Source organism: Xanthomonas sp., assembly GCF_017163755.1.
Taxonomy (GTDB): domain Bacteria; phylum Pseudomonadota; class Gammaproteobacteria; order Xanthomonadales; family Xanthomonadaceae; genus Xanthomonas_A.
Genome location: NZ_JAFIWC010000004.1, coordinates 1 through 56671, shown reverse-complemented (window position 1 = coordinate 56671; position 56671 = coordinate 1). Strand labels below are relative to the sequence as shown.

Annotated in this window: 53 protein-coding genes (1 of these 53 cut by a window edge); 31 read left to right on the top strand and 22 right to left on the bottom strand. The window is 70.0% G+C overall.

What is annotated here, in order from left to right:
• Together sufB and JR065_RS03940 are read right to left on the bottom strand one after the other, a co-directional pair.
• Positions 1 to 246, bottom strand: partial view of a Fe-S cluster assembly protein SufB gene (sufB, locus tag JR065_RS03945; RefSeq protein ID WP_206232299.1) — the start only. Its footprint begins 1197 nt before the window's first position; only the first 246 of its 1443 coding nucleotides appear in the window; the start codon lies at positions 244 to 246; its stop codon lies off the left edge, out of view.
• Positions 247 to 261: 15 nt separating this feature from the next.
• Positions 262 to 720 carry an SUF system Fe-S cluster assembly regulator gene (locus tag JR065_RS03940; protein ID WP_206232298.1) on the bottom strand — a complete coding sequence of 153 codons (459 nt, stop codon included), beginning with the start codon at positions 718 to 720 and terminating at the stop codon, positions 262 to 264.
• 184 nt (positions 721 to 904) lie between these two features.
• On the opposite strand from JR065_RS03940, the gene JR065_RS03935 reads away from it, so the two are divergent.
• A complete protein-coding gene (locus JR065_RS03935) occupies positions 905 to 1372 on the top strand; it encodes an SET domain-containing protein (RefSeq protein ID WP_206232296.1) in 468 nt (155 codons plus the stop codon).
• 94 nt (positions 1373 to 1466) lie between these two features.
• A complete protein-coding gene (locus tag JR065_RS03930; protein WP_206232294.1) occupies positions 1467 to 2012 on the top strand; it encodes a type 1 glutamine amidotransferase domain-containing protein in 546 nt (181 codons plus the stop codon).
• A 372-nt stretch (positions 2013 to 2384) separates the two neighbouring features.
• Here the strand turns inward: JR065_RS03930 and JR065_RS03925 are convergent, their stop codons facing one another.
• From JR065_RS03925 to fusA, 7 genes are all read right to left on the bottom strand, one after another.
• Complete coding sequence (locus JR065_RS03925; RefSeq protein ID WP_206232293.1) at positions 2385 to 2978, bottom strand: DUF1439 domain-containing protein; 594 nt, start codon at positions 2976 to 2978, stop codon at positions 2385 to 2387.
• 73 nt (positions 2979 to 3051) lie between these two features.
• Positions 3052 to 3597: a hypothetical protein gene (locus JR065_RS21415; protein WP_241093364.1), complete on the bottom strand. Its 546-nt coding sequence runs from the start codon at positions 3595 to 3597 to the stop codon at positions 3052 to 3054.
• A 70-nt stretch (positions 3598 to 3667) separates the two neighbouring features.
• Positions 3668 to 3967: a DUF3861 family protein gene (locus JR065_RS03915; RefSeq protein ID WP_206232291.1), complete on the bottom strand. Its 300-nt coding sequence runs from the start codon at positions 3965 to 3967 to the stop codon at positions 3668 to 3670.
• Between the two features lie 304 nt (positions 3968 to 4271).
• Positions 4272 to 4877 carry a M23 family metallopeptidase gene (locus tag JR065_RS03910; protein ID WP_429001837.1) on the bottom strand — a complete coding sequence of 202 codons (606 nt, stop codon included), beginning with the start codon at positions 4875 to 4877 and terminating at the stop codon, positions 4272 to 4274.
• Entirely contained in the window at positions 4840 to 5529 is a 690-nt protein-coding gene (locus JR065_RS03905; RefSeq protein WP_206232289.1) for a tellurite resistance TerB family protein, read from the bottom strand. Before JR065_RS03905 ends, JR065_RS03910 begins: the two co-directional genes overlap by 38 nt.
• A gap of 167 nt (positions 5530 to 5696) precedes the next feature.
• Positions 5697 to 6095, bottom strand: a complete 399-nt coding sequence (locus JR065_RS03900) for an HU family DNA-binding protein (protein ID WP_206232527.1) — start codon at positions 6093 to 6095, stop codon at positions 5697 to 5699.
• 186 nt (positions 6096 to 6281) lie between these two features.
• The gene (fusA, locus tag JR065_RS03895; protein ID WP_206232288.1) at positions 6282 to 8327 is read right to left on the bottom strand and encodes an elongation factor G; all 2046 of its coding nucleotides are present in this window, start codon (positions 8325 to 8327) and stop codon (positions 6282 to 6284) included.
• Between the two features lie 206 nt (positions 8328 to 8533).
• Here fusA and JR065_RS03890 point away from each other — a divergent pair, with 206 nt between their 5' ends.
• From JR065_RS03890 to JR065_RS03880, 3 genes are all read left to right on the top strand, one after another.
• A complete protein-coding gene (locus tag JR065_RS03890; RefSeq protein WP_206232286.1) occupies positions 8534 to 8965 on the top strand; it encodes an OsmC family protein in 432 nt (143 codons plus the stop codon).
• 193 nt (positions 8966 to 9158) lie between these two features.
• Positions 9159 to 9806: a glycine zipper 2TM domain-containing protein gene (locus JR065_RS03885; RefSeq protein ID WP_206232284.1), complete on the top strand. Its 648-nt coding sequence runs from the start codon at positions 9159 to 9161 to the stop codon at positions 9804 to 9806.
• A 418-nt stretch (positions 9807 to 10224) separates the two neighbouring features.
• On the top strand, positions 10225 to 11016 hold the full coding sequence (locus JR065_RS03880; protein ID WP_206232283.1) for a phytanoyl-CoA dioxygenase family protein: 792 nt from the start codon (positions 10225 to 10227) through the stop codon (positions 11014 to 11016).
• A gap of 266 nt (positions 11017 to 11282) precedes the next feature.
• On the opposite strand, the gene JR065_RS03875 is transcribed toward JR065_RS03880, so the two are convergent.
• On the bottom strand, positions 11283 to 12161 hold the full coding sequence (locus tag JR065_RS03875) for a PhzF family phenazine biosynthesis protein (protein WP_206232282.1): 879 nt from the start codon (positions 12159 to 12161) through the stop codon (positions 11283 to 11285).
• A gap of 397 nt (positions 12162 to 12558) precedes the next feature.
• Between JR065_RS03875 and JR065_RS03870 the strand changes: the two genes are divergently transcribed.
• From JR065_RS03870 to JR065_RS03855, 4 genes are all read left to right on the top strand, one after another.
• Positions 12559 to 15168, top strand: a complete 2610-nt coding sequence (locus tag JR065_RS03870; protein WP_206232279.1) for a bifunctional aspartate kinase/diaminopimelate decarboxylase — start codon at positions 12559 to 12561, stop codon at positions 15166 to 15168.
• 87 nt (positions 15169 to 15255) lie between these two features.
• Entirely contained in the window at positions 15256 to 16641 is a 1386-nt protein-coding gene (murL, locus tag JR065_RS03865; RefSeq protein WP_206232278.1) for a UDP-N-acetyl-alpha-D-muramoyl-L-alanyl-L-glutamate epimerase, read from the top strand.
• Positions 16622 to 18052: a UDP-N-acetylmuramoyl-L-alanine--D-glutamate ligase gene (gene murD, locus JR065_RS03860; protein ID WP_206232276.1), complete on the top strand. Its 1431-nt coding sequence runs from the start codon at positions 16622 to 16624 to the stop codon at positions 18050 to 18052. The genes murL and murD overlap by 20 nt, the downstream gene beginning before the upstream one ends.
• A 150-nt stretch (positions 18053 to 18202) precedes the next feature.
• Positions 18203 to 18994 (top strand): dienelactone hydrolase family protein, encoded by a 792-nt coding sequence (locus tag JR065_RS03855; RefSeq protein ID WP_206232274.1) that lies wholly within the window; start codon positions 18203 to 18205, stop codon positions 18992 to 18994.
• A 98-nt stretch (positions 18995 to 19092) separates the two neighbouring features.
• Here the strand turns inward: JR065_RS03855 and JR065_RS03850 are convergent, their stop codons facing one another.
• On the bottom strand, positions 19093 to 20091 hold the full coding sequence (locus tag JR065_RS03850) for a polyprenyl synthetase family protein (RefSeq protein ID WP_206232272.1): 999 nt from the start codon (positions 20089 to 20091) through the stop codon (positions 19093 to 19095).
• A 192-nt stretch (positions 20092 to 20283) separates the two neighbouring features.
• Here JR065_RS03850 and JR065_RS03845 point away from each other — a divergent pair, with 192 nt between their 5' ends.
• Positions 20284 to 20799, top strand: a complete 516-nt coding sequence (locus tag JR065_RS03845; RefSeq protein WP_206232271.1) for a single-stranded DNA-binding protein — start codon at positions 20284 to 20286, stop codon at positions 20797 to 20799.
• Between the two features lie 39 nt (positions 20800 to 20838).
• Here the strand turns inward: JR065_RS03845 and JR065_RS03840 are convergent, their stop codons facing one another.
• Positions 20839 to 21105, bottom strand: a complete 267-nt coding sequence (locus JR065_RS03840; protein ID WP_206232269.1) for a hypothetical protein — start codon at positions 21103 to 21105, stop codon at positions 20839 to 20841.
• Positions 21106 to 21323: 218 nt separating this feature from the next.
• On the opposite strand from JR065_RS03840, the gene JR065_RS03835 reads away from it, so the two are divergent.
• Genes JR065_RS03835 through JR065_RS03820 form a run of 4 tightly spaced genes read left to right on the top strand, consistent with a single transcriptional unit; the run spans position 21324 to position 25299 of the window.
• On the top strand, positions 21324 to 22220 hold the full coding sequence (locus JR065_RS03835) for a hydroxypyruvate isomerase family protein (protein WP_206232267.1): 897 nt from the start codon (positions 21324 to 21326) through the stop codon (positions 22218 to 22220).
• 30 nt (positions 22221 to 22250) lie between these two features.
• A complete protein-coding gene (locus JR065_RS03830) occupies positions 22251 to 23936 on the top strand; it encodes a GMC oxidoreductase (RefSeq protein WP_206232266.1) in 1686 nt (561 codons plus the stop codon).
• On the top strand, positions 23936 to 24511 hold the full coding sequence (locus JR065_RS03825; RefSeq protein ID WP_206232264.1) for a gluconate 2-dehydrogenase subunit 3 family protein: 576 nt from the start codon (positions 23936 to 23938) through the stop codon (positions 24509 to 24511). Before JR065_RS03830 ends, JR065_RS03825 begins: the two co-directional genes overlap by 1 nt.
• 44 nt (positions 24512 to 24555) lie before the next feature.
• On the top strand, positions 24556 to 25299 hold the full coding sequence (locus JR065_RS03820) for a 3-keto-disaccharide hydrolase (protein WP_206232263.1): 744 nt from the start codon (positions 24556 to 24558) through the stop codon (positions 25297 to 25299).
• Positions 25300 to 25335: 36 nt separating this feature from the next.
• Here the strand turns inward: JR065_RS03820 and JR065_RS03815 are convergent, their stop codons facing one another.
• The 5 genes from JR065_RS03815 to JR065_RS03795 are packed head-to-tail and all read right to left on the bottom strand — an operon-like array spanning position 25336 to position 29970.
• The gene (locus JR065_RS03815) at positions 25336 to 25632 is read right to left on the bottom strand and encodes a c-type cytochrome (protein ID WP_206232261.1); all 297 of its coding nucleotides are present in this window, start codon (positions 25630 to 25632) and stop codon (positions 25336 to 25338) included.
• 18 nt (positions 25633 to 25650) lie between these two features.
• Positions 25651 to 26517 (bottom strand): sugar phosphate isomerase/epimerase family protein, encoded by an 867-nt coding sequence (locus tag JR065_RS03810; RefSeq protein WP_206232260.1) that lies wholly within the window; start codon positions 26515 to 26517, stop codon positions 25651 to 25653.
• A gap of 19 nt (positions 26518 to 26536) precedes the next feature.
• Positions 26537 to 27661, bottom strand: coding sequence for a Gfo/Idh/MocA family protein (locus JR065_RS03805; RefSeq protein ID WP_206232259.1), 1125 nt, complete (start codon positions 27659 to 27661; stop codon positions 26537 to 26539).
• Positions 27658 to 28890 (bottom strand): nucleoside permease, encoded by a 1233-nt coding sequence (locus JR065_RS03800; RefSeq protein WP_206232257.1) that lies wholly within the window; start codon positions 28888 to 28890, stop codon positions 27658 to 27660. Before JR065_RS03800 ends, JR065_RS03805 begins: the two co-directional genes overlap by 4 nt.
• Positions 28891 to 28917: 27 nt before the next feature.
• Positions 28918 to 29970 (bottom strand): sugar phosphate isomerase/epimerase family protein, encoded by a 1053-nt coding sequence (locus tag JR065_RS03795; protein WP_206232255.1) that lies wholly within the window; start codon positions 29968 to 29970, stop codon positions 28918 to 28920.
• Between the two features lie 94 nt (positions 29971 to 30064).
• Here JR065_RS03795 and JR065_RS03790 point away from each other — a divergent pair, with 94 nt between their 5' ends.
• Positions 30065 to 31147 (top strand): LacI family DNA-binding transcriptional regulator, encoded by a 1083-nt coding sequence (locus JR065_RS03790; protein ID WP_241093362.1) that lies wholly within the window; start codon positions 30065 to 30067, stop codon positions 31145 to 31147.
• Between the two features lie 578 nt (positions 31148 to 31725).
• On the opposite strand, the gene JR065_RS03785 is transcribed toward JR065_RS03790, so the two are convergent.
• Complete coding sequence (locus JR065_RS03785; RefSeq protein ID WP_206232254.1) at positions 31726 to 32403, bottom strand: TetR/AcrR family transcriptional regulator; 678 nt, start codon at positions 32401 to 32403, stop codon at positions 31726 to 31728.
• A gap of 250 nt (positions 32404 to 32653) precedes the next feature.
• Here JR065_RS03785 and JR065_RS03780 point away from each other — a divergent pair, with 250 nt between their 5' ends.
• From JR065_RS03780 to JR065_RS03705, 16 genes are all read left to right on the top strand, one after another.
• Positions 32654 to 33316 (top strand): DUF3313 domain-containing protein, encoded by a 663-nt coding sequence (locus JR065_RS03780; protein WP_206232252.1) that lies wholly within the window; start codon positions 32654 to 32656, stop codon positions 33314 to 33316.
• A 182-nt stretch (positions 33317 to 33498) separates the two neighbouring features.
• A complete protein-coding gene (locus tag JR065_RS03775) occupies positions 33499 to 34326 on the top strand; it encodes a MipA/OmpV family protein (protein WP_206232250.1) in 828 nt (275 codons plus the stop codon).
• Positions 34327 to 34369: 43 nt separating this feature from the next.
• Positions 34370 to 35380, top strand: coding sequence for a lipid A deacylase LpxR family protein (locus tag JR065_RS03770; protein ID WP_241093361.1), 1011 nt, complete (start codon positions 34370 to 34372; stop codon positions 35378 to 35380).
• Between the two features lie 25 nt (positions 35381 to 35405).
• A complete protein-coding gene (locus tag JR065_RS03765; RefSeq protein WP_206232249.1) occupies positions 35406 to 36491 on the top strand; it encodes an NAD-dependent epimerase/dehydratase family protein in 1086 nt (361 codons plus the stop codon).
• A gap of 68 nt (positions 36492 to 36559) precedes the next feature.
• Entirely contained in the window at positions 36560 to 38512 is a 1953-nt protein-coding gene (locus tag JR065_RS03760; protein ID WP_206232247.1) for an alpha/beta hydrolase family protein, read from the top strand.
• Positions 38513 to 39223: 711 nt separating this feature from the next.
• Positions 39224 to 40234 carry a UDP-glucuronic acid decarboxylase family protein gene (locus JR065_RS03755; protein WP_206232523.1) on the top strand — a complete coding sequence of 337 codons (1011 nt, stop codon included), beginning with the start codon at positions 39224 to 39226 and terminating at the stop codon, positions 40232 to 40234.
• Positions 40221 to 41378 carry an NAD-dependent epimerase/dehydratase family protein gene (locus tag JR065_RS03750; protein WP_343237242.1) on the top strand — a complete coding sequence of 386 codons (1158 nt, stop codon included), beginning with the start codon at positions 40221 to 40223 and terminating at the stop codon, positions 41376 to 41378. The genes JR065_RS03755 and JR065_RS03750 overlap by 14 nt, the downstream gene beginning before the upstream one ends.
• A 20-nt stretch (positions 41379 to 41398) precedes the next feature.
• On the top strand, positions 41399 to 43501 hold the full coding sequence (locus tag JR065_RS03745) for an NAD-dependent epimerase/dehydratase family protein (protein WP_241093360.1): 2103 nt from the start codon (positions 41399 to 41401) through the stop codon (positions 43499 to 43501).
• A complete protein-coding gene (locus JR065_RS03740; RefSeq protein WP_206232244.1) occupies positions 43498 to 44460 on the top strand; it encodes an MDR/zinc-dependent alcohol dehydrogenase-like family protein in 963 nt (320 codons plus the stop codon). Before JR065_RS03745 ends, JR065_RS03740 begins: the two co-directional genes overlap by 4 nt.
• Positions 44457 to 45470, top strand: coding sequence for a Gfo/Idh/MocA family protein (locus JR065_RS03735; RefSeq protein ID WP_206232242.1), 1014 nt, complete (start codon positions 44457 to 44459; stop codon positions 45468 to 45470). The genes JR065_RS03740 and JR065_RS03735 overlap by 4 nt, the downstream gene beginning before the upstream one ends.
• The gene (locus JR065_RS03730; RefSeq protein WP_206232241.1) at positions 45460 to 46596 is read left to right on the top strand and encodes a glycosyltransferase family 4 protein; all 1137 of its coding nucleotides are present in this window, start codon (positions 45460 to 45462) and stop codon (positions 46594 to 46596) included. Before JR065_RS03735 ends, JR065_RS03730 begins: the two co-directional genes overlap by 11 nt.
• Positions 46593 to 47723, top strand: a complete 1131-nt coding sequence (locus JR065_RS03725) for a CgeB family protein (RefSeq protein WP_206232239.1) — start codon at positions 46593 to 46595, stop codon at positions 47721 to 47723. Before JR065_RS03730 ends, JR065_RS03725 begins: the two co-directional genes overlap by 4 nt.
• A complete protein-coding gene (locus JR065_RS03720; protein ID WP_241093359.1) occupies positions 47716 to 48807 on the top strand; it encodes a CgeB family protein in 1092 nt (363 codons plus the stop codon). Before JR065_RS03725 ends, JR065_RS03720 begins: the two co-directional genes overlap by 8 nt.
• Complete coding sequence (locus JR065_RS03715; protein ID WP_206232238.1) at positions 48807 to 49913, top strand: CgeB family protein; 1107 nt, start codon at positions 48807 to 48809, stop codon at positions 49911 to 49913. The genes JR065_RS03720 and JR065_RS03715 overlap by 1 nt, the downstream gene beginning before the upstream one ends.
• Entirely contained in the window at positions 49910 to 50185 is a 276-nt protein-coding gene (locus JR065_RS03710; RefSeq protein WP_206232236.1) for a hypothetical protein, read from the top strand. The genes JR065_RS03715 and JR065_RS03710 overlap by 4 nt, the downstream gene beginning before the upstream one ends.
• Positions 50186 to 50226: 41 nt before the next feature.
• Positions 50227 to 51003 carry a TIGR04290 family methyltransferase gene (locus tag JR065_RS03705; RefSeq protein WP_206232234.1) on the top strand — a complete coding sequence of 259 codons (777 nt, stop codon included), beginning with the start codon at positions 50227 to 50229 and terminating at the stop codon, positions 51001 to 51003.
• 45 nt (positions 51004 to 51048) lie between these two features.
• On the opposite strand, the gene JR065_RS03700 is transcribed toward JR065_RS03705, so the two are convergent.
• The 4 genes from JR065_RS03700 to JR065_RS03685 all read right to left on the bottom strand — a co-directional run bounded on the left by JR065_RS03700 (position 51049) and on the right by JR065_RS03685 (position 56475).
• Positions 51049 to 52377: a sigma-54-dependent transcriptional regulator gene (locus JR065_RS03700; protein WP_206232233.1), complete on the bottom strand. Its 1329-nt coding sequence runs from the start codon at positions 52375 to 52377 to the stop codon at positions 51049 to 51051.
• Positions 52378 to 52522: 145 nt separating this feature from the next.
• A complete protein-coding gene (locus JR065_RS03695; RefSeq protein ID WP_206232231.1) occupies positions 52523 to 53119 on the bottom strand; it encodes a hypothetical protein in 597 nt (198 codons plus the stop codon).
• A 152-nt stretch (positions 53120 to 53271) separates the two neighbouring features.
• A complete protein-coding gene (locus JR065_RS03690) occupies positions 53272 to 54597 on the bottom strand; it encodes an Nramp family divalent metal transporter (protein ID WP_206232230.1) in 1326 nt (441 codons plus the stop codon).
• A 111-nt stretch (positions 54598 to 54708) separates the two neighbouring features.
• Positions 54709 to 56475 carry an oligopeptide:H+ symporter gene (locus JR065_RS03685; protein WP_206232226.1) on the bottom strand — a complete coding sequence of 589 codons (1767 nt, stop codon included), beginning with the start codon at positions 56473 to 56475 and terminating at the stop codon, positions 54709 to 54711.
• Positions 56476 to 56671 lie beyond the last annotated feature (196 nt).

Sequence of the window (56671 nt, the reverse complement as noted above, 5' to 3'; positions counted from 1 at the left end):
CGCCTGGAAATCGATCGGCGCGATCTTCAGCTTGGCCCAGTGCGGCATCGGCATCTTCAGCCAGTGCCGGTACGCGGCCAGGCGCCACTGCGTCATCCATTCCGGCTCGTCCTTCTTCAGCGACAGGGCGCGCACGACGTCCTCGTTCAAACCGGGCAGGAACGAATCGGACTCGATGTTGGTGATGAAGCCGGCGTCGTAGCGACGTCCCAGCCGTTCGAGGATTTCAGCGTTTTCGGTGGCCATGGGGGCTGCCTACAGTCAGGTGGTCGCGAAACGGACGGCGATCGGGCGCCGCCGGGTTTCGCCGGAGGGAGAGAGGGGGTGGAGCATCTGCGCCAGGGTCACGCCGCGCAGCGCGTCGGCGACCACGTCGTTGATCAGCCGCCAGTTGGAGCGCACGCCGCATTTCTGCGCGATGCTGCACTGGCTTTCCTGGTGGCTGCATTCGGTGATCGCCAGCGGGCCTTCCATCGCCTCGACGATCTGGATCAGGGTGATCTCGCTGGCCGGCCGCGCCAGCCGGTATCCGCCGTGCACGCCGCGCAGGCCTTCGACCAGCCCGGCCTGGGCCAGCGGCTTGAGCAGCTTGCTGACGGTGGGCGGTTCCAGGCCGGACTGTTCGGCCAGTTCGGTCGCGCTCAGCACTTGGCTCGCGCGCGAGGCGAGCACGGTCAGCACGACGGTGGCGTAATCGGTCAGCTTGGTGACGCGGAGCATGGCGTGGGACCGGATTTCAATGCGGACCGAAATTGTACTCTTTTGCTCCGGCTGCGTCCAAGCCGTCCGTTCATGCACATTAGCGTTGCGCCGGGAGCCGCTCCCGGACCGGCGCTGCGCCACGGGGCTTGGGATCGCCGCCGATGTGCGCCAGAATCGTCGCTTTCCCGTCACGGACCGCCGCATGCCCCGCAAGATCGCCGCCCGCAAGTCCCGCATCCACGGCAATGGCGTATTCGCCGTGCTGCCGCTCAAGAAAGGCGAGCGGGTCATCGAATACAAGGGTCGCCGCCGCAGCCACGCCGAAGTGGACCGCGACGATGCCGGCGACGTCGAGACCGGCCACACCTTCCTGTTCACCCTGAGCGACGACTACGTCATCGACGCCAACTACGAAGGCAACGACGCGCGCTGGATCAACCACAGCTGCTCGCCGAACTGCGAGGCGCTGATCGTGGAGGCCGAAGGCGACGACCGGCGCAAGGACAAGGTGGTGATCGAGGCGCTGCGCAACATCAAGCCGGGCGAGGAGCTGACCTACAACTACGGCATCACCCTGGCCGAGCGCCATACCCCGCGGTTGAAGAAGATCTGGGCCTGCCGCTGCGGCGCGAAGAACTGCACCGGCACCATGCTGCAGCCCAAGCGCTGACGCAGGGCCTGACGCGGCGCATACATCCGGTTCACGGGGTTCGAACCGCGCCATGCCTAGGGTGGCGCTTTGCCAAGTCAGCAGGAGCCCCCCAATGAGCCAAGCCCATTCCCTTGCCGGCAAGCACGTCGCGGTACTGGCCACCGACGGTTTCGAACAGTCCGAGTTGCAGGAACCCAAGCGCCTGCTCGAGTCGTGGGGCGCGCAGGTCGACGTGATCGCGCCCGGCGACGCGTCCAGCATCCGCGGCTGGAACAAGAAGGACTGGGGCGACAGCGTGCCGGTCGACAAGCGCCTGGACGGCGCCGACGTCGGCGACTACGACGCGCTGGTGCTGCCCGGCGGCGTGATCAATCCGGACAACCTGCGCACCGAGGCGTCGGCGATCCGCTTCATCCAGTCCTTCGCCAGCGCCGGCAAGCCGGTGGCGGCGATCTGCCACGGCCCGTGGCTGCTCGCCGAAAGCGGCCTGGTGCGCGACAGGCAGGTGACCTCGTGGCCGTCGGTGAAGACCGACCTGAGCAACGCCGGCGGACGCTGGCAGGACGCCGAAGTGGTGGTGGACGGCAACCTGATCACCAGCCGCAAGCCGGACGACATTCCCGCTTTCGCCGATGCGGTGGCCAAGGCGCTGGCCTGAGCTTCGCTGCGTTCCAGCGAAGACCCGCGGCGGCCTCAGGGCCGCCGTTCTTTCTGGAAGAAGCCGCAGCGGGCTTTGCCTGGCGTTGCCGGCTTTGGGGCACACGCGCCTGCCCATGGCGCACAGCCGGCGTCTTGTAGGAGCGGCTTCAGCCGCGACCGAAATCCGCACAAGCGGCGACCCCCGGTCCAGGCGAGGTCTCTCGCCGGTCTAGCCGAGGCCTTGCGAACCGTTTGCGCGTGACGCCGCCACCATCAACGATGGGACCGGTCGCTGCGCAGCCGCCTGGACCGGACCGCCGCCGCGACTTCTTCGGCCACGGTCCGACCTGCAGGTCCGTTTCGATCCCAAGCCTGCGCAGCCCAGCGAGGCTTACTGGCCCTGCAGCGCGTCCGCCGGCACCAGCTGGCTGATGTCCTGGTTGAAGTGCACCACCAGCTTGCCGTTCTCCACCGCCGCCGATTCGATCTGCACGTTGCCCATGACCGCGGCCAGCGCCGGGTCGAGCTTGTAGATCGGCTCCTTGCGCGCGTAGTCGCCGAGCCAGGCGTTGAGCAGTTCGCGGGTGTTGGCGTCGAGCTTGCCGCCGCTGGCGGCAGGGTGGAACTCGTCGATGGTCGGCGCCTGCAGGTGGAAGCCGCGGGTCTGCTGCTCGTAGCGCAGGCCACTGGTCAGCAGCACCGTACCCACCGGGGTGGGCGCGCCGCCAGCGGTGGCCATGCTCAGGTCGAACTGCATCTTCAGGCGGTCGCCCGGCGGCAGCGACAGCTTGGGATCGCGCACGGTCATCAGCAGCAGCCCGCCAAGGGCCTTGTGCGTCTGCGGGAAGCTGCCGTCCAGGTACTGCTGCACGTCGGCGGCGCCGACGCTGACCTGCTTACCCTGGATCGTCGGTGCGGCCTGTGCGGCGGCCGCGGCGAGCAGCAGGACGGCGGTGGCGCGCAACGTCAGCGAGCGGAGCTTCATCGTGGGGATCGCTTCAGGCGGAATCGGGCTTCCAACATAACCGCGGCCGGTGAATGCGCGGTTAGCGGCTATTTCAATCCAACTGCGGCTGCAGGCTGGCGGAGGTGATCTCCCAGCCGTCGCCGCCGATCTTCGCGCGCACCCGGTACCAGCCCTGCAGGCGGCGGCTGCCGCCGTCGCCGTGCAGGCGCAGGCGCACCGGAACCTCCAGCGCGCGCGGCGGGTCTTCGCGGTCCAACGGCTGCGGCCGGTCGGTCTCGATGCGCAGGCTGCGGATGTCGGTCATCTCGCGCAGCACCGCGTCGTCCGCGCGCGGCGGTGGACGCCCGCCGACCCACAGCGCATCGGCGCCGCTGCGGTCCGCCGCGGGCAGCAGGCCCAGGTAACGCTGCACGGTGCTGGCGGCCTGCTGCCGGGCCTGCGCGGCGCGGGAATCGGTGTCCGACGAGGCGGCGGCCGTGTCCGGCGCGGCGGCGCTGGCCGGTTCCGCGGCCGCCGTGGGTGCGGAACCGGCCGCGGTCGTGGCCGTCGCGACGCGGTCGTCGTCGGCGCGGCGTTCGCAGGAGCAGCTGATCGTCAGGCAGGGCAACAGCAGCAGCATCGGCCAGCAGGCGCGCATCGGCAGGCTCCATCGGAATGCGCGCAGTGTAGCGGCGGTCCGCCGTCCGCGCAGCGGCTTGCGATCGGGCTCAGGCGGCGGACTGCAACCGCGCCAGGATCGCATCCAGCGTCGGCCGCAGCGGCGCGAGCAAGGCCTGCGCGTCGCCTTCGCTGCGCTGCGCCAGGCCCTGCAGCAGTTGCGTGCCGACGGTCAACGCGGCGCGCTCGTCGCCGCTGAGCCCGGGCTGGCGCTGTGCGGCTTCCAGCAGGCGCATCCAGTCGCTCTGGCAGCGCGCTTCGAACTCGATGGTGCAGCGGCCGCGGCATTGCAGCCCGTCGGCTTCGATCGGGGTGACGGTGATGCGGTAGCGTTGGCGGGACGAGGACATGGCGATAGGGCTGCGTGCTGGACGATGCGTCCAAGATAGGGCGCGCCCGGCGCCGCCACGAGGGGGCCGCCCGCGACGGACTGTTCCAGCGCGTGCCGGCGCTGGCGGAAACGGCGGCGCAATGCTCCGATGCAGGCGGGGAACGGCGACCGAGCCAGGCGCAGCCACAGTGCGCCAGCGCCGCCTTCTTGGCGATCCCCGGCGGCGGCCGGCGCCGGGGATCGGTGGCGTGCCGCGGCACGTGCGCGATCGCCTGGGCGCCGGTACGGCAATGGTGTATTCCAACAACGTCGGCAGGCCGGCCTCAGCGCGGCGCGCGCAACAGCGGCAACGGATCGTATGCGCCGGAGGAGGCGTACACGCCGTAGTGCAGATGCGGCGGCGTACCGCGCGCGTTGCCGCTGTCGCCGACGCTGCCGAGCCGGTCGCCGGCCTGGACCACGTCGCCCACCTGCAGGCCGGGCGCCCAGTCCTGCAGGTGGGCATAGTAGTGGCGCTGCAGCGCCGGCCCCAGCACCCAGACCTGGCGTCCGCCCAGGCCATGGTCGCCGATCGAGGTGACGATGCCGCGCGTGGCGCTGAGCACCGGGGTGCCGCGCGCGGCGAAGATGTCGACCCCGGCATGCTGGCGGTCGCGCCCGCGCGGGGCGCCGAAGGTGGCGGCGACGCGGCGCGCATCCACGCCCTGCACCGGCATGCGCAGGCTGCTTGGCGGCGGCTGCCGCGACAGCTCCCACGCCACCCGCGCGCGCAACGCCCACGGTTGCTTCCAGGCCCACGCCGCGGCGAGGGCGATGCAGGCCAGCCAGGTCAGCCGCAGCAGCCAGCGCCGCAGCCGGCGCGCGGGCGAAGCGGGCGCGGCCGCCAAGGCCTCACTCCTGGCGTGCGGCTGCGGCCTGCTGCTGCAGATGGCCCTTCAGCGCATCGTCGATCTGCAGTTGCCGCGCCAGTTCGTCCAGGTAGCTGCGCTCCATGAAGCTCTGCTCGTCGGCGGCCAACAGGCTGGCCAGGTACATTTCCGACGCCATTTCCGGCGTGGTCGCGGCCTGCGCCACCTCGGCCGGGTCCAGCGGCTTTTCCAGTTCCGCGTGCAGCCAGTGCTGCACGTCGCTGTCGCCGTTGAGGCGGGTGAACTCGCCTTCGATCAGTTCGCGTTCGCGCGCGTCGATATGGCCGTCGGCCTTGGCCGCGGCGACCAGGGCGCGCAGGATCGCCTGGCTGTGCTGCTCCACTTCCAGCGGCGGCAGCCGGTCCACGGTCTGCGGCTCCGGCGCGGCCGCGCCGAGCTGCTGGCGCTTGTAGTCGCCATAGGCGCGGTACGCCATCACCCCGAGCGCGGCCAGCCCGCCGTAGGTCGCCAGCTTGCGCGTGGTGCGGTTCTTGCCGAGCAGCAGGCCGAGCGCGCCGCCGGTCAGCGCGCCCTTGCCGAAGTCGGCATTGAGCAGACCGCCCAGTCCGCCGCCCGCGCCCTTGGTGGTGGAAGTGCCGGTCTTGGCCATGGCCTGGCCGGCCGCGCCCTGGGCCGATTGCAGCAGCTGGTCGAGAAAGCCCTGTAGCTTCATGCACGCGATTCCTGATGGTTGGAGTCGGACGTTATAGCCGGCTTTGCCTTAGCAGGCCGTCAACCCGGCCGGAGCAGCCGCAGCAACGCGCGCGTCGCAGGCCCGAAACGAGACGAGACGGCCTTGGCCGTCTCGTCGGGATGCTTGCCTGGATCAGGCGTCGCGGCTCAGAGCGCGGCGTCCTTGAGCTTCTTCAGCGGGCGCACCTTCAGCTTGATGCTGGCGGGCTTGGCGGCGAACCACTGCTCTTCCTTGGTGAACGGGTTGATGCCCTTGCGCTTCGGCTTGGCCGGCACGTTGACGGCGGTGATCTTCAGCAGGCCCGGCAGGGTGAACGAACCGGCACCCTTCTTGCTGACCGAACCGGCCACGGCCTGTTCCAGCGAGGCCATCACCGCGCGGACGTCCTTGGCGACGACGCCGCTGGTTTCTGCGATGTGCGCGACGAGCGCCGACTTGCTCAGTGCGTCCTTGATCGGCTTGGGGGCGGCCGGCTTGGCGGCGGCCTTGGTGGCTACTTTCTTCGCTGCCTTCTTGGGAGCAGCCTTTTTAGCGGTCTTTGCCATGATGTCCTGATTCCGTAAACGGTTGGTGGTTGGGTCGCGCCGACCCCGTCGGCATGGCGAAATGTAGGGCATGTGCTACGCCGCGCCAATAGGCAATCGGCAAAAAAGCGCGGAAAAATTGCTTCGGCGGCGTTTTTTTCGCTTTCGGCGCCGCTTTCGGCTGCCGCGCCGCGCCCGCGCATGGCGTCATTCCTCTTCGGCATGACGCTGCCAGGCGGCGACCAGGCGCTGCTGCAGCGCCGGCGGCACCGCTTCGTAGTGGCTGAAATCCAGCGCGTAGCGGCCCTGGCCGGCGGTCAGCGATTTGAGCTCGGCGGCATAGCCGTCCAGCTCCGACAGCGGCACCTGCGCGCGGATCACGATCTGTCCGTCGCCGCTGTCGGTGCCGTGGATGCGCGCGCGCTTGGCCGCCAGGGTGCCGGTGACGTCGCCTGCCTGCGCCTCCGGTGCGCCGATCTCCAGCGCCACTATCGGCTCCAGCACCTGCGGCGAGGCCTTGCCGATGGCGTCGAGGAAGGCCTTCTTGCCGGCGCTGACGAAGGCCACCTCCTTGCTGTCGACCGGATGGTGGCGGCCGTCGTAGACCACCACGCGCAGGTCCTGCATCGGGAACCCGGCGATCGCGCCGGCCTCCAGCACCTGGCGCACGCCTTTTTCCACCGCCGGCAGGAACTGCCCGGGAATGCTGCCGCCCTTGACCTCGTCGACGAACTCGAAGCCGGCGCCGCGCGGCAGCGGCGCCACGCGCAGGAACACTTCGCCGAACTGGCCGGCGCCGCCGGTCTGCTTCTTGTGCCGGTGGTGGCCTTCGGCGGCGGCGGCGATGGTCTCGCGGTAGGCGATGCGCGGCGGATGCGTGGCGACCTCCACGCCGTGGCGCTCGCGCAGGCGCTCGAGCATCACCCGCAGATGCAGGTCGGACAGGCCGTGGATCACCGTCTCGTTCAGTTCGGCCGAGTGCTCGACCCGGAACGCGGGGTCTTCCTGCGCCAGCTTTTCCAGCGCCAGCGCCAGTTTCTGTTCCTGGCCGCGGCTGGCCGGCGCGATCGCCAGGCCGAACATCGGCCGCGGGAAGTCGATCGGCGCCAGGTGCAGCCCGTCCGGCGCCGGGTGGTCGTGCAGCACCGCGTCGAAATGCACCGTCTCGGCCTTGGCGATCGCGCCGATGTCGCCGGCGATCAGCTGCTCCACCGGCAGGTGCTCCCTGCCGTGCACGCGGAACAGGTGGCTGGCCTTGATCGGCTTGCGCGCGTCGTCGACCAGCAAGGGCATCTCCTTGCGCAGCGTGCCCTGGTAGACGCGCAGCACGCCGATCTTGCCGACGAAGGGATCGTTGACGATCTTGAAGACATCGGCGACCAGCGGCGCCTGCGGATCGGGCGCGACGGCCAGCGGCTGCGCGCCGTCGGCGCCGGGCGCGACGAACGCCGGCGGGTTGCCCTCGGCCGGATTGGGCAGCAGGCGCGCGGCCACGTCGAGCAGCGCGTGCAGGCCGGCGCCGCTGCGCGCGGACACGAACAGCACCGGGATCAGGTGGCCTTCGCGCAGGCACTGCTCGAACGCGGCGTGCAGCTCGTCGGCGCCGACCCCGGCCTCGCCGCGGTCCAGGTAGCGCTCCATCGTGCGCTCGTCGATCTCCACCACCTGGTCGACGATGCGCTGGTGCCATTCGGCGACCGGGCCCAGGTCGCTGGATGCGTCGCTGCCGGCGAAGCATTCGACCACCCGCCGGCCGCCGTCGGCCGGCAGGTTGACCGGCAGCACCACGTTGCCAAACTCGCTGCGCAGCTGCGCCAGCAGCGCCGCGCAGTCCAGCCCGTCCTGGTCGATCTTGTTGATCGCGATCGCCCGGCACAGGCCGCGTTCGCCGGCGCGCTGCAGCAGGCGGCGGGTGCCGTGCTCGATTCCGCGCGCGGCATCCACCACGATCAGCGCGGTCTCCACCACCGCCAGCGCCGACAGCGTCGCGCCGCGGAACTCCGGATAGCCGGGGGTGTCGATCAGGTTCAGGTGCATGCCGTCGCGGTCGATCGCGGCGATCGCGCTGTCGATCGAATGGCCGCGCTGGCGCTCCAGCGGATCGTGGTCGGACACCGTGTTGCCGCGTTCGATGCTGCCCGGCGCCTGCAACGTGCCGCCGGCGTGCAGCAGCGCCTCGAACAAGGTGGTCTTGCCGGCGCCGGGGTGGCCGGCGAGGGCCACGTTGCGGATGTCCTGGGTGCGGTACGTCATGAGGCCGTTCTCCATGCGAGCTGGATCGAAAGGCCGTCACGGAGGTCCCCTCGGCGCATCGCCGACGTGCCGGCGAGGGCGGGTGGGGGCGCATGGCGGGACGCCACTGTAGCGCGCGCATGTCGCGCCGCGCGCGCTGCGCCGCACAAGGCCGTAACGCGCGCTGCCCTAAGCTGGGCGCCTCATCCGTCAACAGGAGCAACAACATGGGCATCTCGCGTCACGCCACCGCGCACTGGGAAGGCGACCTCAAGACCGGCAAGGGACAGCTGAGCACGCCGCAGAGCGGCCTGCTGGAAAACACCCGCTATGCCTTCAGCAGCCGCTTCGGCGACGAGAAGGGCACCAATCCGGAAGAACTGATCGCCGCCGCGCATGCCGGCTGCTTCACCATGGCGCTGTCGGCCAAGCTGGGCGAAGCCGGGTTCCCGCCGACTTCGCTGGATACCCGCGCCGAGGTCGACCTGTCGATGGAAGGCGGTCCGCAGCTGTCGCAGATCCGGCTCAAGGTCAAGGCCGTGGTGCCGAACATCGAGGCCGCGCAGTTCCGCGCGATCGCCGACGACGCCAAGCAGAACTGCCCGGTGTCCAAGGCGCTGAGCGCGGTGCCGATCAGCCTGGACGCCGAACTGGGCTGAGTCTTCCGCGCTGCGCGGATCCAGAAGGCCGGCGCGATGCCGGCCTTTTTTTCGCATGCGGCGCGCGCGTCGGCCTCCACGCCCAGCTGTCGCGAGGCTAAACACCGCGCGCGCAGGCCCTGGAGTTCAGGGCGGTTTCACCGCGCCGGGCCGAGCATGCCCTGGCGCGATCCACGCGCCTGGGACCTTCGCCATGCACAAGCTCTCCTTCTGTCTGTTGGCCGCCGCGCTGGTCGGCGTGTGCGGCAATGCCGCCGCGCAGGACTACGGCCGCTACGACGACTACCACGATCGCGGCTATGCCCGCAGCGGCGCCTACGACTATGCGCGGGTGGTCCGCGCCGACCCGATCATCGTGCCGGTGCGCGGTCCGCGCCAGACCGAAGAGCGCTGCTACGAGCGCCCGGCGTCCGGCGAATACGCCGAAGACGGCTATCGCGGCGACGGCTACTACGACAACGGCTACGGCGGCGATGCCTACCGCAACGATGGCTACCGCGGCACCGAAGGCGGGCGCAGCGCCGCCACCGTGGTCGGCGGCATCGCCGGCGCGGTGCTCGGCAGCCGCGTGGGCGGCGGCAACGGCCGGTTCCTGGGCACCGCGGTGGGCACCATGGTCGGCGGCCTGGGCGGCCGCTCGATCTACGACAGCAACGTGCGCAGCGCCCCGGTCCGCGGCACGGTGAGCGTGTGCGAGCCGGTCGCCTACCGCAGCGAGAGCTACGACCGCATCGACGGCTACGACGTCACCTATGAGTACGGCGGCCGCTACTACCACACGCGCAGCGAACAGCGCCCGGGCGACCGCATCCGCGTGCGCGTGGACGTGCTGCCGGATTGACCTGGCCGCGTGCGCTACCTCAGCACCAAACGGGTGAGCCGATGAAATCGCGTATCGCAACGACAGGTGGCGACGGCAGTCCGAACAGATAAAGCGTGGAGCCTCGCTGGTGGCCGACGGGTGGCGGGCGCTCGTGTGGCCGGCGCCCGGCGCCGTTCTGGCATCGCTGCCCGGTTCGGTCCCGCCACCTGGCTTCGGTGCGACGCGGAAATTCATGTACGCTGTTCTGCGCGCGCTGCCAGGTGGCGGCCGTGTGCTCGAACCGGCCTTGCCCTCAGCCTTGATCCAATAGGTTGCATGATGTTCATGTCCACGTTCTTCCCGCTGGTCTGAAAGCGACCCAGGTCGTAGCGGCGCGATTGCGCCGAACGGATCAACAGCGTGGCCGCCGATGCGGCAGCCGCATGGAGAACGAACGATGCACAGAATCGAACATGGTGGCCTGACTGGCCAGCAGATCCAGCGCTTCATGGAAGACGGCTTCGTCAAGGTCGAACATGCCTTCAGCACCGACACCGCGGCCCGATGCAGGGACGAATTGTGGGCGGAGATCGGTCTGTCGGCGGATGCTCCGGCCAACTGGACCGCGCCGGTGGTCCGTGTGGCGTCGAAGTTTTCGCCGCCGTTCATCGAAGCTGCCAATACGCCGCGATTGCACAAGGCCTACGATCAACTCGTCGGAGAAGGGCGCTGGATCGCGCCAACCGGATTGGGAACGTTCCCGATCCGCTTCCCTTCGTCGCAGGCCCCTGGCGATGATGGCTGGCATGTGGATGTGAGCTTCGGTGCCGACCATCCGGACTTCATGGAGTGGCGGGCGAACGTGCGCAGCAGCGGCAGGGCATTGTTGATGCTCTTCCTGCTCTCCGATGTCGGTCCGGCCGATGCGCCCACCCGGATACGCAAAGGTTCGCATCGCGCCATTGCGCGGCAGTTGCTGCCCTATGGCGCCGCGGGCGCGACGCTCAGGCAGCTGTCGGCTGACGGCTACGCTTCCACGCGGGACTGCCAAATCGAGGTGGCCACCGGCGCGGCGGGCACCGTCTATCTATGCCATCCGTTCCTGGTCCATGCCGCGCAATCCCACCGGGGGAAACAGCCTCGCTTCATGGCGCAGCCGCCGTTGTTGCCCAAAGCGGACTTCGATCCGGCGCTGCCGCCATCCCCCGTGCAGATCGCGATTCGCCGGGCTTGCGGTCTGGCGCTGTGAGCCGGATGACGGTCCGGGCCGCTTGGCGGCCTGGACGTTTCCGACTCATCCGTGACCCTCACGGGGGCGCAGTGCGCGCGTACTGTCCTGGCCGGATGCCCATTGCCGGGACCTGGCGTGCGCCGTTGCCAGGGATCGCGGCCGACATGGTGCGTGCCTGAATCATCCAGCCGGTCGCCCTGGCCAGTGCGTGCCTGGCGCATCGCTCGGCGAATCTGGACCCTGCGACGGGCGTCGCGCCGGTTGCGCGGCGGCAGCGACCCGGCTCAGCGCCAGTCGATGCGTCCGTCGATCACCGTCTGCACCTGGCCGCCGGACCAGACCTCGCCGGCGCTGTCCACGCTCAGGGTCAGCAAGGCGTCGTGGCCGACTTCGCGGCCCTGGCTGACGACGTAGCGGCCGTCAGAGCCGGGCAGGGCGTCGCGATGGTCGAGCCAGGCCGCGAGCACCGCGTTGGCGGCACCGGACGCGGCGTCCTCGAAGCGGCGGCCGTTGCCGACGAAGGCGCGCACCGCAAGCGCGTAGGCCTGGCCCGATGCGCGCGCATAGGCGAACACGCCCATGCTGCCGGTGTTCTCCGCCAGCGCGGCGATCGCGTCCCAGTCCGGCGCCAGGCCGCGCAGCGCGGCCTCGTCGGCGATCTCGACCAGCCACCAGCGGCGGCCGCCGTCCATCAGCGCCGGCGGCAGCGCGCCCAGCCTCCAATCGTGCATCGCGGCGGCCAGGCGCGGATCGGCGGCGTCGGCGATTTCGGCCACCTGAGCGCGCGGGGTGCGGATCGCGATGCTGCGCGCGCCGCCGTCCCCGTCCACGCGCAACGGCAGCAGGCCGGCGATGCCTTCCTGCACCAGCAGGCCGTCACGGGGTGATGCGATGCCCGCCTCCAGCACCGCGTGCGCGGTGCCGACGCTGGGGTGGCCGGCGAAAGGCACTTCCTTCTGCGGGCTGAACATGCGGATGCCGTAATCGGCGCCCGGCTGCGTGGCCGGGAACACGAAGGTGGTCTCCGGCAGCCGCGTCCAGCGCGCGATCGCCTGCATGGCCGGATCGTCCAGGCCCTGCGCATCGAGCACCACCGCCAGCGGATTGCCGGCGCCGGGGCGCGGGGAGAACACATCCAGTTGCAGGAAACGGCGCGAAGTCATGGCGGCCACGAGGGGAGGAGGGCTGCGCAGCTTAGCAACCGAGGCCGCCGCCGATCACCGGCTGAGCCTGGCGCCGATCCAGGCCCCGGCACCGATGCGGATCTGGACGTGGCCGTCATGGCTCCATTCGTCCCGCCTGGCGACATGGCTCGGCTTCCCGGCAGCGCCTGCCCGCGATGCCGGCGCGCGGGATGTCGGCGTTGGCGCTGCTGTGGGCGGATCCCCAGTGGCGCCGCAGGCCGGGCAGAACGCATGCGCCGCCAGCGCGCGCGGCCCCTGCAGAAGCGGGACACGGCGCGGTTGGCGCGCAAGTGCGTGGCGGCGCCGAGGTTGGCATAGAATCGCAGGTTCCGCCCGGCGTTCCGGGCCTGCCTCCCACTACCAGACCCCAAACGAAATGTCCTCTTCCCCCCACGTCGATCGCTGGATCGTCCTCAAGTTCGGCGGCACCTCGGTGTCGCGTCGTCATCGCTGGGACACGATCGGGAAGCTGGCGAAAAAACGGGCCGAGGAAACTGGGGCGCGGGTGCTGGTGGTGGTATCGGCGCTGTCCGGGGTCACCAACGAGCTGACCGCGATCGCCGAAGGCGCCGCCGACAGCGCGCAGCGGGTGGCGGCGCTGGAGCAGCGCCACCGCGACTTCCTGGCCGAGCTGGAACTGGACGCCGAGGCGGTGCTGGGCGAACGCCTGGCGGCGCTGCGCGGGTTGCTGGCCGATCCGCGCGCGCAAGCGCGCACGCTGGACTGGCAGGCCGAGGTGCTGGGGCAGGGCGAACTGCTGTCGTCGACGCTGGGCGCGGCGTACCTGCGCGCCGGCGGCCTGGATTTCGGCTGGATGGACGCGCGGCAATGGCTGGATGCGCTGCCGCCGCAGCCGAATCAGAGCGAGTGGTCCAAGCGCCTGTCGGTGTCGTGCCAGTGGCAGTCCGACGCGGACTGGCGCGCGCGCTTCGTCGCCCAGCCCGCGCGCATGCTGATCACCCAGGGCTTCATCGCCCGGCACCGCGACGGCGGCACCGCGATCCTCGGCCGCGGCGGCTCGGACACCTCGGCGGCGTACTTCGGCGCGCTGCTCGGCGCGGCCCGGGTGGAGATCTGGACCGACGTGCCGGGCATGTTCAGCGCCAACCCGCGCGAGGTGCCCGACGCGCGCCTGCTGACCCGGCTGGACTACTACGAGGCGCAGGAAATCGCCACCACCGGCGCCAAGGTGCTGCACCCGCGCTCGATCAAGCCGTGCCGCGACGGCGGCGTGCCGATGGCGATCCTGGACACCGAGCGCCCCGATCTGCCCGGCACCAGCATCGACGGCGATGCGCGCACCGTGCCCGGGGTCAAGGCGATCAGCCGCCGCAACGGCATCGTGCTGGTGTCGATGGAAGGCATCGGCATGTGGCAGCAGGTCGGCTTCCTGGCCGACGTGTTCGCGCGCTTCGCCCGCCACGGGCTGTCGGTGGACCTGATCGGCACCGCCGAGACCAACGTCACCGTGTCGCTGGACCCGAGCGAGAACCTGGTCAACACCGACGTGCTGGCCGCGTTGTCGGCCGACCTGGCGGAGATCTGCCGGGTCAAGGTCATCGTGCCGTGCGCGGCGATCACCCTGGTCGGGCGCGGCATGCGTTCGCTGCTGCACAAGCTGTCGGACGTGTGGGCCACGTTCGGCCGCGAGCGCGTGCACATGATCTCGCAGTCGTCCAACGACCTGAACCTCACCTTCGTCATCGACGAGGCCGATGCCGACGGCCTGCTGCCGATCCTGCACGCCGAGCTGATCGACAGCGGCGCGATGCCGGTCGAGGAGACCGAGGTGTTCGGCCCGCGCTGGCGCGAGATCGCCGGCAGCGTGCGCCCGCGGCCCACGCCGTGGTGGCGCGAGGAGCGCGCGCACCTGCTGACCCTGGCCGAGGCCGGCACGCCGCGCTACGTCTACCACCTGCCGACGGTGCGCGCCCGCGCCCGCGCGCTGGCCGCGATCGCGCCGATCGACCAGCGCTACTACGCGATCAAGGCCAACTCGCATCCGGCGATCCTGGAGGCGCTGGTGGAGGAAGGCTTCGGCCTGGAGTGCGTATCCCACGGCGAGCTGCAGCGGGTGTTCAACACGCTGCCGGAGCTGTCGCCGCGGCGGGTGCTGTTCACCCCCAGCTTCGCGCCCAGGACCGAGTACGAGGCCGCGTTCGCGCTGGGCGTGACCGTGACCGTCGACAACGTCGAGGCGCTGCAGCGCTGGCCGGACCTGTTCCGCGGCCGCAACCTGTGGCTGCGCATCGACCTGGGCCATGGCGACGGCCACCACGAGAAGGTCAACACCGGCGGCAAGGCGTCCAAGTTCGGCCTGTCGGCCACGCGCGTGGACGAGTTCGTCGAGGCCGCGCGCGCGCTGGACATCCGCATCGTCGGCCTGCATGCGCACCTGGGCAGCGGAGTGGAGACCTCGCAGCACTGGCGGCTGATGTGCGACGAACTGGCCGGCTTCGCGCGGCGCATCGGCAGCGTGGAGGTCATCGACATCGGCGGCGGCCTGCCGATCCCGTACAGCGCCGACGACGAACCGTTCGACCTGGACAGCTGGGCCGCCGGACTGGCCGAGGTCAAGGCCGTGCACCCGGCGTTCCGCCTGGCGGTGGAGCCGGGCCGCTACCTGGTCGGCGAGGCCGGGGTGCTGCTGGCGCGCGCCACCCAGGTGATCGACAAGGACGGCGTCCGCCGCGTCGGCCTGGACGCGGGCATGAACGCGCTGGTGCGCCCGGCGCTGTACGACGCCTGGCACGACGTGGTCAACCTCAGCCGCCTGGAGCACGACGCCGACGCGCTGTTCGACGTGGTCGGGCCGATCTGCGAATCCAGCGACGTGTTCGGCAAGCGCCGCCGGCTGCCGGCCGGCACCGCGCCGGACGACGTGATGCTGATCGCCGATGCCGGCGCCTACGGCTATGCGATGGCCAGCACCTACAACCAGCGCGAGCTGCCGCGGGAGGACGCGATCGATGCGCCCGCGCCGTGAGCTTGCCGCCCTCGCGCCACCGTGCGCATTGCGACCGGTGCGCCGCGCACGCGCGCGAAAACCGGTCCGCCTGATTCCGGATATGCCATGACCGCTTTCGACAAACGCCAGATCGCCACCTTCCGCTTCGTCCGCTGCGAATTCGTCGCCGACACCGGCATCGTCCGCCTGGTCTACGCCTTCGACCAGGGCCCGGAACTGGTGGAGACCATCACCGTGCCCGGCGCGCCGTTCGCGCTGGACGGCGCGCGCGCGCAGGCGGCGCAACGCGCGCTGCGCCTGTTGCACCTGGTCGCCGGCGTCAGCTACTACAAGGCGGCGGTGCCGCCGCAGATCGCGATCGACGGCTACGCGATCGACGCCGATACCGCGGCATTGCTGGAGAGCCTGTACCTGCACGGCCTGGGCGAGTTCGCGTACCGCAACGGCCTGGACCTGCACGGCAAGATCAGGTTCCCGGTCGCTGCCACCGCGCCCGCCGAAGGTGAAGACGCCGGCGCCGCGGCGCTGGGCCTGCGCGACCATGCGCTGGTCGCGATCGGCGGCGGCAAGGACTCACTGGTCAGCATCGAAGCGCTGCGCGCGGCGGGCGTGGAGCAGACCGTGGCCTGGGTCGGCGGCTCGCAGCTGATCCGCGCCTGCGCCGAACGCACCGGCCTGCCGACCTTGAACATCGGCCGCGCGCTGGCGCCGGAACTGTTCGAACTGAACCGCCAGGGCGCGTGGAACGGGCACATCCCGGTGACCGCGGTGAACTCGGCGATCCTGGTGTTCGCCGCACTGCTGCAGGGTGCCAACCAGGTGGTGTTCTCCAACGAGCACTCGGCCAGCTACGGCAGCCAGATCATCGCCGCCGACGGCAGCGGCACCGCCGAGGTCAACCACCAGTGGTCCAAGGGCTGGGCGTTCGAGCAGGCGTTCGGCGAGTACGTGCAGCGCCACGTCGCCGCCGACCTGCACTACTACTCGCTGCTGCGCCCGCTGTCGGAGCTGGCGGTGGCGCGGCAGTTCGCCAGGAACGACCACTACGACGCGCATTTCTCCAGCTGCAACCGCAACTTCCACATCCTCGGCGAGCGCCCGGCGCACCGCTGGTGCGGGGTGTGCCCGAAATGCCATTTCGTGTTCCTGGCGCTGGCGCCGTTCATGCCCAAGCCGCGGCTGGTGCGCATCTTCGGCCGCAACCTGCTCGACGATGCCGGGCAGGCGCCGGGGTTCGACGCGCTGCTGGAGTTCCAGGACCACAAGCCGTTCGAATGCGTCGGCGAGGGCCGCGAATCGCGCGCGGCGATGGCCACGCTGGCGGCGCGCCCGGAGTGGAAGGAAGACGCGCTGGTGGCGCGCTTCGTCCGCGAGATCCAGCCGCAGCTCGATGCCGATGCGCTGCGGATCGAACCGCTGCTGACGCTGGACACGCAGCACCGCATCCCGGCCGCCCTGTGGGAACGCGTGCGTGCGAATTTCGCAGCTTGAGGGCTTGCGGGTCGCGCTGTGGGGGTGGGGCCGCGAGGGGCGGGCGGCCTATCGCGCACTGCGCGATCGGGACCGGGGACCGGGGACCGGGGACCCGGAAAAGCGGCCGCTGACAGTGTTCTGTTCGGCTGACGAAGCCATTGAGATCGTGTCGCTGCACGATCCTGAGCTGCGCGTGGAGACCGATGCCAGCGCCGAGCGGCTGGCCGCGTTCGACGTGGTGATCAAGTCGCCGGGGATCAGCCCGTACCGCCCGGAAGCGCAGGCGGCCGCGGCGCAGGGCACCCGCTTCATCGGCGGCACCTCGCTGTGGTTCGCCGAACACGCCGGCGCCGATGGCGTGGTGCCCGGCAGCGTGTGCGTCACCGGCACCAAGGGCAAGAGCACCACCACGGCGTTGCTGGCGCACCTGTTGCGCGCCGGCGGCCATCGCACCGGCCTGGTCGGCAACATCGGCCTGCCGCTGCTGGAGGTGCTGGCGCCGACGCCGCCGCCGGCGTACTGGGCGATCGAGTTGTCCAGCTACCAGACCGGCGATGTCGGCCGCAGCGGCGCGCGGCCGCAGCTGGCGCTGGTGCTGAACGTTTTTCCGGAACATCTGGACTGGCATGGCGGGCAGGCGCGCTATGTCGAGGACAAGCTGGCGCTGGTGACCGCGGCCAGGCCGCGCATCGCCTTGCTCAATGCCGCCGACCCGCGGCTGGCCGCGCTGGCGCTGCCGGACAGCCAGGTGCGCTGGTTCAACCGCGAGGACGGCTGGCACCTTCGCCACGACACCGTGTACCGCGGCGAGGTGGCCGTGTTCGATACCGCGCAGGTGCCGCTGCCGGGCCGGCACAACCGCGGCAACCTGTGCGCGGTGCTGGCGGCCATCGAGGCGCTGGGGCTGGACGCGCCTGCACTGGCGCCGGCGGCGCTGAGCTTCCGTCCGCTGCCCAACCGCTTGCAGACGCTCGGCGAGCGCGATGGCATCGCCTACGTCAACGATTCGATCAGCACCACGCCGCACGCCACGCTGGCGGCGCTGGACTGCTTTCTTGGGCGGCGCATCGCGCTGCTGGTCGGCGGCCACGACCGCGGCCTGGACTGGCAGGATTTCGCCGACGCGATGCGCCAGGACGCGCCGCTGGAGATCGTCACCATGGGCGCCAACGGGCCGCGTATCCACGCCTTGCTCGCCCCGTTGGCCGCGGCCGGCGGCTTCGGCCTGCATGCCGCGGCGGACCTGTCGTCGGCAGTGGCGCTGGCGCAGGCGGCGCTGGGCGAAGGCGGCGGCGTGGTGCTGCTGTCGCCGGGCGCGCCGAGCTTCGGCGCCTACACCGACTACGTGGCGCGCGGCCGTCACTTCGCCGAACTGGCCGGGTTCGACCCGGACACGATCAGTGCGATTCCGGGGCTGGGCATCGCCTGAGCTGTCTGCTCCGGCAGCGCACCGGCTGGCGGACGCCGTTGGCTCGCTGCCGTGCACGAAGCATCGTCGATCGGGTCGCTCCAAAGCCGGACCTAAGAGCGGAGAGAAAACGATCTAGACTGCCGGCTGGGTTCCGATGGGAGAAGGCAGATGCGCATTCGTTCGATGCGGCGCTGGATAGGCCTGCTGGTCCTGGCGCTGCCGTTGCCGGCGCTGGCCGCGATGCAGGCAACGCCGGTGGAATGGAAGGTCGGCAAGGACAGCTTCAGCGGCGTGCTGGTGTTCGACGATGGCGACCAGGACAAGCGCCCGGGCCTGGTGATGGTGCCGAACTGGCGCGGGGTCAACGCTTCGGCGATCGACAAGGCCAAGCAGCTCGCCGGCGACGACTACGTGGTGCTGGTGGCCGACGTCTACGGCAAGGGCAAGCGCCCGGCCGACGACGCCGAGGCCGGGCAGTTCGCTGGTGCGTTGAAGAAGGATCCGGCGACGCTGCGCGCGCGTGCGCTGAAGGCGGTCGAGGCGCTGAAGGCGCAGGCCGGCAAGGCGCCGCTGGATGCCACGCGGATCGGTGCGGTCGGCTTCTGCTTCGGCGGCAGCACGGTGCTGGAACTGGTCCGTGCCGGCGCGCAGCTGGATGGGGCGGTCAGCCTGCACGGCGGCCTCGCCACGCCGACGCCGGCCGCCGCGGGCAGCGCCAAGACGCCACTGCTGGTGCTCAACGGCGCCGACGACAAGAGCGTGAGCCGCGACGACATCGCCGCTTTCGAGCAGGAGATGGACGGCGCCGGCGCCGACTGGCAGTTCGTCAACTTCAGCGGCGCGGTGCATTGCTTCGCCGAGGCCGACGCGAACAGCCCGCCCGGCTGCCTGTACAACGAACGTGCGGCCAAGCGCGCCTACCGCATGCTGCACGACTTCTTTGAGGAGCGATGGGATTAGGCGGCGGGATTGGGGATTGGTAAAAGCGCATGCCCTTGCCGGAAGGCGCTTGCAAATCCCAAATCTCCAGTCCCGTTCGGCGCGAAACGCGCGCCGGATCAATGCCTGCGTTCGACCGCGTAGCGCGCCAGGCCGCGCAGCGCGGCGAGCGCATCGCTTTCCGGCAGGCCGTCCAGCGCCCGCTCGGCGGCGGCGGCGTACTCGGCGGCGCGGCGGCGGCTGTATTCCAGCCCGCCGGTGGCGCGGATGGCGCCGAGCACCTCGGGCATCGCGCCGGCGTCGCCCTGTTCGACGATCGCGCGCAAGCGCTGCCGGACGGCATCGTCCGAGTGCGCCATCGCGTGGATCAGCGGCAGCGTGGCCTTGCCCTCGGCCAGGTCGTCGCCGAGGTTCTTGCCCAGGTCGGCGGCATCGGCGGCGTAGTCGAGCACGTCGTCGGCGATCTGGAACGCGTAGCCCAGGTGCATGCCGTAGTCGTACAGGCGCTGCTGCACGTCCGCCGAGGCGCCGGAGGCCATCGCGCCGAGCCGGGTGCCGGCGGCGAACAGCACCGCGGTCTTGCGTTCGATCACCCGCAGGTAGGCGGCTTCGTCGGTATCGGGGTTGTGCACGTGCAGCAGCTGCAGCACTTCGCCCTCGGCGATGCGGTTGGTGGTGTCGGCCAGCAGCCGCATCACCGCCATGCTGTCCAGTTCGACCATCAGCTGGAAGCTGCGCGAGTACAGGAAATCGCCGACCAGCACGCTGGGCGCGTTGCCCCACAACGCGTTGGCGGTGCTGCGGCCGCGGCGCAGGTCCGATTCGTCGACCACGTCGTCGTGCAGCAGGGTCGAGGTGTGGATGAACTCGACGATCACCGCCAACTGCTGGTGCTGCGCACCGCCGCTGCCGCAGGCGCGGCCGGCCAGCATGACCAGCATCGGCCGCAGGCGCTTGCCGCCAGCGGAGATGATGTGGTCGGCGATCTGGTTGATCAGCACCACGTCCGAGGCCAGGCGGCGCCGGATCAGCGCGTCGGCGGCCTCCATGTCGGGCGCGGCGAGCGCCTGGATCTGGGACAGGCCCAGGGCGGGGCGGAGGTCTTCGGCGAGGCTCATGCGGTCGGACTAGGGGGAGTGCAGGGATTATAGGCCACCCCGGCGGGGGCAAGTCTGACGCCTGAACCGGGGGAAGGCTGATATCCGCCCCCAGCCCGGTATAATTCACTGTCTTCGCCCGTCCCCGAGCGGGCGACCCTGTCAGACATGCCCGCGCCCGAGCGGGTTCACCACCCCGAACGGAAGAATTCCATGGCCCGCGGCATCAACAAAGTCATCCTCGTCGGCAACCTCGGCAACGATCCCGACACCAAGTACACCCAGGCCGGCATGGCGATCACCCGCATCAGCCTGGCCACCACCAGCGTGCGCAAGGACAAGGACGGCAACCAGCAGGAGCGCACCGAATGGCACCGCGTGGTGTTCTTCGGCAAGCTCGGCGAGATCGCCGGCGAGTACCTGCGCAAGGGCAGCTCGGTCTACGTCGAAGGCTCGATCCGCTATGACAAGTACACCGGCCAGGACGGCGTGGAGAAGTACTCCACCGACATCGTCGCCGACGAGATGCAGATGCTCGGCGGCCGCGGCGAAGGCGGCGGTGGCGGTGCCGGCATGGGCGGCGATCGCCCGCAGCGCTCGGCGGCGCCACGGCAGGAGCGCCCGAACCAGGGCGGCGGCGGACAGGACTACGCGCCGCGCCGCCAGCAGCCGGCGCCGCAGCAGTCCGCGCCGATGGACGATTTCGCCGACGACGACATCCCGTTCTAGACAACACGTGTCGATAAAGATCTGAAGAGAGCCCCGTTTTTACGGGGCTTTTTCTTTTCTCAATGATGCTTCCATGACAAAGCGAATCAACGCGCCATCGCTTGGGTAGACGCATAGGCCGCCATCGAACGCGTCAACGGCGCCCTCATCCAGCGCGCAGCCGCAACCTGGGCGTTCGTCTACGGTGTCGGGCAAATTCTTCTCGATGGTAGTGCCCGATCCATCGGCCCAGCTCGAACGCGGCAGGAGGAACCACGGTTTCACCGGCTTCTCGCCATGCATCGCCTGCGGCAGGTCAGGGTTCATGGGATGCCAATCCACTGCACGTCCAGTAGTCCACCTCCGTGCGCCGCCCGAAATTCCAGCACCGTCATGCAGCGACCGACGCGACAGGCGTTGTGCTCTGCAGCATGGGTTTTCGTGCACTGCGTCTTGCAAAAAAACGATTGCGTACTTTATGGTGCAATCGATTGCATTGCGGCGAATCCTTAGCATTTGATACCGGTTGGGAGGCCGGAAAGTGGATGTCTATCCATTCGATCGGACCAGCGGCGGCCTCGGGGTTCACGAGGCGAGACGCGTTGCGCGTTGCCGTCGCCGGGAGCCTTGGCCTGGGCGCGGCTGGCATGCTGCCTGCGTTTGCCGCCACCACGCCGCTCAAGGGCAACCTGAAGCATTCCGTCGCCCGATGGACGTTTCCGCAGCAGTCGATCGCCCAGCTCTGCCAGACGGTGAAGGGCATCGGTTTCGCCGCCATCGATCTGGTGGGCCCGGCGGATTGGCCCACGCTGAAGGCCAATGGCGTGCACAGCTCGATGTGCAACGGCGCGGAGCTGGGCCTGGACAAGGGCTTCGCCGGCAGCCAGTTCCACGACCAGTTGGTCGAGCGCTACACGCGGCACATCGACCTGGTGGCCGACGCCGGCTATCGCAACCTCATCTGTTTTTCCGGCAATCGCAACGGCATGGACCCCCAGGAAGGCATGGCCCACGCCGAAGCGGGACTCAAGCGCATCCTCGGGCATGCCGAGAAGCGCGGCGTCGTGCTGGTGATGGAGCTGCTGAACTCCAAGGTCGATCATCACGACTACCTGTGCGACCACTCCGCATGGGGCGTCGAACTGTGCCGGCGGCTCGGCTCGGAGCATTTCGGCCTGCTGTACGACATCTACCACATGCAGATCATGGAGGGCGACATCATCGCCACCATCGGCAAGCATCACGCTTGCTTCAAGCATTACCACACCGCGGGCGTGCCTGGCCGGCACGAGATCGGAGACGCTCAGGAACTCCACTATCCCGCCATCTGTCGCGCGATCCGCGATACCGGTTTCGATGGCTATCTGGCGCAGGAATTCATTCCTACGGCGCTGGATCCCGTCGGCTCGCTGCGCGAGGCGATCCGCCTCTGCGACGTCTGAAACGATATCCACCCAGGTGAAGTAGAACCCATGGCAGACAATCACTACGACGCCATCGTCGTTGGCTCGGGAATCAGTGGCGGTTGGGCGGCGAAGGAGCTGACCGAGAAAGGCCTCAAGGTCCTGATGCTGGAACGCGGACGCAACATCGAGCATGTCAAGGACTACGTCAACGCGATGAAGGAGGCGTGGGATTTCCCGCACCGCAACCGGCCGACCCAGGCGATGAAGGCCGACTATCCGGTGCTGATGCGCGACTACGGCCTGGTCGAGAACCTGCAAGGCATGTGGGCCAACGAAAAGGAATCGCCCTATGTCGAGACCAAGCGGTTCGACTGGTTCCGCGGCTACCACGTGGGCGGTCGCTCGCTGATGTGGGGGCGGCAGAGCTATCGCCTGTCGGACCTGGATTTCCAGGCGAACCTCAAGGACGGCATCGCCACCGATTGGCCGATCCGTTACGCCGACATCGCGCCCTGGTACGACTACGTGGAGAAGTTCGCCGGCATCGCCGGCACGCGCGAAGGCCTGGACGTGCTGCCCGACGGCGAGTTCCTGCCGCCGATCCCGTTGAACATCGTCGAGAAGGACGTGGCCGCGCGGATCAAGAAGGCCTTCGGCGGGACCCGGCACCTGATCCACTCGCGCACCGCGAACATCACCGAACCCAAGGTCGAGCAGGGCCGCGTCAATTGCCAGTACCGCAACAAGTGCATCCTGGGCTGTCCCTACGGCGCCTACTTCTCGACCCAGTCGGCGACGCTGCCGGCGGCCATGAAGACGGGCAACCTGACCTTGCGGCCGTTCTCGATCGTCAAGGAAGTGCTCTACGACAAGGACCGCAAGCGTGCGCGGGGCGTGGAGATCATCGATGCCGAGAGCGGACAGACCTACCAGTACACGGCCAACGTCATCTTCCTCAACGCGTCCTCCTTCAACTCGACCTGGCTGCTGATGAACTCGGCCACCGATGTCTGGGAAGGCGGGCTGGGTTCTTCGTCCGGCGAACTTGGGCACAACGTGATGGACCATCATTTCGGCGCGGGTGCCTCCGGCCGGGTCGAGGGCTACGACGACAAGTACTACTTCGGCCGTCGTCCCTGCGGCTTCTACATTCCCCGTTTCCGCAACGTCGCCGCGGACAAGCGCGGCTACCTGCGCGGGTTCGGCTACCAGGGCGGCGCCAGCCGCACCGGGTGGTCGCGCGAGATCGCCGAGTTGAACATCGGCGCCGACCTGAAGGACGCGCTGACCCTGCCGGGCGACTGGCGCATCGGCATGACGGGATTCGGCGAAATGCTGCCTCACCACGACAATACGATTCGCCTGGACCCGCAGCGCAAGGACAAATGGGGGCTGCCGGTGCTGGCGATGGACGTGTCCCTGCGCGCGAACGAGAAGGCCATGCGCAAGGACATGGCCGCCGATGCCGCGGAGATGTTCGAGGCCGCCGGGGTCAAGGACGTGGAGATGCACGATGACGACTACGCCCCGGGCAAGGGCATCCACGAGATGGGCACCGCGCGCATGGGCCGTGACCGCAGGAACTCCGTGCTGAACCAGCACAACCAGGTCTGGGACGCGCCGAACGTCTACGTGACCGACGGCGCCTGCATGACCTCCAGCGCCTGCGTGAATCCCTCGCTGACCTACATGGCGCTGACCGCACGGGCAGCCGACCATGCCGTGCGCGAGCTGAAAGCGGGGAACCTGTGATGGAACGCCGCGAACTGCTGAAGATGATCGTCGCCGCCACGGGCGCGGCCATGGTCGGCCTGCCCGCGCTCGCCCATGCACAGGCGCCGGCCGCCGGGGCGAAGAACGCCTTCTCCGCCGCCGATGTCGGCACGCTGGACGAGATCGCCGAGACCATCCTGCCGCGAACCAAGACACCGGGGGCGAAGGACGCCGGCGTGGGCCTGTTCATGGCGCAATTCGTCACCGACTGCTACACCGCCCAGCAGCAGGCGGCGTTCCGTGCCGGCCTGGCCGATATCGACAAGCGCGCCGGCGGCCGCTTCGTGTCGCTCACCCCGCAGGCCCGCACCGAGCTGCTGCGCGCGCTGGATGCAGAAGCCAGGAAACACGCCGTCGACGTGGCCGACACCGGCACCGCCAAAGTGGCCGACGCGATGCCGCATCACTTCACGATGATCAAGCAACTGGTCATCTTCAGCTTCTTCACCTCGAAGGTCGCCGCGACCGAAGTGCTGCGGTACGTCGCCGTGCCGGGTCGCTACGACGGCGACTTGGCCTATGCCCCCGGTACGCCCGCGTGGGCGACCAGCTGATGGACCGCACCGCTTCGCCCATGCACCACTTTCCCGGGAACACCATGACCAGACCCCTGCTGATGGCGGCCTGCCTGCTGGCCGCGGCGCCTGCGTTCGCGCAGGCCAGCGGCGACCTGCCGCGCGATCCGACCAAGACCGAGGCGTGGACGCCCGTGCCCGCGGTCGTGGCCACGCCCGCGGGCCGCGCGCCCTCCGACGCGATCGTGCTGTTCGGTAGCAAGGATCTCTCCGCCTGGGAGTCGGAGCAGGGCGGACGCGTACCCTGGAGCGTGGCCGGCGGCGCGCTGACCGTGGTGCCGGGGAGCAAGGGCATCCGCACCAAGCAGCGCTTCTGCGACATCCAGCTGCATGTCGAGTGGCGCACGCCCACCGCGACCCGGGGTTTCGACGGCCAGCAGCGGGGCAACAGCGGCATCTTCCTGCAGGACCTGTATGAGCTGCAGGTGCTCGACAGCTACAACAACCCGACCTATGCCAACGGCCAGGCCGGCTCGATCTACAAGCAGGCCATTCCGCTGGTGAACGCCTCGCGTGCGCCGGGCGAATGGCAGGCCTACGACATCGTCTGGAAGGCGCCGCGCTTCTCGCCGGGGGGCGGGCTCATTTCACCCGCCCGCATCACCGTCCTGCACAACGGCGTCCTGGTGCAGGACGACACCGTCCTGTCGGGCAAGACCGAGTACATCGGCGCGCCTTCGTACTCGCCGCATGCGTGCGCGCCGATCTCCCTGCAGGAGCACGATTCCAAGGTCAGCTACCGCAACATCTGGGTGCGCGAGCTGTAGCGCCGCCGGCGCGCAGCTGGCGCCGGCGCCGGCATCCTATTGCGCCAGGAAGCTGGCGATGTTGTCGATATCCTGTTGGGACAGCTGGGAAAAGGGCGGCATCAACCCACCGCCCTTGCTGATCTTCTCCTTGATCTGCGCGGGCTCCAGCCGCTTGCCCACGTCGGTGAGCGCGGGGAACGCGCCGGGGACGCCCGCGCGATCGGCGCCGTGGCAGGCCGTGCAGTTCGTTGCGTAGAGCTGCGCGCCGGCCGCAGGGTCGTCCTTGGACCACGCCGTGGTCGCAAGCGTCGCCCCCAGTAGAACTGCGGCCACTGTCAGGATCGTTTTCAAGCGGGGCTCCTTCGCGGGCTAGCGCTGTGCGTTGGCGGGCAGGCTGGCGGGCAGGTGTTCACGCAGGTAGTCCGCGCCGGTCTGGACGACCGCGGCCGGATCGCGCGGACGGTCGTGCTCGATGATGTACCAGCGCACGCCGGCACCCGCCGCGGCAGGCAGGATCGCGTTCCAGTCCAGCACGCCCTGGCCCACGGCGGCGAAACCGCCCTCATCCTCGGCCTGGCCTTTCGGCGCATTGTCCTTGGCGTGTACCGCGAACATGCGGCCCTTGAACTTGCCCAGCATCGCCGCCGGGTCGTAGCCCGCGCGCGCGACCCAGGCCAGGTCCAGCTCGGTCTGCAGGTCGGGGCCGGCGGCTGCGAACAGCAGTTCCAGGCCCGTCTTGCCATTGAAGTCGACCAGTTCGAAGTCGTGGTTGTGGTAGGCCAGGCGCAGACCCTTGGCCCGTACCCGCTTCGCGATCTGGCCCAGTTCCTTGCCCAATGCGGTCCATCCCGCGGCATCGGTCGGCCGATCCTTCTCGTCCAGGTAGGGCACCACCAGCGTCGTGTTGCCGATCGACCGGTTGAAGGCCACAACGCCGTCCAGGTCCTTGCGCAGCTCGGCCAGTTGCACGTGGGACGAGATCGCCTTGATCGCATACCTGTCCAGCAGCCGCTTGAGTTCCGCAGCGCTGACGTTCTGCGTGCCGACCGTTTCCACCGCGCCCACGCCCGCGTCGTGGACGATCTTCAACTGTTGGTCGAGCGAGCCGGCGTTGCGCAGCGTGTACATCTGCACCGCGATGGGTTTCTGCGGGCCAGCGGCTTCGCGTGCGAAGGCGGGCAGGGCAACGAGGAACAGCAGTGCGAGGGTCGCGGTCCTGCGTGCAGGGGTGTTCATCAAGGAGTCCTCCCGGGATTCAACCGATGTCTGTCCAGGCGCGCGTCCTGGCCGATGTGATGACGCGATCGACGATCAGCGCCGAGCGCAACCCGTCTTCGAAGGTGGGCAGGCCTTGCGGCCGCTCGCCTTCGATGGCGCGATAGGTGTCGGCGACAAACGCCTCGAAGCAATCGCCGTAGCCCTGCGCGTGCCCGGCCGGCAACGTCGACAGCCGGCGTTGTTCGGCACTGCCGGCACCCGGCCCGCGCACGAAGATTTCCTCGCGCTGGTCGGGCCGGCCGATCCACAGCCGTTCGGCGTCCTCCTGGTCGAACGCCACGCTGGCCCTGGCGCCATCGATCTCGAACCAGAGGCGATTGCGGCGTCCCGCCGAGACCTGGCTGACCGTCAATGACGCCAGCGTGCCCGCGCCGGTCCTGAACATCGCCGCGGCCACGTCCTCGCTCGATACCGTCTGCATCGCGCCGCCCCCCGCCGGCGTGGTGAAGCTCTGCCCGGTGACGGCGCCGCGTTCGGCGATCACGGTGGCGAACGCCGCGCTGACCTCGACGAACCGCTCGCCGCCGACCCATTCCACCAGGTCGCACCAGTGCGAGCCGATGTCGGCGAACACGCGCGACGCGCCGCCCAGTGCCGGGTCCACGCGCCAGTTGTTGCTGGCCGGGTCCAGCAGCCAGTCCTGCAGGTAGCTGCCGTGGATCAGGCGCAGCGGCCCCAGTTCGCCCTGCGCGATGCGCGCGCGCGCTTCGCGGACCACCGGGTGGTAGCGGTAGACGAAGGGCACCGTGGCGACCAGCCCGGTCGAGGCGGCCAATGCCGCCAGGGCCTGGGCGTCCTGCAACGTCGTGGCCAGCGGCTTCTCGCAGATCACGTGCTTGCCGGCTTGCAGCGCCGCCTGCGCCATGGCGCGGTGCAGATGGTTGGGCGTGCAGACGTGCACGACCTGCACCTGCGGATCGGCGACCACGTCCTCGATGTCGCGATAGGCGCGCGGGACATCCCATGACTGGGCCACGTCGCGTGCGCGTTGCGGGGAAGAGGCGGCTACGCCGCGGACCACGGCACCGGCCAGCAGCGCCGCGCGACGATGCACGGCGCCGATCATGCCGGTGCCGACGATGGCGATTCCAAGCTTGCTCATCGGGTGGGGTTCTCAGGCGTGGAGGGCACGGCCGCGACGACCGGCCGGTCGCGGAACAGCAACAGGAAGGCGACCAGCACGACCAGCGCCACGCCTGCCGGGAACAGCCAGATCTGCTGCCAGTCCGGGCCCGCCGCCGTGGTGTAGTGCTCCACGACCGCGCCGGACAGGAACGTGCCGATCAACATGCCCACGCCGTACGTGGCCAGGGTGATGAACCCCTGCGCGCTGCTGCGCGCGGCGGGGCCGGCATGCGCATCGGTGTAGATCTGGCCGGTGACGAAGAAGAAGTCGTAGCAGATGCCGTGCAGCACGATGCCGATCACCAGCAAGGAGAAGCCGCCGCCCGCATCGCCGAAGGCGAACATGGCGTAGCGCACCACCCACGCCGCCATGCCCACCGCCAGCATCGTCTTGACCCCCAGCCGCACGAACAGGAACGGCATGGCCAGCATCAGCAGGACTTCGGAGACCTGGCCCAGCGACTGCAGGCCGGCCGCGCCGCGCACGCCCAGATCGTTGAGATACGGGTTGGTGAAGTTGTAGTAGAACGCCAGCGGGATGCAGATGGCGATGGACGCCAGGAAGAACACCAGGTAGGAGCGCGACTTCAGCAGCCGCAGCGAGTCCAGTCCCAGCATCTGCCCCAGCCCGGCGTCGCGCTGTTGCGCCAGCGGCGGCGTGTGCGGCAGGGTGAAGGCGTACAAGCCCAGGGCCAGCGACGCCAGCGCCGCCATCCGGAACGTCAGCTCGAGCCGGTGCGCCTGTTCCCAGCCCAGCCAGCCGATCAGCACGCCCGCCACGATCCAGCCGACGCTGCCGGCCACCCGCACGAGCGGAAACTGCTTTTCGGGCGATTGCATGTGCCGCATCGCCACGCTGTTGGCCAGTGCCAGCGTCGGCATGAACAGCAGCATGTACGCCATGACGCAGGCGGAGAACATGCCGAAGCTCGTCGCCGTGGACGCCAGCCACATGAGCGCCGCGCCGGCGAGGTGCAGCACCGCGAGGATGCGTTGCGCCGCGAAGTAGCGATCGGCGATCAGGCCGACCAGGAACGGCGCCACGATGGCGCCGATGGACTGGCTGAGGAAGGCCGTCGCCACCTGGCTCGCGCTGGCCTGCAGGGGTCCCTGCACCAGATAGGTCCCCAGGGTCACGAACCATGCGCCCCAGATGAAGAACTGCAGAAACATCATCGCGCCCAAGCGCGACATGGTGTGCGTCATGGCTTCCCCTCCCAGGGCGGTATTGGCTCAGGTCCCCAGCATGCGGCGCAGCGATTCCGGATCGGCGCCGCTGTCGGCAAAGTCGTCGAAGGCGCGTTCGGTCACGCGGATGATGTGGTCGCGGATGAACGCGGCACCCTCGCGTGCGCCGTCTTCCGGATGCTTCAGGCAGCACTCCCACTCCAGCACTGCCCAGCCCGGGAAATCGTATTGCGCGAACTTCGAGAAGATCGCCTTGAAGTCGATCTGGCCATCGCCGAGCGAACGGAACCGCCCCGGACGATCGATCCAGTCCTGGTAACCGCCATAGACGCCGCTGCGCGCACTGGCGCGGTACTCCGCGTCCTTGACGTGGAAGATGCCGATGCGCGCGTGATACCGGTCGATGAAGCCCAGGTAGTCCATCTGCTGCAGCAGCAGGTGGCTGGGGTCGTACAGGATCCTGGCGCGCGGGTGGTGGTCGACCACCTCGAGGAAGCGCTCGAAGGTCGCGCCGTCGTGCAGGTCCTCGCCCGGGTGGATCTCGAAGCACAGGTCCACGCCGCAGGCGTCGAAGGCATCGAGGATGGGGCGCCAGCGGCGGCCGAGTTCGGCGAAGGCTGCTTCCACCAAGCCGGGCGGGCGTTGCGGCCAGGGATAGAAGTAGGGCCAGGCCAGCGCGCCGGAGAACGTGGCATGCGCCGTCAGCCCCAGGCGCTGGCTGGCCTTGGCCGCCAACCGCAACTGTTCCACCGCCCAGGCCTGGCGGGCGGCGGGATCGCCGCGCTTGTCCGGCGGTGCGAATCCGTCGAACAGGTCGTCGTAGGCGGGGTGGACGGCGACCAGTTGCCCTTGCAGGTGGGTGGACAGCTCGGTGATCTGCAGGCCGTGCCCGGCCAGCATGCCGGCGACATCGTCGCAGTACGCCTGGCTGCGCGCGGCCTGGGCCAGATCGAACAGGTGGGGCGCGCTGGTCGGGACTTGTAGGCCAGAATAGCCCAGGCCCGCGGCCCACCCGGCCAGCGTGTCCAAGCGATCGAAGGGAGGTTTGTCGCCGATGAACTGCGCCAGGAACAGCGCCGGACCCTTGAGCGTCTTCAACGTGATTCGTCCGATGCAATCGATTGCATTTATCCTAGCATGGGCCTCCCGCAAGACCCGTTGTGCGCTGCACAGCAGAAAGAAGAACTAAGCCATGGCAACCATTTACGACATCGCAAAGCATGTCGGCGTCTCCGCCGGCACGGTGTCGCGCGCGCTTTCCCGGCCGGAAAAAGTCCTGCCGGCCACGCGCACGCGCATCGAGCAGGCCGCCGCCGCGCTGGGCTATGTCCCCAACACGGTCGCCAGGACGCTCAAGACCCAGCGCAGCGGCAAGATCCTGGTCACCGTCCCGGACATCGCCAATCCATTCTTCGCGCAGATCCTGCAGGGCGCGGAGGAAGCGGCGCAGGCTGTCGGCTACGCGGTCCTGCTCGGCGATACCCAACACCAGCCCGACCGCGAGGAGCGCTACGCGCAGATGCTCCGGCGCAACGAGGCGGACGGCCTGATCGTGCTGGGGCACCGCCTCCCGCCGACGGCGCGCGAGATCGTCAAGCAGCTGGGCGCTGCCGCGCCGGTGGTCAACGGGTGCGAGTTCGACCCGGCGCTGGGCATCCCCAGCGTCCACATCGACAACGCGGCCGCCGCGCGCGCCGTGATGGAACACCTGTATGGACTGGGGCACGAGCGGATCGCCGTGGTCGGTGGCCCGCCTGACAATCCCCTGCACCAGCAACGACTGGAAGGGGCCCGGGCCTGCGGCAAGGCGCGTGGCCGCCTGCGCAACCTGACCGTCGTGCCGGGCGACTTCTCCGTGGAATCCGGCCACGCGGCCGCGATGGCGCTGTTGGCCCGCGCGCCCGTGCCGACCGCGATCTTCTGCTTCAGCGACCAGATGGCGCTGGGCGCCCTGGCGGCCTGCCGGGACCTGGGCATCCGCGTGCCGGACGACCTGTCCATCGTCGGCTTCGACGACCTGGCATCGTCCAGTTATCTCACGCCCCCCTTGACGACCATCAGGCAACCCATGCGGGAGATCGGTGTCCGCGCGGTCAACCTGCTGCTCGCCATCATTGAAAGTGTGGACGTGCCGCTTCAGCAGACGCTGGATTTCAGCTTGATGTTGCGCGGGTCGACGGGTGCGCCAAGGAGTAGGGTGACGGCAGGGGCAGGGGGCAACGGGGCGGTTGGCGCAGTTCCCGACCAGGGGCTCGGCTCCCATCGGCCCTTTTGACCGATTTCCCGGATCCGGTTGATATCCCAACCTTCGGCGATTCCACCAATCCTTGACGTCAAGCCATTTAGGCATTCTCACGCCCAGGCGTCCGGTGTATGTGCAAACCGTTCTGATCTGACGTCTACCGGGTCATAGTTGATTGCGCCCCAGTAGACCTTGCGTCTGCCGGGCTTTGCTGTTTAGGCGGTCGGGCGCAGCCTCTCGGGTCTGGTGCGGGAGCCGCCCCGCGTGGCAACTGGCGTTGGCCACCTGCCGGCCATCGGCATGCACCGGATGGGCGGTCAGGCGCTGGACCAGCTGCATGAAAAGAGTCCTTGGGTCCGCACGAGACGCAGTTCGGCTGGCAGCGGTTCCGGCAGCGCCGACAGACGCACGAGGGAAAACGTCGCGTGTTGCACCTGGCCCTTCCGGGAGGCTTCACGCTTGCAGGTTCCGTTTGTCGTAGAAGGCAGACCCGGGGCCCATGCCACGTCGAACTACGTCGCCGTCGCAGCGGTCACGGCCACCAGGCGCAGGTCCATGCCGGCGTCGCGTGCGTCCGCGTCAGCGGCAGGTGCGCGTCGCGCCGCCGCGGCTCAGGACCGCGCGCGGGTCTTTCGCGCTTTGCCGGGGGGGCGGGGCGCCGGGTCGGTATCCGTACGCGGGGCCGCGCCGAGCAGGAACATCTCGACGCCGCGCTGCACCATCGCGCGGATCGCCGCGGGTGCGACCGGCGGCGGATCGCGCTGGAACATCCGCACCTGGATCTCCGCGGTGATCAGCCCGAGGAAGTACAGAGCGCTCACCATAGGGTCGCTCTGGCGCAACTCGCCGCGCGCCATTGCCGCCTCCAGCACCTTGGCGATAGCCAGGTTGGCTTCACTGGGGCCGGAGCGGTAGAACAGCTCGCCGACCTCGGACCGACCGGCTTCGGCGACCACCATCCGGTACACCGCCATCGCGACGGTGTCGTTGGTCACCACCTGCAGCATGCCTTCGCCGAAACGGGTCAGCACCGTGCGCAGGTCGGCGCGCGCGGCGGCGGGCGAGTGCATGGCCTGGATCGCGTCCGACAGGTGCGCGGTGGCCGCGCTGCGGACCACCGCGACGAACAGTTCCTCCTTCGAGGCGAAGTAGCCATAGAGCGTGGCCTTGGAGCCGCGCAGGCGCTTGGCCAGTTCGTTCATCGAGGCGCGCTCGTAGCCGAATTCCTGGAACAGCTTCGTCGCCTCTTCGACGATGGCCTCGCGTCTGGCCTCGGTTCGAACCTTCATTGCGTCTCCTAAAGTGAACTCAACTGTACATTTTTCTTGACAACGACGAAACGCGTCGCATAATGAAACCGTACAGTACGGTTCACTTAAGGCGCGGCGTCGCGTAGACCTCGAATGGCATGCCTCGGCGTGGCCGTTCGGCTGCGGTCGGGCGGCTCGTATCCCTACGGACCGCTGCACGCGCTGCCGTCGAAAACGCTGCCGGCGCGGTCGCGCCGCCAGATCTTCCATCCCTCACGAGGCTTGTCCAATGAAGCGTTCCTCCTTGCTGTACCGGCTGGGTCTGCTCGCCTGCGTCGGCCTGACCGGCTGCGCGAGCACGCGCCCGGTCGCCTATTCCGGCATCGCATCGTCGCCGCAGCTGCAGCCCAGTTCCGGCGACAGGTCCGGTCGGGTGCCCTACGACTATTCGGCCGGCGCCGACTGGCGCGACTACACCAGCGTGGTCGTCGGGCCGGTGGCGATCTATCGCGGGCCGGACCGACAGTTCGACGAAAAGGTCTCCGAACAGGACAAGGCGGAACTGGCGCAGTTCATGCGCGCGAAATTCAGCGAGGCGCTGCGGAGCCGCTTCATCGTGGCGAATCATCCGCAGCCGCATGGCCTGCGGGTCGCGCTGACGCTGACCGGCGCGAAGAAGACCATGCCGGTGGCCGGGACCTTCACCAAGTTCGATGCCGCCGGCGCGCCCTACAACATCGTGCAGGCCATCCGCGGCAAGGAAGGCGCGCTCATCGGTTCGGTCAGCTACGCGGTGGAGATCTACGACGCGTCGACCAACCGCCTGCTGAGCGCCTATGTGAGCAAGCAGTACCCCAATGCGATGAACGTCAAGGCCAGCGTCGGCGGCTTGAGCGCATCGAAGGCGGGGATCCAGAAGGGCGCAACGGATCTGCTCGCGCGCCTGGACTGAGCGCTGCCGGACGCGGCCGCAGGCCGCCCTGTTGCGCCGCGAGCGCTGCGCGCGCTGGCCATTTTTTGCACGCCATGGACGGGCGCTGGTTACCTCACTCATCCGCTCGGGATTCCCTCATGCAGTCGCGTCGATCCGTCCCGCCACGCCTCGCGCATGGCCTCAGTCCGGGACGCCAGGCCTTGTACGATCTGCCGGACATCGCGCCGCGGCGCCACGGGCCGGGCGCGGCGCTGCTGTGGCGGGCAGCGCTGAGCGCCATCGCGCTGTTGGCGCTGGTGGCCTGGCCGATCTTCTCGGCGCATGCGGCGCGGCCCGACCAGGACGCGCCGGCCAGGGGCGCACGCTGGGGCCTGGGCGCGGCCGTGGTGACGATGCACACGCCGTATCGCGGGGTTCGTCCGGAGCACGTCGCGCTCCCGCTGCTGGTCTACGAAAGCACGTGGTGGAGCATGTACGGCACGTCGCTGAGCCTGAACCTGCCGTCGCTGGGGCCGGCCGCGCTGTCGCTGACCACGCGGCTGGCGCACGACGGCTACGAGGCGTCCGATTCGCGCTATCTGGCCGGCATGGATCGGCGCAAGGATCGCCTGTGGCTGGGCGGTGCGGCGACCTGGCGCACGGCGTATGCCGATACCCGCATCGAATGGATGGGCGATGCGTCCGGCAACAGCCACGGGCGCCGCGCCGGCGTGTCGGTCGAGCACGTCTTCGACCTGGGGAAATTCGAATTGACGCCGCGCTTGGGCATGGCGTGGCTGGACCGCCGCTATGTGGACTACTACTACGGCGTGCGGCCGCATGAGGCGCGCGCCGGTCGCGTCGCGTATCGCCCCGGCGCCACGGTCGACATCGAGGGCGGCCTGCGCGCAGCCTACCGCGTCGCGCACCGCGACTCGCTGTTCCTGGACCTCGGCGTGGACAGGGTCGGCACGCAGGTCCGGCGCAGTCCGCTGGTCGACGCGACGGTGCAGACGCGCATCGTGCTGGGCTACGTCCATGTGTTCTGAACGGTTTCGGGCGCCGACGCGCCGTTTGTGCGTGGCCGCGGCAATGGCCCTGCTGCCGATGCCCGCGCTCGCGCAGCCATGCACGGCGGCGCACAAGCCGTCGGTGTTCGGCCTGCGCGTGGACAACGACTTTCTCGGCGCGGCGAAGCAGGACCAAGGCTACAGCAACGGGCTGGTGGCGACCTGGGTGCTGCCCGACCTGGTCGGCGCGGCGCAGGATCCGTGCCGGGGATACGTGGCGCGCTGGCTCAACGCGCACGCCGAGCGGCGCCATCCGGGCGCGTTCGCGCGGCAGCAGCTGAGCATCAGCATCGGTCAGGGCATCTTCACCCCGAGCGAGGCGGACCGTCGCGATCCGATCGCCGACGACCGTCCCTATGCGGCGGTGGCGATGCTCGCCATGGGCTACAACGCCAGCGATGCGCGGCGCCTGCGCAGCACCCAACTGCGGATCGGCATGCTCGGCCCATCCGCGCGCGGGCGTGAAGTGCAGGACGCGGTACACGATGCGTTCGGCCTGCAACGCTTCGGCGGCTGGGACCATCAACTGCGCGACAGGCCGGTGCTGCAGCTGGTGCACGAGCGCCTGCGCCGCTGGCCGGCTGCCGCGGACGGCACGGCCGCGGGCCGGAACTGGGACGGCATCGGTCACGCCGGCGGCAGTGTCGGCAACTTCGCCCGCTATGCCAATGCCGGCGTCGAATGGCGCTGGGGCCGGGGACTGCCGGACGATTTCGGCAGCGATCCGCTGCGGCCGGCCGGCGAGCACGCCGCGGTGCAGGACGCGGGCTGGGCATCGCGCCCATGGGCGTGGCACCTGTTCGTCGGCGTCGATGCACGCTGGATGGCGCGCGATCTGACCCTGGGCGGCGGCGCCGTGCGAGGCGGCACGCGCATCGATCCGCGCGCATGGGTCGGCGACCTGGGCTACGGCGCGGTGCTGCTGCGCGGGCGCTGGCGGATCAGCCTCGCCCAGTACCGGAGAACCCGCGAGTTCGACCGGCAGCGCGAACCGCCGGTGTTCGGCAGCCTCAGCGTCAGTCGCGCGTTCTGACCCGCCTTCTCCCTAAGGATCCGCCATGGCTCATGGAAAGACCGAGACCGTTGGAAAGACCGAGGCCGTCGCGTTGGTGACCGGAGGTTCCGGCTATCTGGCGCGGTGGACCATCCTGGCCCTGCTCGCGGAGGGCTACCGGGTGCGGACCACGCTGTGCGATCCGCGCAGGGAAGCGGAGTTGCGCACGGTCCTGGCGCGGCACATCCGTGCCGACCATCGGCTCTCGGTCCACGTTGCCGACATCGGCAGCGACGCTGGCTGGACGCGTGCCTGCGAGGGCTGTCGCTTCGTCGTGCATGCCGCCGCCTCGGCCGGGATGGAGCGCAGCGACCGCGTGCGCGCCGCCGGCGACGGTGCGCGGCGCGTGCTGCATGCGGCCGAGCACGCCGGCGTGCGCCGCGTGGTGATGACCTCGCCGGCGTCGGCGGCGTCGCCACCGGCGGATACCGCAGGTCCGGGCGACGAGCGTTGCTGGACCGATCTGCGCCACGCCCGCGTGGACCAGGACACCCGCGCGCAGATCCTGGCCGAACGCGAGGCATGGGCGTTCATCGAACGCACGCGCACGCCGATGGCCTTGACCACGGTGCTGCCGGGCTTCGTCCTGGGCCCGTTGATCGGCGCGGACTACCCGGCCTCCGTCGATTTCCTCGCGCGGCTGTTGCAGGGCCGGATCCGCCGCGTGCCGCGGGCCGGCTTCAACGTGGTGGACGTGCGCGATCTGGCCGCGCTGCTGGTGCGGGCGATGGTCCATCCCCAGGCCGCTGGCCAGCGCTTCCTCGGCACTGGCGAATTCGTGCAGATGGGCGACATCGTCCAACTGCTGCGCGCGCGCTTTCCGCAGTACGCCGCCAAGCTGCCGGCCCGTACGGCGCCGGACCTGGAAATCCGCGTGCGCGCCCTGTTCGACGCCGACCTGCGATCGCTGGTGCCGGAACTGGGCAAGCGCCGCCACTACACCGCGGGCAAGGCCGCGCAGGTGCTGGGCTGGCGCAGCCGCAACGCGCGCGAAAGCATCATCGACGGCGCCAGGAGCCTGATCCTGTCCGGCTGCGCCGACCCGGAGGGCGCGGCGGCGCATGCGCCGGCGCGGATGCCCGCTCGCTAGCGGCGCCGGATTGCCGCTAGAATCGCCGCGATATCCGCCAGCAAGGACGTGGTGCAATGACGCATGGGATGAAGCATGGGATATGGACGTTGCTGCTGCTGTCGGCGGCAGGCACGGCCAGCGCGCAGGTCGACGTGGCCGCCTTCATCAAGAAGGACGCCTTCGGCGAGATCAAGCTCTCGCCCACCGGGGAGTACTACGCGGCGACCGTGCCGTTGGAGGACCGCACCGCGCTCGCGGTGGTGCGGCGCGCCGACAACAAGCTGATGTCCACGTTCGCGCAGGGCAGGAACACCCACGTCGACGACTTCGTCTGGGTCAACGACCAGCGCCTGTTGATGAGCATCGCCGAGAAGTTCGGCACGCTCGATGCGCCGCAGCCGAGCGGCGAGCTCTACGCGACCAACGCCGACGGCAGCGGCGCCGAACTGCTGGTCGGCTACCGGGTCCAGGGCGCCGGACTGGGCACCAAGATCCAGCCGAAGAAGGTCGAGCCGGTGGCGGCGTTCCTGGCCGACGAGCTGCCCGGCGACGACCGTTCGGTGGTGATCACGGTGTGGCCGTTGACCGGCGAGGATCCGTACACGCGCGCCGAGAAGATGGACGTGTACTCCGGGCGGCGCACGCCGGTGGCCAAGGCGCCAGTGCGCCGCGCGCAGTTCGCCACCGACCGCAACGGCGAGGTGCGTTTCGCGCTGGGCGCCGGCAGCGACAACGTCAACAAGCTCTACCACCGCGATGCGCGCGGCAGCGAATGGAAACTGGTCAACGACGAACGGGTCAGCGGCCGCATCGAACGGCCGCTCGGGTTCTCCGCGGACAACGCGCTGGCGTACCTGCAGGTGGAGAGCGACAAAGGCCCCGACGCGATCGTGGCCTGGAACCCGGCCGGCGGCGAGCGCCGCGAGGTGCTGCGCGACACGGTGGCCGATCCGCTGAAGATCATCCACCGCGACGGCACCACGATCCCGGTCGGGGCGATGGTGATGGACGGCAAGCAGAAGTCGCTGTTCTTCGACGACGCGTCGCCGCAAGCCAGGACGTATCGCAGCCTGGAAGCGGCGTTTCCGGGCAAGTCGGTGTACATCACCTCCAGCACGCGCGACGGGCGCCTGGTGCTGGTGCAGGCCGATGCAGGCCACGATCCGGGCGATTTCTTCGTGTTCGACACCGTGGCCAAGAAGGCCGAGCACCTGACCAGCCGCCGCCAGTGGTTCGATCCGGCGAAGATGGGACAGGTGAAGCCGGTCGCGCTGCAGGCGCGCGACGGCACCACGCTGCACGGCTACCTGACCCTGCCGCCCGGCAGCGACGGCCGCGGCCTGGCTACGGTGGTGATGCCGCACGGCGGCCCGTTCGGCATCTTCGACGCCTGGCAGTTCGACACCGGCGCGCAGATGCTCGCCGCCGCCGGCTATGCGGTGCTGCAGGTCAATTACCGTGGTTCCGGCAACTATGGCCGCGCGTTTCGGGAAGCCGGTGCGCAGCAGTGGGGCGGGGCGATGCAGGACGACGTCACCGATGCCACGCGCTGGGCGATCCAGCAGGGTATCGCCGACGCCGGGCGCATCTGCATCTACGGAGCCAGTTACGGCGCGTACGCCGCGCTGATGGGGGCGGCCAAGGAGCCTTCGCTGTACCGTTGCGCCGCCGGCTACGTGGGCGTCTACGACTTGCCGGCGATGTTCGTCAGCGGCGACATCCAGCGCCGCGGCTCGGGCGAAACCTACCTGCGCGAATGGATCGGCGAGCGTGGCAAGCTGGCGGCGCTGTCGCCGGTGAACCTGGCCGACAAGATCAAGGTGCCGGTGTTCCTGGCGGCCGGCGGCGAGGACGAGCGCGCACCGATCCAGCACTCGCGGCGCATGGCCGCGGCGCTGGGCAAGGCGGGCGTGCCAGTGGAGACGTTGTACTTCGATACCGAGGGCCACGGCTTCTACACCGAAGCGCACCAGCGCGAGTACTACGCGAAGCTGCTGGCGTTCCTGAGCCGCTCCCTGGGCGGCGCGCAGGCGAAATAGCGGCCACGGATGGATGGGCTGGATGGGCGGCAGCGCACCGCCGTACACGCTGCCGCGCCGCGCCGCATCGATCGCCGCTGTACCGGCGACCGGAGCGACGGCCGCTTGCGTCGGCTTTTGGCGATGACGCGGGGTGCCGCCGCCGCGGCGTAGATGGCGGACGGCGGTGCGGGCGCGCGGAGCGGCGGGCTTCCCGGGCAATGCCTCGCTTGCAGCGATCGGCTGCGAGCCTGGGCTGAGCCGCGCAAGGGCGACGTATCGGGTTCGGTGGTTCTGCAAGGACTGCAACGGATAGAAGCATTCCGCCGGATGCCGCCGAAGGCGCAATGCCGGCGGCAGAAACGTACCGCCGGCGCTTGTCGCGCGCGTTTCGCACCCACTCCTTCGGCCAAGACGCCGTAGCCGGTGCATACCGCCGCGCCGCTGCGAAGACGCCCGGCGAAGGGGCTGCAAGAAGTTCGTCATCGGAAAAATTTTCGCTGGCCGCGGTGCGACCGCGGAACGGCTTCACGCGTCGATGACGCCGGCGCCGCGCGCGCCGCATGTGCGGGCGCATGCGGTCCGGGGTGCGCCCTGCAAGCATCTTCTACCTTGCGCAAGGCCGCCCATGGCGCGTTCGCGGTGCGCCTGCGCATAGATCGGCAGTTGGCATGCAATTTGCGCTACCGCTTCGAGGCCGGCGATGCGACTGGCACCGAAGAGGAGTCGATGATGGATGGTGCAACCCCCTCCCGTGGAACAAAGAAGGCACCCCGTGCCTTGGTCGCCGGCGGCGCCGGTTTCGTCGGCGCGCACCTGTGCCAGCGGCTGCTGGCCGAAGGCTACGATGTCACCGCGCTGGACAACCTGGTGACCGGCTCGTTGAGCAACCTGGGCGAGCTGCTCGGACAACCGCGTTTCCATTTCGTGCAGCACGATGTGTGCGAGCCGTACCACGGCCAGGCGGACCTGGTGTTCAACCTGGCCTGCTGCGCATCGCCGGTGCACTACCAGGCGCGTCCGCTGAAGACGCTGCAGACCTGCCTGGACGGGGCGGTCAACATGCTCGAGGTCGCCAGGCTCAACGACGCGACCATCTTCCAGGCCTCCACCAGCGAGATCTACGGCGAGCCGGAAGTGCATCCGCAGCGCGAGGACTACCGCGGCGCGGTGAGCACCATCGGCCCGCGCGCATGCTACGACGAAGGCAAGCGCTGCGCCGAGGCGGCGTTCTTCGACTACCACCGCCTCTACGGTACCGACATCAAGGTCGGGCGCATCTTCAACACCTACGGCCCGCGGATGCGTACCGACGACGGCCGCGTGGTGTCGAACCTGATCGTGCAGGCGCTGCGCGGCGAGCCGCTGACGCTGTACGGCGACGGCAGCCAGACCCGTTCCTTCTGCTACGTCTCCGACCTGGTCGAGGGGATCATGCGCCTGATGGCCAGCCCGCGCGGCTGGACCGGCCCGGTGAACCTGGGCAATCCGCACGAGATCACCGTGGCCGAGCTGGCCGAGCGGGTGCTGGCGCTGACCGGCTCGTCGTCGCGCATCGTGCGCCGCCCGGTGCCGAAGGACGACCCGACCCGGCGCTGCCCCGACATCGGCCTGGCACGGGGCGAGCTGGGCTGGGAGCCGCAGGTCAGCCTGGACGACGGGTTGCGCCACACCATCGCCTGGTTCCAGGCGCACCTGAGCGACATCACCGCCACGATGGAGGCGCAACGTGACTGTGCATGAATTGAGAAGCGGCAACGGCCGCGGCCGCAACGGCAAGAAGGTGCTCATCACCGGTGGCGCCGGCTTCGTCGGCTCGCATCTGGCCGACGAATTGCTGGCCAGCGGCTACCAGGTACGCGTACTGGACAACCTGTGCGCGCAGGTCCACGGCGAAGGCGCCGGGCGGCCGGGATATCTGGCCGAGGACGTGGAGCTGGTGGTCGGCGACGTATGCGACCCGGCGGCGGTGCGCGGTGCGCTGGACGGTGTGGACGGCGTGTTCCACCTGGCCGCGGCGGTCGGCGTGGGCCAGAGCATGTACCAGATCGAGCACTACACCCGCACCAACAACCTCGGCACGGCGGTGCTGCTGGAGGCGCTGGTGGAGCGTCCGGTGGAGCGGCTGCTGGTGGCCTCGAGCATGAGCATCTACGGCGAGGGTGCGTACCAGACGCCCGACGGCAGGCGCGTGTTCCCGCAGGAGCGGCCGCTGCGGCAGCTGCGACAGGCGCAGTGGGAACCCACCCACGACGGCGTGCCGCTCACGCCGCTGCCCACCGACGAGCACAAGCCGTCGGCACCCTCGTCGGTGTACGCGCTGTCCAAGCTGGACCAGGAGCGCCTGTGCCTGATCACCGGTCAGGCCTATTCGATCCCCACCACCGCACTGCGCTTCTTCAACATCTACGGCACGCGCCAGGCGCTGTCCAATCCGTACACGGGAGTGCTGGCGATCTTCGCGTCGCGGATGCTGAACCGCAAGGCGCCGGTGATCTTCGAGGACGGCGAGCAACGCCGCGATTTCGTCCACGTCTCCGATGTCGCCCACGCGTGCCGGATGGCGTACGAGACCGACGCCACTGCCGGCCGGGTGATGAACATCGGCAGCGGCCGCTCGATCAGCATCAACCAGGTGGCCGAGCGCATGGCGCACGCGATGGGCATCGACGATCTGCCGCCGCAGATCTCCGGCAAGTACCGCGTCGGCGACATCCGCCACTGCTTCGCCGACATCTCGCTGGCCGGCGAACTGATGGGCTACCGCCCGCGGGTGGAGCTGGACGACGGCCTGGAGGAACTGGTGGCCTGGCTGCTCAGCCAACAGGCGTTCGATGGCGTGGAGGCGGCGCATGCCGAACTGGCGCGCAGGGGACTGCAGATATGAGCGATCGTGCAAGAGAACGCTTGTCCGACATCGGCCTGATCGAGTGGCTGCGCATCGGCGATACCGATGCGGTGCACACGCTGCTGCGCGACATGCGCGAGCTAGGCGTGCGCCGGCTGCGCACCCAGTTTTCCTGGGCCGACTGGCACACGCCCGAAGGCGAGCGCTGGTACGACTGGCTGATGCCCACGCTCAGCGCGCAATGCGAGGTGCTGCCGTGCTTCTGCTATACGCCGCCCTCGTTGGGCCTGGAGCCGCGCACCGCCTCGCCGCCGCGCGACAGCAAGGCGTTCGCCGACTTCATCGACCAGGCGATCGGCCGCTACGGCGACGGCTTCGAGTGGGTCGAGCTGTGGAACGAGCCGAACAATCTCAACGATTGGGACTGGCACCTGGACCACGACTGGCAGCGCTTTTCCGAGATGATCGGGCAGGCCGCGCACTGGGCCCACCAACTGGGCAAGAAGACGCTGCTCGGCGGCATGTGCCCGACCGATCCCAACTGGCTGGCGCTGATGGGGCGGCGCGGCGTGCTCGACCATATCGACGCGGTGGGCCTGCACGGCTTCCCCGGCACCTGGGATTTCCGCAAGCGTCCCTGGGACGAGGTGATCGGCGAGATCCGCGGCGTGCTCGATGCGCATGGCGTCGGCCCGCAGATATGGCTGAGCGAGACCGGTTATTCGACCTGGCGCCACGACGAGATCGAGCAGGTGCGGCAGCTGCGCGACACGCTGGATGCGCCGGCCGACCGCATCTACTGGTACGCCGCGCGCGACCTGCACGGCAGCATCAGCCACCAGGACGGCTTCCACGAGGACGAGCGCCACTACCATTTCGGCCTGCGCGACGACCAGGGGCGGGCCAAGCTGCTGTACCGGATCTGGGCCGGGCAGGGCTTCGACGGCATCGATTCGCTGTCCACGCTGCACCATGCCCATGGCGCGAACCTGTCGCGGGCGCCGCGGCCGGCGCCGCCCGAGGCCGAGCGGCAGGTGCCGGCGGCCGGGCCGGATGGCGGCACGGTGCGCGTGCTCAACCGGCACCGCGGGCAGCAGGGCGAGACGGTGCTGATCACCGGCGGCGCCGGTTTCATCGGCACCAACCTGGCGTCGCGGCTGCTCGACAGCGGGCGCCGGGTCATCGTGTACGACAACCTGTCGCGGCCGGGGGTCGAGGACAACCTGGCCTGGCTGCGCGAGCGCTATCCGGAGCGGCTGCAGGTGGAGGTCGGCGACGTGCGCGACCGGCACCTGGTGCGTGACGCGGTGGCGCAGGCCTCGCAGGTGTTCCACTTGGCGGCGCAGGTGGCGGTGACGTCCAGCCTGGACGACCCGTCGCACGATTTCGAGGTGAACCTGCGCGGCACGTTCAACGTGCTCGACGCGATCCGCCAGGCACGCCGCCCGCCGCCGCTGGTGTTCACCTCCACCAACAAGGTCTACGGCGCACTCGACGACGTGGCGCTGGAAGCCACCGACGCGCGCTACCAGCCGGTCGACGCCGGGCTGCGCGCGACCGGCATCGGCGAGGCGCGCCCGCTGGACTTCCATAGCCCCTACGGCTGTTCCAAGGGCGGCGCCGACCAGTACGTGATCGATTACGCGCGCAGCTTCGGGCTGCAGGCGGTGGTGCTGCGGATGAGCTGCATCTACGGCCCGCACCAGCGCGGCAACGAGGACCAGGGCTGGGTCGCGCACTTCCTGATCCGCGCGCTGCAGGACCGCCCGATCACCCTGTACGGCGACGGCCGCCAGGTGCGCGACCTGCTGTACGTCGAGGATCTGGTCGAGGCGTTCCTGCGCTGCCAGGCGCAGATGGCCACGCTGTCCGGGCGCGCCTTCAACATGGGCGGCGGACCGGCCAACGCGGCCAGCCTGCGCGAGGTGCTGCAGCGCATCGAGTCGCTGGTCGGGCACCGCCTGGCGATCGACCACGACACCTGGCGCGTCGGCGACCAGCGCTACTACGTGTCCGACACGCGCGCGTTCTCCGCCGCCACCGGCTGGTCGGCGAAGGTCGCGGCCGACGACGGCATCGCGCGGCTGCACGCCTGGCTGCGCGACCAGCGCGAGCGCGCCGTTCCCGTTCCCCACCCGCAAAGGAGGATCCACGCCGCATGAACAGCATGCATGCCGCCGTATTCGAAGGCCAAGGCCGTATCAGCACGCAGCGCCAGCCGCGTCCGCAACCCGCCGCGCACGAGGTGCGCGTGCGCCTGGAAGGCTGCGGCGTGTGCGCGTCCAATCTGCCGGTATGGGCCGGGCGCCCGTGGTTCGAGTATCCGTTCGCGCCCGGCGCGCCCGGCCACGAGGGCTGGGGCGAGGTCGACGCGGTCGGCGACGGCGTACAGGACTGGCGGCCGGGCGACCGCGTGGCGCTGCTGTCCGGCCGCGCCTACGCCGACTACGACGTGGCCGACGCCGGCGCGCTGGTACGCCTGCCGGCGTCGTTGGCGGGCAAGCCGCTGCCGGGCGAGCCGCTGGCCTGCGCGATGAACATCCTGCGCCGCAGCGACATCCGCGCCGGACAGACCGTGGCGATCGTCGGCGTCGGTTTCATCGGCGCGCTGCTGACCCAGCTGGCGACCGGGCTGGGCGCGCAGGTGATCGCGCTGTCGCGGCGCGAGTTCTCGCTGGACGTGGCGCGCCAGTGCGGCGCCAGCGCCACGCTCGGCACCGAGGACCGCTACGCGGCGATCGGCGCGGTGCAGGAGATGACCGGCGGCACCGGCTGCCTGCGCGTCATCGAGGCCGCCGGCGAACAGGTGACGCTGGACATCGCCAGCGCGATCGCCAGCGAAGGCGGGCGCCTGATCATCGCCGGCTACCACCAGGACGGGCCGCGCCAGGTGGACATGCAGCAGTGGAACTGGCGCGGCCTGGACGTGGTGAACGCGCACGAGCGCGATCCGCGGGTCGCGCTGCAGGGCCTGCAGGAGGCGGTGGACGCGGTCGCCGACGGGCGCCTGGACCCGTTCCCGCTGCTCACCCACCGTTACGCGCTGGACCAGCTGGACCAGGCCTTCGCCGCGATGAGCGAGCGTCCGGACGGCTTCCTGAAAGGGATGGTGCTGGCATGAACGCGCAACCCAAGGCGCAATGGCGCGCACCGCGGCTGGGCTTCCTGGGCGTGGGCTGGATCGGCCGGGCGCGCATGCGCGCGCTGCTGGACAGCGGACTGGGCACGGCGGTGGCGATCGCCGACGCGAGCGACGAGGCGCTGCGGCTGGCGCTGGACGAGGCGCCGGGCGCCGAGCGCGCCAGCGGCCTGGAGGCGTTGCTGGCGCGCGAGGACCTGGACGGCATCGTCATCGCCACCCCGAGCGGCGAGCATGCCGCGCAGGCGGCCGCGGCGCTGGAGCGCGGGCTGGCGGTGTTCTGCCAGAAACCGCTGACCCGCACCGCCGAGGAGGCGCAGCGGCTGCTTGCCGTGGCGCAGCGCCAGGACCGGCTGCTCGACGTGGATTTCAGCTACCGCTTCGTCAACGGCATGGCGCGGCTGCGCGAGATGATCGCCGCCGGCGAACTCGGCGAGCTGTTCGCGATCGACCTGGTGTTCCACAACGCCTATGGCCCGGACAAGGAATGGTTCTACGACCTTTCCCGCTCCGGCGGCGGTTGCGTGATGGACCTGGGCATCCACCTGGTGGACCTGGCGATGTGGCTCACCGGCAGCGGCGGCCACCACGGCATGGACGCGGCGCTGTATGCGCAGGGCCAGCGCCTGCAGCGGCCGATCCGCAGCGTGGAGGACTACGCCACCGCGCAGTGGCGCATGGACAACGGCGCCAGCGTGCGCATGGCGTGCTCGTGGCGGCTGCCGGCCGGCTGCGACGCGGTGATCGAGGCCAACCTCTACGGCACCGGCGGCGGCGCGGCGCTGCGCAACGTCGGCGGCTCGTTCTTCGATTTCACCGTCGACCGGTTCGACGGCACGCGCCGCGAGCGCCTGGCCGAGCCGCCGGACGCGTGGGGCGGCCGCGCGCTGCTGCATTGGGCGCAGCGGCTGGGCGAGGACGACCGCTACGATCCGTCGGCGGCGCACCTGCTCCAGGTCGCGCGCACCGTGGATGCGCTCTATGGACGCTGAGCGGTCGCTGCGCGTGCTGATGACCGCCGACACCGTCGGCGGCGTCTGGCAGTACGCCATGACCCTGTGCCGCGAACTGGCCGCGGCCGGCGGCGAAGTGGTGCTGGCGACGATGGGCGCGGCGCCCACGCCGCAACAGCGGCAGGACGCCGCGGCGATACCGGGACTGCGGCTGCATGCCAGCGGCTACCGCTTGCTGTGGATGGAAGACCCGTGGGACGACGTCGCCGCCGCCGGGCGCTGGCTGCAGGCGCTGGCCGACGAGGTGCGCGCGGACGTGGTGCACCTCAACGACTACGCGCATGGGCCGCTGGCATGGCATGCGCCGGTGCTGATGGTGGCGCACTCGTGCGTCGCTTCGTGGTGGCGCGCCGTGCACGGCGCGCCGGCGCCGGCGGCGTGGGACCGCTATCGGCAGGCGGTCGCCGCCGGCCTGGCCGCGGCCGACCACGTGGTGGCGCCGACGCGGGCCATGCTCGCCGCGCTGCGCGCCGAGCATCCGTTCGCAGCGCCCGCCAGCGTGGTGCCCAACGGCCGCGCGCCGGCGGTCGCGCCGGCGCCCAAGGAACCGTTGATCCTCGCCGCCGGCCGGCTGTGGGACGAGGCGAAGAACCTGCACGCGCTGGCGGCGCTGGCGCCGACGCTGCCGTGGCCGGTGCGCATCGCCGGCCAGGCCGAGCATCCCGACGGCGGCCGCGCGGCAGTGGACCCGGCGCTGACGCTGGGGCCGCTGCCGGACCGGCAGCTGCGCGCCTGGCTGGCGCGCGCCAGCATCTACGCGCTGCCGGCGCGCTACGAACCGTTCGGGCTGTCGGCGCTGGAGGCGGCGCAGGCACGCTGCGCGCTGGTGCTCGGCGATATCCCCAGCCTGCGCGAGGTATGGGGCGAGGCGGCGCTGTACGTCGATCCGCACGACGGGACGGCGCTGGCCGCGGCGCTGCAGCGGCTGATCGACGACCCCGCGTTGCGCGAACGCATGGCCGCCCGCGCTCACGCGCGCGCCGCCCGCTACACCCCCGGCGCGATGGCGGTCGGCTATCGCCGCCTGTACTCGAACCTGGTCGGACGGCGGACGCCGCGCGCTGCCGCTCCGGCCCCCTTGCTCACTTCTGGAGTCGACGCATGAAGTTCGTCCTGTTCTACCACTCGCTGCTGTCGGACTGGAACCACGGCAATGCGCATTTCCTGCGCGGCATCGTCAGCGAACTGCAGGCGCGCGGGCACCAGGTGACCGTATACGAGCCGCACGACAGCTGGAGCCGCGCGCAACTGGTGGCCAACGAAGGGCAGGCGCCGCTGGAGGATTTCCAGCGGCGCTTCCCCGCCTTGCGCAGCCATCGCTACGATCCGGACACGCTCGACCTGGACCGCGCGCTGGAGGGCGCGGACGTGGTCCTGGTGCACGAATGGAACGAGCCGGCGCTGATCGCGCGCATCGGCCGCCACGCGCCGCCCGGCTGCAGCCTGCTGTTCCACGATACCCACCACCGTTCGGTCAGCGCGCCGCAGGAAATGGCGCGGTTCGACCTGTCGCGCTACGACGGCGTGCTGGCGTTCGGCGAGACCGTGCGCCAGGAATACCTGCGCCAGGGCTGGAGCCGGCGCGTGTGGACCTGGCACGAGGCGGCGGACCTGCGCATCTTCCATCCGCAGCCGCGGCGCGCGCTGGAGGGCGAGCTGATCTGGGTCGGCAACTGGGGCGACGAGGAACGCACCCAGGAGCTGGACGAGTTCCTGATCGAGCCGGTGCGGCGGCTGGGGCTGCGCGCGCGCATCCACGGCGTGCGCTACCCCGCGGCGGCGTTGCAGGCATTGGCGCGCGCCGGGATCGAGTACGCCGGCTGGCTGCCGAACTACCTGGCGCCGCAGGCCTTCGCCGATTTTCAGGTCACCGTGCACGTGCCGCGGCGGCCCTATGTGCGCGCGCTGCCCGGCATACCGACCATCCGCGTGTTCGAGGCGCTGGCCTGCGGCATTCCGCTGATCAGCGCGCCGTGGGAGGACGCCGAGCACCTGTTCTCGCCGGGCCGCGACTACCTGGTCGCGCAGGACGGGCCGCACATGCAGCGGCAGCTGCGCGACGTGCTGAACGATCCGGCCCTGGCCGCCGAGCTCGGCGAACACGGCCAGCGCACCATCCGCGAGCGCCACAGCTGCGCGCATCGCGTCGACGAACTGATGGCGATCATCGCCGAACTGCAGCCGGCCTCGCGCCGGCCCCTTCCCGCCGACCGGAGCTTCGCCCATGCCTAGTCCGCTGCACATCGCCTTCTTTGGTTCCAGCCTGGTGTCGTCGTACTGGAACGGCGCGGCCACCTACTACCGCGGCATCGTGCATGCGCTGGCGCAGCGCGGCCACCGCATCACCTTCTACGAGCCGGACGCGTTCGAGCGCCAGCAGCACCGCGACATCGACGATCCGGACTGGGCGCGCGTGGTGGTGTACCCGGGCGGCGACGAGCGCGACGCGGCGCGCGCGCTGGAGCAGGCGCGCGGCGCCGACGTGGTGGTCAAGGCGAGCGGGGTGGGGGTGTTCGACGAATTCCTCGAGCGCGAGGTGCTGAACCTGCGTTCGCCGCGCACCCAGGTGCTGTTCTGGGACGTGGACGCGCCGGCGACGCTGGAGCGGGTGCACGCCGATCCGGCCGATCCGTTCCGCGCGCACATTCCGCGCTACGACCTGATCCTCACCTATGGCGGCGGGCCGCGCGTGGTCGCCGCGTACCAGGCGCTGGGCGCGGCCGACTGCGTGCCGGTCTACAACGCGCTGGACCCGGGCACGCACCATCCGGTCGCGCCGGACGCGACGTTCCGCGCCGACCTGGGATTCCTGGGCAACCGCCTGCCGGACCGCGAGGCGCGGGTGGAGCAGTTCTTCCTGGAGCCGGCGCGGCGCGCGCCGCAGTGCGGATTCCTGCTCGGCGGCAGCGGCTGGGACACCGCGATACCGCCCAACGTGCGGCGCCTGGGGCATGTCTCCACCCGCGACCACAACCAGTTCAACTGCAGCGTGCGCATGGTCCTCAACGTCAACCGCGACAGCATGGCGCGGTTCGGCTGGTCGCCGCCGACGCGGGTGTTCGAGGCCGCCGGCGCCGGCGCCTGCCTGATCGTGGACGCGTGGGAGGGCATCGAGGACTTCCTCGAGCCTGGCCGCGAGGTGCTGGTGGCGCACGACAGCGACGAGGTCGTCGCGCACCTGCAGCGCATCGATGCCGAGCAGGCGCGGCGCATCGGCGAGCGCGCGCGGCTGCGGCTGCTGCGCGACCACACCTATGCGCGGCGCGCCGTGGAAGTGGAAGCGCTGCTCGGCGCTCGCCAGCGCGAGGCGGCGTGATGGGCGCGCGCGACATCGTCATCCTCGGCCTGAGCCTGCGTTCGTCGTGGGGCAACGGCCATGCCACCACGTTCCGTGCGCTGGTCGACGCGCTGCAGGCCCAGGGCGACCGCGTGCTGTTCCTGGAGCGCGACGTGCCGTGGTACGCCGACAACCAGGACGCGGCGCACGAGCTGCCGTGCGAACCGGCGCTGTACGCCAGCCTGGACGAGCTGCACGACCGCTACGCCGACGCGGTGGCCGCGGCGGACCTAGTGATCGTGGGTTCCTACGTGCCGGACGGCATCGCGGTCGGCGCCTGGGCGCAGCGCACCGCGCGCGGCGTCGTCGCCTTCTACGATATCGACACCCCGGTGACCCTGGCGGCGCTGGAGCGGGGCCGCTGCGAGTACCTGTCGCCGGCGCTGATTCCGCGCTACGACCTGTACCTGTCGTTCACCGGCGGCCCGACCCTGCAGCGCCTGGAACAGCGCTACGGCGCGCCGCGCGCGCTGCCGCTGTACTGCGCGTTCGACCCGGCGCGCTACTACCCGCAGGCGCAGCCGGCGCAGCACGACCTGGGCTACATGGGCACCTACAGCGACGACCGCCAGCCGGTGCTCGAGCGCCTGCTGCTGCAGCCGGCGCGCGACTGGCGCGACGGGCGCTTCGTCGTCGCCGGCCCGATGTACCCGCCGACGATCGAGTGGCCGGGCAACGTGGAGCGCATCGAGCACCTGCCGCCGGCGCGGCACCGCGACTTCTACAACCGGCAGCGCTTCACGCTCAACGTCACCCGCGCCGACATGGTCGCCGCGGGCTGGTCGCCGAGCGTGAGGCTGTTCGAGGCGGCCGCCTGCGCCACCCCGATCATCTCCGACGCGTGGGACGGCCTGGAGGAATTGTTCGAGCCGGGCAAGGAGATCCTGATCGCGCGCAGCGCCGAGCAGGTGGTCGGCTGGCTGCGCGACATGCCCGAGGCGCAGCGCCAGGCGATCGGGCAGGGCGCGCGGCGCCGGGTGCTGGCCGAGCACACCGCCGCGCACCGGGCGCAGGCGCTCCGGCACTACCTGGACCTGGCCGCGCGCCCCGCCAGGTCTTCTCAACCACGGGAGTACGCAGCATGAGCAACCACGACGCCAAGACCACCACCGACCACGACGAGATCCGCCGCTGGGCCGAAGCGCGCGGCGGACGGCCGGCCAACGTGCGCGGCACCGAGGGCGACGAGGACGCCGGCATCCTGCGCATCCTGTTCCGCGACGACGCCTCGCTGGAGGAGATCACCTGGGAAGAGTTCTTCGACAAGTTCGAGGAAGAGGAACTGGCGTTCCTGTACCAGGACAAGACCAGCGACGGCAGCCAAAGCCGCTTCTTCAAGCTCGTGCGTCGCGACTGACAGCCGCTCCATCTCCGGCCAAGAACGAGGCAGACACCGCCATGAACTCCGCCGCACCGCTAGCGACCGCCGACGCCGACATCCAGACCCTGGCGCCCTGGTTCCACAACCTGCACCTGCCGGGAGGGCGGCAGACCGCGCCGGACCATCCCTACGGCGATTTTCCCGCGTTCAAGTGGCGCCAGATCGCCGCGCACGTTCCCGCCGACCTGCGCGGCTGGCGCGTGCTGGACATCGGCTGCAACGCCGGCTACTACAGCTTCGAGCTGGCCAAGCGCGGCGCGCAGGTCACCGCCATCGACGTGAACGCGCACTACCTGCGCCAGGCGCGCTGGGCGGCGACGCAGCTGGGCCTGGAACGGCAGGTCCAGTTCCGGCAGATGCAGATCTACGACCTGGCGCGCGAGGCCGGGCAGTACGACCTGGTCTGGCTGATGGGCGTGCTCTACCACCTGCGGCATCCGCTGCTGGCGCTGGACATCGTGCGCCGCATCACCCGCCGCTGCCTGGTACTGCAGACCATGACCATGCCCGGCGAGGAGGTGTACGCCGCGCCGCGCGATATCGACATGGTCGAGCGCACGCTGATGCTCGAGCCCGGCTGGCCGAAGATGGCGTTCATCGAGCATCGCCTGGCCGACGATCCCACCAACTGGTGGGCGCCCAACCATGCCGCGGTCGAGGCGATGCTGCGCAGCGCGGGCTTTGCGGTGGACGCGCGCATCGCCGACGAAACCTACCTGTGCCGCCCCAGGGAGGTGCCGCGCGGCTATGCGCAGATGATCGAGGAGGAACTGCGCGCGGCCACCCAGGGCTGAGCGGCGCGCCTGCGGCGCCAGCGGACATTCCAGCGGCAGGCGCTCTCAGTTGCGGTTGCTGCGCGACATCAGGTTGTAGATGGTGCGCACGCTGATGCCGAGGCTGCGCGCGGCGGCCGACTTGTCGCCGCCGTTGACCATCAGCGTGCGCGCCAGCATCTCCTCCTCGACCTGCTTGAGCGGCGTGCCGACGCGGAACGTCACTTCCTCGTCGGACGCGGCGTGGCGGCCGCGCGCGGCCGGCGGATGCGCGGCCGGCGAAGCGTCCACCAGCGGCTCCACCGTGACCACGTCGCCGTCGGCGCGGTAGTAGGCGCGCGCGACCGCGCTGGACAGCTCGCGCACGTTGCCCGGCCAGCTGTGCCGCTCGAGCACGCTGCGCGAGAACGCGTCCATCTGCTTGCGGGTGCCGTAGCGCTCGTTGAGCTCGTCCAGCAGCGCATCGGCGATCAGGTGCACGTCGTCGCCGCGCTCGCGCAACGGCGGCAGTTCGATCACGTATTGCGACAGGCGGTAGTACAGGTCGCGGCGCAGCGTGCTTTCCGAGCTGACCAGATCGCGGTGCGTCGCCGCCACGATGCGCACGTCCAGCTTCACCTCCGCCTCGCTGCCCACGCGGGTGATCGCGCGGGTCTCCAGGCAGCGCAGCAGGTACACCTGCAGTTCCGGCGGCATCTCGCCCACTTCGTCGAGGAACAGCGTGCCGCCCTGCGCCTGTTCGAAGTAGCCGGCATGGCGCTGGTTGGCGCCGGTGAAGCTGCCGCGCTCGTGGCCAAACAGCTGGCTGGCGAGCAGTTCGGCCGGGATGGCGCCGCAGTTGACCGCCACCAGCCGTCCCTCGCGCCCGCTCGCCTCGTGTATCGCCTTGGCCATCAGTTCCTTGCCGGTGCCGGTCTCGCCGGTGATCAGTACCGAGATGTCCAGCGGCGCCACGCGGGCGATGTCCCGTTGCACCCTGGCGATCGCCGCGCAATCGCCGACGATGCCGAACGGGGCATGCCCGCGCTGCTGCGGCAGGCGGCGCAGGACGTCGCCGAGCAGCACGTCCAGCTGCTGCGGCGCCTGCGGCTTTTCCAGCAGATCCACGCTCTCTGCGGCCAACCCGCGCCACTGCGGCATCTGCTCGGCCGCAGTCAGCAGCACGATCCGCGGGCACGGCTTGCCGACCAGGCCGTTGACCAGGTCCATCGCGTCGTCGTGATGCGCATCGGTGTCGAGCAGCAGCAGGTCGGCGCGGTGCTGCTGCAGCCACGCGCGCGCATGCGCCGGGGACTTGAGTTGGGTGACCGCGAATCCGCGCCTGACGGCGAACTCCGCGGTGCGCTCGAGGAAGGGCCGGTCGCCTTCCACGATCGCGAGCAATGGCCTGCCCATGCGTTGAGTCCGGAAAGAATGGGAACCTCTATGTTGCCCATGCGCCGTGATCGCGAGGCGAAAAAAATGTCGATGTCCGCTCAGCATGCTGAAGCGCGGCGATCGCGTTCGCGCGCCGTCAAGCATCCGTCGACGCGGCGTGCAATCAGTGCACGCGGCGGGACCCGAGCGTGCCCGTCTGCGGGCCCGCTAGCGCGCTGAGGAAACGCCTGGATTTGGCCTGTTTCACGCGCTGCAGCGCCTGCTCGCCATCCAGATAGAACCACTCGATCACGTCGTCGGCGCCGATCAGTACCGGCACTTCCGGCGGTCCCCCGCCGCGCGTGGCGCACGGCTGCGTCAGCAGCGAAAAACACGACAGATGGAAACCTTCGCGCGTGGCGATGGCGCTGCGAACGCCCACCGCGAACAACGGGCCGCGGTCCTCGCAGATCCAGCTGCCGGCATGCGCGCCCTCGCCGACGCTGAACCCGGTCATCGGCACCAGGCAACGCTGGGTTTCCCATACCGCCGCCTGCGCGCCGCGAATTCCAAGATCGCGATGCTCGCTGGCGATCACCTCGCCGGGCGCGCCGTCGCGGCGCCCGAACAGCGCGCGTTCGTTGCGCACGTCGCCGCCCCAGAACACCAGGATCTGCGCCTGGCCGCCCAGGGAGATTTCGCTGGTCCTGCCTGCCGCGGCCGGATCCTGGATCGGCCACGCCGGCACGCGCACTTGAAGGAAGCTACGGATCATCGCCATCACAGCCACGAAAGCGGTGTCCAAGCGTTGCAGAAAACATGCCAGCATCTACAACCGGTCGCTCGCGCCGCAACGTGCGCCATGCCGCGCTTGCATGGCGGCCGCGCCGCGGCGCGCAGCGAAAGTTTTTCAGTTGCGCAGCTTTTGCGCAGCTACAGCAGCATCGTGAACACCAGGCAGCCTGTCGCGGCGAAGGTCGCCGCCACCGTGATCCAGCCGAGCACATTGGTGAAGCGGCTGTTGGTGCGCGCGCCCACCACCTTGCGGTCGTTGGCCATCAGCATCATCAGCAACAGCAGCGGCGGCACCGAGAAGCCCTGCACGATGCCCGACCACACCAGCGCCTTCATCGGGTTGAAGCCGAGGAAGTTCAGCGCCACCGCCACCGCCGTCACCAGCGCGATGGTGGCGTAGAACACCTTGGCCTGGCCGGGACGCGCGTGCAGGCTGCCCTTCAGGCCCGCGCCCTGGACCAGGTCGTAGGCCGCGCCGGTGGTCATGACCGGCACCGCCAGGAAACCCACGCCGACCACGCCCAGCGCGAACAGCCACTTGGCCGCATTGCCGGCGATCGGCTCCAGCGCCGCGGCGGCCTGCGCGGCGCTGTCGATCTCGGTCTGCCCGGAGCTGTGCAGGGTCGAGGCGGTGGACAGGATGATGAAGTACAGGATGATGTTGGAGAACAGCATGCCGGCGACCACGTCGCGGCGGGTGCGGCGCAGCTCGGCGGCGCTGGCGCCCTTGCGCTGGGCCACGGTCGTGCGCCCGGCGGCGATCTGGTCCTCCACTTCCTGGTTGGATTGCCAGGTGAAGATGTACGCCGACAGCGACGTGCCGATGCAGGCGACGATCATCGACAGGTACTCCTTGCTGAACTCGATCTTCGGCACGAAGGTGCCGCGCAGCACCTGCCACGGATCCGGCTTGGCCAGCAGCGCCGCGCCGATGTAGGCGAACAGCGCCAGCGCCAGCCACTTGAAGATCCGCTTGAGCAGTTCGTAGGAGCCGAAGAACTGCAGCGCGAAGATCGTCACCGCGGCGACCACGACGATCACCGGCACCGGGACCGGCACCAGCAGGTTCAACGCGGCGCCGATGCCGCCCAGGTTGGCCGCCGCCTCGATCACGTTGCCGACGAACGCGCCAGCCACCGCCGGGTACAGGATCCAGCGCGGATAGCGGTCGCGGATGATAGCGAACAGGCCCTTGCCGTAGACCTGGCCCAGCTTCGCCGACAGGTACACCACCAGGTACATCATCGGCAGCAATACCGGCGCCACCCACAGGAACGCGAAGCCGAAGCGTGCGCCGGCGCTGGCATAGGTGCCGATCGCGGACGGGTCGTCGTCGGCGGCGCCGGTGATGATGCCCGAGGCCAGCGTGCGCAGCAGGCCGCGTCCGGGCGGGCGCGACGGCGGGGACTGGGTGTCTTGCGGCACTTCGGCCTGGGCGGGGGCTTGGGAAGAAGAAGATGCCATTGCGGCAACGTCGCGAACCAAAGGACCCCGAGCGTAGGAACCGCGATATCAATTCCGCGTGGCCGCCGATGCATGCATCGCGTGAATGCACTCGCCGCGGCCGCGCCGCGCTCAGTGCACGCCGTGCATCATCCGCCGCAGCAGCGGCGCGGCGAGGAACGCCAGCACCGCGCAGCCCAGCCCGATCCCGGTCATCAGCCAGAACAACTGCGCATAGCTGGCCGCCGCGTCGGCGACGTCCATCGTCTGTCCCTCCGGCACCTCGATCGCGGCGAGCTTGCCGAACAGCGCCGCCAGCGCTTCGGAGAACGCGGTGGCCAGGAACCAGGTGCCCATCATCAGGCTGACCACGCGCGGCGGCGCCAGCTGCGTCACCGCCGACAGGCCGACCGGCGACAGGCACATCTCGCCTGCCTCCAGCACGAAGTACGCCAGCACCAGCCACCACACGCTGGCCATCTGCCCGCTGGCGCCGACCTGTTGCGCGGCCAGCGCCAACGGCACGAACGACAGGCCGGCCAGCAGCAGCCCCAGCGCCGACTTGGCCGGCTTCGACGGATCGGCGCCGCGCCGCCCCAGCCACGCCCACAGCGCGGCGAACAGCGGCGCCAGCAGCACCAGGAACAGCGCGCCCAGGTAGGTCAGCGAACCGGCGGTCTGCGGCAGCACCAGGCAGTCGCGCACCAGGAACAGCAGCATCGCCACGCTTACCGCGACGAACAGCACGCGCGGCGCGCGCGATGCCGGATCGCGGTCGGACAGCCACGCCGCGGCGACGAAGCCCAGCGGCGCCAGCAGCAGCGAGGCGATCGACCACGGCAGCGGCGTGCCGTCGCGGACCACCAGCGCCGGCACGATGTCCTTGGTCAGCAGGCGGTCGGTGAAGGTGACCCAGGAGCCGTAGCTCTGCTCGTACAGGGTGAAGTACACCAGCGCCATCGCGATCAGCAGCATCAGCGCGATCATCTGCTGGCGCTGCACCGACGTGCACTGCGTGCCGGTGAACCAGGCGAACCACAGCAGCACGCCGCCGAGCACCACCAGCATCAGCATCAACGCCAGCGAGATCTCGCCGCCGAGGCTGAAGGCGCCGTTGGCCGCGGCCCACATCAGTCCCGCGACCGGGAGCACCGCCAGCACCGCGCCCAGGTAGATCGCCCACTCGCGGGGCAGCCCGGCCACGCGCTGGCGCAGCAGCGCCGGCTGCGCCGGCTCGGCGTGGCCGTGCAGATACTTCTGCCCCCACAGGAACATGCCCAGGCCGAGCAGCATGCCGATGCCGGCGGCGCCGAAGCCGTAGCGCCAGCCATACGCCTCGCCGAGGAAGCCGCATACCAGCGAGGCGAACAGCGCGCCCAGGTTGATGCCGGCGTAGAACAGCGAGAACCCCGAATCGCGGCGCGGATCGTCGGCTGCGTACAGCTTGCCGACGATGCTGGAGATGTTCGGCTTGAGGAAGCCCACGCCCATGATGATCAGCGCCAGCGACAGGTAGGTCACGCCCAGCGCCGAGGTGTCGCGCAGCACCTGGCCGCCGACGCGGCTGGCGGCGTGGCCCTCGAAGGCCATGCCCAGATGGCCCAGCACCAGCAGGATGCCGCCGAACACCACCGCCTTGCGCATGCCCAGCCAGCGGTCGGCGAGCAGCCCGCCGAACACCGGTACGCAGTACACCAGCCCGCCATAGGCGCCGAGCAGATCCAGGCCAGCCTTGTCGCCGAACAGGTGGTACTTGGTCAGGTACAGCAACAGCAGCGCCTTCATGCCGTAGAACGAAAAGCGCTCCCACATCTCGGTGAAGAAACACACGTAGACGCCCTTGGGATGGCCGAGGAAATCGTCGCGCGCGTCGCGCAGCGGCAGGGCGGAAGCGGGCACGGCGGGCCTTGGCGAAGTAGGGCAGCGGCGGAGTATAGGCGCGCTGGCGGTAGCGCAGCGGCCGAAGGGGCCGGGTCCATGGCGGGAGGTGCAATGGGTCGCTGTATGTGCACGCCGGAAGCGCTTCCTTCTCCCATCGGGAGAAGGTGCCCCGCAGGGGCGGATGAGGGTACGGGCCACCGGTGCGGTGATTGCG

Coding starts and splice junctions, on each gene's coding strand:
- JR065_RS03725 (WP_206232239.1), top strand. CDS start 46,593: ATGAAGTTCGTCCTGTTCTACCACTCGCTGCTGTCGGACTGGAACCAC.
- JR065_RS03800 (WP_206232257.1), bottom strand. CDS start 28,890: ATGACGCACACCATGTCGCGCTTGGGCGCGATGATGTTTCTGCAGTTC.
- JR065_RS03840 (WP_206232269.1), bottom strand. CDS start 21,105: ATGAACCCTGACCTGCCGCAGGCGATGCATGGCGAGAAGCCGGTGAAA.
- JR065_RS03730 (WP_206232241.1), top strand. CDS start 45,460: ATGGACGCTGAGCGGTCGCTGCGCGTGCTGATGACCGCCGACACCGTC.
- JR065_RS03915 (WP_206232291.1), bottom strand. CDS start 3,967: ATGTCCTCGTCCCGCCAACGCTACCGCATCACCGTCACCCCGATCGAA.
- JR065_RS03885 (WP_206232284.1), top strand. CDS start 9,159: ATGCACAAGCTCTCCTTCTGTCTGTTGGCCGCCGCGCTGGTCGGCGTG.
- JR065_RS03760 (WP_206232247.1), top strand. CDS start 36,560: ATGAAGCATGGGATATGGACGTTGCTGCTGCTGTCGGCGGCAGGCACG.
- JR065_RS03935 (WP_206232296.1), top strand. CDS start 905: ATGCCCCGCAAGATCGCCGCCCGCAAGTCCCGCATCCACGGCAATGGC.
- JR065_RS03855 (WP_206232274.1), top strand. CDS start 18,203: ATGCGCATTCGTTCGATGCGGCGCTGGATAGGCCTGCTGGTCCTGGCG.
- JR065_RS03875 (WP_206232282.1), bottom strand. CDS start 12,161: ATGACTTCGCGCCGTTTCCTGCAACTGGATGTGTTCTCCCCGCGCCCC.
- JR065_RS03820 (WP_206232263.1), top strand. CDS start 24,556: ATGACCAGACCCCTGCTGATGGCGGCCTGCCTGCTGGCCGCGGCGCCT.
- JR065_RS03765 (WP_206232249.1), top strand. CDS start 35,406: ATGGCTCATGGAAAGACCGAGACCGTTGGAAAGACCGAGGCCGTCGCG.
- fusA (WP_206232288.1), bottom strand. CDS start 8,327: ATGACGTACCGCACCCAGGACATCCGCAACGTGGCCCTCGCCGGCCAC.
- JR065_RS03780 (WP_206232252.1), top strand. CDS start 32,654: ATGAAGCGTTCCTCCTTGCTGTACCGGCTGGGTCTGCTCGCCTGCGTC.
- JR065_RS03890 (WP_206232286.1), top strand. CDS start 8,534: ATGGGCATCTCGCGTCACGCCACCGCGCACTGGGAAGGCGACCTCAAG.
- JR065_RS03870 (WP_206232279.1), top strand. CDS start 12,559: ATGTCCTCTTCCCCCCACGTCGATCGCTGGATCGTCCTCAAGTTCGGC.
- JR065_RS03925 (WP_206232293.1), bottom strand. CDS start 2,978: ATGAAGCTCCGCTCGCTGACGTTGCGCGCCACCGCCGTCCTGCTGCTC.
- JR065_RS03720 (WP_241093359.1), top strand. CDS start 47,716: ATGCCTAGTCCGCTGCACATCGCCTTCTTTGGTTCCAGCCTGGTGTCG.
- JR065_RS03705 (WP_206232234.1), top strand. CDS start 50,227: ATGAACTCCGCCGCACCGCTAGCGACCGCCGACGCCGACATCCAGACC.
- murL (WP_206232278.1), top strand. CDS start 15,256: ATGACCGCTTTCGACAAACGCCAGATCGCCACCTTCCGCTTCGTCCGC.
- JR065_RS03845 (WP_206232271.1), top strand. CDS start 20,284: ATGGCCCGCGGCATCAACAAAGTCATCCTCGTCGGCAACCTCGGCAAC.
- JR065_RS03835 (WP_206232267.1), top strand. CDS start 21,324: ATGTCTATCCATTCGATCGGACCAGCGGCGGCCTCGGGGTTCACGAGG.
- JR065_RS03810 (WP_206232260.1), bottom strand. CDS start 26,517: ATGAACACCCCTGCACGCAGGACCGCGACCCTCGCACTGCTGTTCCTC.
- JR065_RS03905 (WP_206232289.1), bottom strand. CDS start 5,529: ATGAAGCTACAGGGCTTTCTCGACCAGCTGCTGCAATCGGCCCAGGGC.
- JR065_RS03690 (WP_206232230.1), bottom strand. CDS start 54,597: ATGGCATCTTCTTCTTCCCAAGCCCCCGCCCAGGCCGAAGTGCCGCAA.
- JR065_RS03785 (WP_206232254.1), bottom strand. CDS start 32,403: ATGAAGGTTCGAACCGAGGCCAGACGCGAGGCCATCGTCGAAGAGGCG.
- JR065_RS03940 (WP_206232298.1), bottom strand. CDS start 720: ATGCTCCGCGTCACCAAGCTGACCGATTACGCCACCGTCGTGCTGACC.
- JR065_RS03770 (WP_241093361.1), top strand. CDS start 34,370: ATGGCCCTGCTGCCGATGCCCGCGCTCGCGCAGCCATGCACGGCGGCG.
- JR065_RS03700 (WP_206232233.1), bottom strand. CDS start 52,377: ATGGGCAGGCCATTGCTCGCGATCGTGGAAGGCGACCGGCCCTTCCTC.
- JR065_RS03850 (WP_206232272.1), bottom strand. CDS start 20,091: ATGAGCCTCGCCGAAGACCTCCGCCCCGCCCTGGGCCTGTCCCAGATC.
- JR065_RS03880 (WP_206232283.1), top strand. CDS start 10,225: ATGCACAGAATCGAACATGGTGGCCTGACTGGCCAGCAGATCCAGCGC.
- JR065_RS03740 (WP_206232244.1), top strand. CDS start 43,498: ATGAACAGCATGCATGCCGCCGTATTCGAAGGCCAAGGCCGTATCAGC.
- JR065_RS03825 (WP_206232264.1), top strand. CDS start 23,936: ATGGAACGCCGCGAACTGCTGAAGATGATCGTCGCCGCCACGGGCGCG.
- JR065_RS03805 (WP_206232259.1), bottom strand. CDS start 27,661: ATGAGCAAGCTTGGAATCGCCATCGTCGGCACCGGCATGATCGGCGCC.
- JR065_RS03790 (WP_241093362.1), top strand. CDS start 30,065: ATGGCAACCATTTACGACATCGCAAAGCATGTCGGCGTCTCCGCCGGC.
- JR065_RS03715 (WP_206232238.1), top strand. CDS start 48,807: ATGGGCGCGCGCGACATCGTCATCCTCGGCCTGAGCCTGCGTTCGTCG.
- JR065_RS21415 (WP_241093364.1), bottom strand. CDS start 3,597: ATGCGCGCCTGCTGGCCGATGCTGCTGCTGTTGCCCTGCCTGACGATC.
- JR065_RS03710 (WP_206232236.1), top strand. CDS start 49,910: ATGAGCAACCACGACGCCAAGACCACCACCGACCACGACGAGATCCGC.
- JR065_RS03755 (WP_206232523.1), top strand. CDS start 39,224: ATGGATGGTGCAACCCCCTCCCGTGGAACAAAGAAGGCACCCCGTGCC.
- JR065_RS03735 (WP_206232242.1), top strand. CDS start 44,457: ATGAACGCGCAACCCAAGGCGCAATGGCGCGCACCGCGGCTGGGCTTC.
- JR065_RS03830 (WP_206232266.1), top strand. CDS start 22,251: ATGGCAGACAATCACTACGACGCCATCGTCGTTGGCTCGGGAATCAGT.
- JR065_RS03695 (WP_206232231.1), bottom strand. CDS start 53,119: ATGGCGATGATCCGTAGCTTCCTTCAAGTGCGCGTGCCGGCGTGGCCG.
- JR065_RS03930 (WP_206232294.1), top strand. CDS start 1,467: ATGAGCCAAGCCCATTCCCTTGCCGGCAAGCACGTCGCGGTACTGGCC.
- JR065_RS03900 (WP_206232527.1), bottom strand. CDS start 6,095: ATGGCAAAGACCGCTAAAAAGGCTGCTCCCAAGAAGGCAGCGAAGAAA.